Below are 57671 nucleotides of genomic sequence, written 5' to 3' on the forward strand. Positions count from 1 at the left end.
TCGATCGGCGACGAGGATCCGCCCACGCTCCTGGTCGACGAGGCCGACACCCTCTTCGGCACCACCAAGGCGGCGGAGAAAAACGAGGAAGTGCGCGGCCTGATCAACGCGGGCCATCAGCGCAACCGGCCCACGCTGCGGGTGGTCGGACCAGAACACAAGCCGACCAAGTTCCCCACCTTCGCCATGGCGGCGCTCGCCGGGATCGGCGACCTGCCCGACACGGTCATGGACCGGTCGGCGGTCATCCGCATGCGTCGCCGAGCGGGGAAGGAGAAGGTGGCGCACTTCCGCACCGCCCGCGACACCCCCGCCCTGCACGCGATACGTGACGGCCTCGCCGCGTGGCTGAAGCCGCTGTTCCGGCAGGCGATGGACATGGAGCCGGCCATGCCGGTAGAGGACCGCGCGGCGGACACCTGGGAACCCCTGGTGACCATCGCCGACCTCGCCGGCGGCGAGTGGCCCGCGCAGGCCCGCACCGCCTGCCGCGCCATGACCGACTACGAGGCCGGGCAGGACGAGCAAGGCGGTCTGCGCACTCGCCTTCTGGTGGGCATCCGCCGTGCCTTCGCCGCCGAGAACGATCCGCCGGTGCTGCGCACGATGCGCCTGCTGGAGCACCTCAACGCGGACAAGGAAGCGCCGTGGGCGGATTACAGCGCAGACGGTCTGACCCCGCGCGGCCTCCAGATACAGCTGAAGCCCTACGGGATCAACGCGTCCAACCGTCGCTTCCCCGACGGCACTCAGGCCAGGGGCTTCACTCGCAACCAGTTCCTCGACGCCTGGGAGCGCTACTGCCCAGAGCCGAAGCCCTCGGCTGGGCTCGTCCAACAGGCCGCCGAGCCGTCGCCCGGCACCGAAGCCTGACCCGCCTCGACTCGTACCACCCGTCCCCGTGCAGGTCAGCGCGGGGACGGGTGCCCGACCCGCAACGGGTCGAGTCGACATCACCACGCCACTCGTACCTGCTCTGACCAGGCATGCAACGAGTGGTACGAGTCACCGCACCGCACGGCGGCCACCCCTCCTCGCGCTGGTGGCCGCCGTCCGCCCCGACCTGGAGTACCTCCGCTTGACCTCCCCCAGCACCACCGCGCCCGCCATACGGGGCACCGTTGCGATCCGTGCCGGCGTTGCCCTGCTCGCCGCGTTCGCCTTCGCGCTCTCCTACGATGCCCTGCGGCAGATGGCCGTCGCCATCCATATCCGCGGGCTGCTCACCTACGCCTTCCCACTCGTGATCGACGGGTTCATCGCCATCGGCGTCGGCGCCCTGCTCATGCTGCGCACCGCCCCACTACGCTCCCGGGTGTACGTGTGGGCCCTCGTCGGCCTGGCCACCGTGACGAGCATCTGGGCCAACGCCCTGCACGCCGTACGCCTCAACGAGCAAAGCCCCCAAGGCGACGGCCTCCGGCTCGGCGACCTCACCGTCGGCGCCCTGTCCGCCATCGCGCCACTCGCCCTCGCCGGCGCCGTCCACCTCTACATCGTCATCCGTCGCCACCCCACGCCCCACCCCAAGGAGGACGACGTCACCGAACGCCACAGGCCCATCAGCCGCAGCCACAACCACCTCGACAGCGCCGCGGCCGCTGCCCTCGTTGGCGAGGCCCACGGTGCACAGGAGCCAACTGTTCCCGATGTGGCTGGAGGTCCCGCCGACGCGGCCTCGGACACCACCGATGTGGCTACGGCCCTGCAGCCCTCCGCCAAGCCACAAGGCCACGAGCCCAGCGAGATCCCCGTCGAACGGCTCGCCATCGCCCGCACCGCGCCGCTGGGACGCAACGGCCGCGCCTCGCGCCGCCACATCGAAGACACCTTCCGTAGCAGGGGCCTCACCATCGGCAGGAAGGAGGCGGACAAGATCAAGGACATCCTCCAAGCCGAACTCGACGAAGCCGCCTCCCAGCGGCAGGACGACATCAGCGCAGCTTCCGCCCGCACCGCCTGATCCCCGCCGTCGCGCCGACCGCCCCCAGCCTCCCGGCTCGCCCCGTGTCCCCGCGCAGACCAGCGCGAGGACACGGGGACCGCGCGGCATCGAAACCAGCAACCCATGGAGAACCGACCCATGCACGACCCGCACCACGAACTCCCCAGCCCCCAGCAGGAGATGGCCACCGCCCTCAACAGCGCAGCAAGTTGTCGGGTAAGGAGTCCTTACCCGGCCTCCGCCCCTGGGGAGGCGGAGGCATCCGGCGCCGAGGGGGCGCCGGAGTCGGCCGGCCCTGGGGAGCCGACCGAGGGAGGGGCCATCGCACCGTCGTCGAACGTGCCGCAGAAGTCCGCTCCGCGTCGTCGACTTCGTGACCAGCAGCTGCGCGAGCATCGCTTCCACCCCCGCTACAACGACGACGAGTTCGACCTCGTCCGAAAAGCCGCTGACCTGAGCCACATGGCACCAGGCGGCTATGTCGCCGAGAGCTCGCTCGCGGCTGCACGCGCCGACGATCCCACCGCAGCCGTCGCCGACTACCGCGCCATGGTGAAAGCGTTGATGGCCGCCAACGGACAGCTCGGCAAAGTCGGCAGCAACCTTAACCAGCTCACCTGGCACCTCAACAAGGACGGCGACTGGCCACAACCGGACCTCGTGCAGCGGCTGCTGGAGCGCGTCGAGGCATCGATCGCCGAAGTGGACGCCGCCGTCGCCCGGGTGACTACGGGGCGGTGAGCTGGTGATACCGAAGATCATCCTCGGCAAGGGCCCGAAGGCCACGCGCCGCACGATCGGCTACCTCTTCGGCAAGGGCCGGGCCAACGAGCACATCGATCCGCACCTCGTGGCGTCCTGGAACGACTTCGCCCCCGACCCCGGCCGCAGCCCGCACCGCGACCCGAAAGACGTGATGGACCAGCTCGCCGCACAGCTCGACCAGCCCGTGCAGATGCTGGGCGAGCAGGCACCTGAGTTCACGGTGTGGCACTGTCCCGTCCGTGCCGCGCCCGAGGACCCGATCCTCACCGACGAGCAGTGGGCCGTGATCGCCCGCCGGATCGTGGCCGCCGCCGGCATCGCCCCCGAGGGGGACGAGGAAGCGTGCCGCTGGGTGGCAGTCCGCCACGCCGACGACCACATCCACATCGCCGCCACCCTCGTCCGCCAGGACGGCCGCCGCCCCCAACGCGATTACGACAAGCGCGCCGTCCAGAGCGAGGCCCGCAAGATCGAAGTGGACTACGGGCTCAGGCGGCTCAAGCCCGGCGACGGCACAGCCGCCAAACGCCCCACCAGCAAGGAGCACTTCAAGGCCAAGCGCCAAGGCCAGGACGCCACGGCCCGCGAGGTCCTGCGCATGCGCGTACGCCGCGCGGTGGCCGCCGCATCCAGCGAAGCCGAGTTCTTCGCACTGCTGGAGGCGACTGGCGTAACCGTGCGGCCCAAGACCGAGCCGTCCGGCGACGTGACCGGCTACAGCGTCGCCCTGCCAGGCGACGTCAACAAGCAGGGCGAACCCATCTGGTACGCCGGCTCCACCCTCGCCGGCGACCTCTCCCTGCCCAAGATCCGCCAGCGCCTCACCGACACCCACCCCCAGCCGGTCGCCGCCCAGCCCGGCGATCCCTGGCACCAAGCCACCGCCGCCACCGAACGCATCCCCCACCACCTCATCCACAGCGGCGATCACGTGGCTCAAGGACAGCTCGAAGCGCTCGGTGGCGCACTGGACCTGCTGCCTCTCACCGCACCAGCTGCGGTGAAGACCGAACTCGAACGGGCCGCCGCCGTCTTCGAGCGCGCCACCCGCTCCCGCATCACCTCCGACCGCGACAGCACCCGCGTCCTGCGCCGCAGCGTCCAGATAATCTGGCGCAACCCCACCCCGGCAGGCGACGGGTCCGGGCTGGCCATGCTGCTGGACACCGCGCTCACCGCATTGGCCTTCGCGATCCACTGGCACCGCAAACACCAGCACGCCCAGCAAGAGGCAGCAGCCCAGCAGGCTCTCGTCCACCTGCACACCGCTTACGCCCAGATCGCAGAGCCGGCGCTCGACAGCCTCGCCCGCCGTGCTCCCGGCCTGGAGACCAAACGCCGCCTCGCCCAGCACCTCCAGCAGGCGGTACCCGAGCACGCCGAGCGGATCCTGCAGGACAGTGCCTGGGACGCGCTCGCTACCGTGCTCGCCGAGGCAGAGGCGAGGGGACACGACGCAGCCACCGTCCTCGACCAGGCGCTGGGCCAGCGCACCCTGGACGACGCCCGCAACCCCGCACGCGCACTGACCTGGCGCATCCAGCGCCTCGGCCAACGCCACGCCCCCAGCCCCTGGGCGCAGGCGGCCAAGATGCAGAGCACCACACACCGCCCCACCGCTGCTCCGGCCCACCCGGCAGCAGCCGTTCCGTCATCGCAGTCGGCACGAGGGCGGCGGCGCTGATCACGTCCGGGTGGGCAGCTGGGGCGTGAGCAGTTCCAGCGCCTCCTCCCAGCGGAAGCGGTCGGCTCCGCCGCCCGCCTTGGGCCGGTGAGGCTCGTACGCCCCGATCAGGACGCCCATCTCGCGCAGCCGGTCCAAGCTCTGCCGGTACGCGGGGTGGGCGGCCTGGGCCGCGTTCAGGTACGGCAAAACGGCGGTCGGAATACCGAAGCCGTACGCCTCGCACAGGATGCCCAGGGCCAGGGTGTCGGAGATCCCGGCGGCCCACTTGTTGATCGTGTTGAACGTGGCCGGGGCGACCGCGATGACGTCGGCGGGCGGCAGGGGGCGGGGGTCGCCGGGTGAGCGCCAGGCCGAGCGGATGGGGTAGCCGGTCTGCGCCTCGATCGCCGTCGTGTCTATGAAGCCGAGGCCCTGTGGGGTGGCGATGACACCCACGTCCCAGTTCGCCTCCTGCGCAGCCGTGATCAGCTTGCCGACGTCGCCGGCGATTCCGGACGCGCACACGACGACGTACAGGAACGGCTTCTCGGTCTGCTGGTCAGGCTGATCGCTCACGCGGGGACTCCCAGTCGACGGCTGAAGTGATGCAGTTCCGGCAGGGTACGACGGCAGTCGCGGGCGGCCATATCGGCAACCAGTTCTCGGACGGCGGGGCGGCGGATGTCCTGAGCCGCGCAGCTCTCGGCGATGCGCAATGCCTGGTAGCCGTCGGCGAGGCGGCCCTGCTGGCTGTAGGCGCGGGCGGCCTCAACCCACAGCGCAGCCCGGCGCTCGGGCACGGGGATGTGGCGACGCATGAGGGGGCGGGCGGCCTGCAAGGCGATTCCCGCGTCCCTGAAGGCGACGGCCGCGCTGACCCCGTGCAGGGCCACGTTGGTCGGGCTGAAGTTGGCCCAGGCGTCGGGGCGGTCGAGGGCGACGTAGCGGGCGACTTCCTTCGCCTCGGTGAGGAAGTCCTGGGTGGCGGAGCGGTCGTCGCCGGTGCTGGCGGCGGTGACGCCGCGCAGGAGCAGCAGGCCGAGCGCGGCGAGGTACTTCGGGGAGCGCTGGTCGTACGCGCCCGTGAGCTGGTCGGCGGTGTGCCGGACGAGAGTGATGGCCTGGGCGGTGTGGCCGTCACGGGCTAGGACATGGGCGTGCACTCGGACACTGGACGCAAGCACCACCGGATCGCCGGAGCGCTCGGCCTCGGCCATGGCCCTGCCGACCGCGAGCCATGCGTTGCCGTGATCGCTCTGCTTGAGCAGCAGGCTCGCCGAGGTCTGGTAGGCCGTGGCCAGCAGCCCGGACAGGTCGGTCGAGCCAGGGGCGTCGCCGATGGCTTGCCGTAGCTGCCCGATCAGTCCGGGCAGCGTGCGCTCCAGTTGTGTGTAGTGGCAGGTGCAGAAGAGGCGGCGTGCGGCTGCGACGTGATCTCGCATCTCCGGCAGGTCCGGTATGGGGCCTGTTGCCGCAAGGCTCGGGCCGGGGAGAAGGGAGTGGATCAGATCCTGATGTGCGCCAGCAGACGTGGTCGGGGCCGCGAGGGCGGCGATGCCCGCGGCGAGGAAGGTACGGCGGTGCATGTCTTCTGTCTCTGGGTCGGAGGGAGTGGCATCCGGAGCAGCAGCGAGACCGAGGTGGTGCGGAGGGATGTCCAACACCCGCGCGATCTCGCGCAACATAGGGACGTCCTGGACACCTCTGCCAGCTTCCAGGCGGCTCACCTTGGACTGGTGATACCCCAGTGCAGCGGCGACGTCCTTCTGCGAGCGCCGCTGTAACACGCGTGCCTGACGGATCACTTCGCCGATCCGTCTCGCTTCGCTCTGCGCTTCGGCCATCTGTGCCACGGCTCCCTCCTGCCGTCGCCGATCCTGCCTGCTCAACCGAGCGTAATGGAGAGGCAATTGGCCGTAATGCAGCTCCTGCATAAGTGATGCAGCCCCAGCACACAGCCTGGTTCCCCTTGCCCCTGGAGCGGTTGCGTTGAACAGCCGCACCCATCCAGGAGGCCGCTCATGGAAGTGCACGACATCCGGTTGCCTGTCTCCGGCACACCCGCTGCCGCGGCGTCGGCGCGACGTCAGCTGGTCGCCGCGATGCGCGGCTGGGGCCTGCCGGCCGACAGCGATGCACTGCATGCCGCCGAGCTGATGGCCGGCGAACTGCTCTCGAATGCCGTGCAGCACGCGGGCCCGCGCGCGATCACCGTGGCCGCCCGCTGCGACGGCAACGCCATACGGGTCGAGGTCAGTGACAGCAGCCGCGATCTGCCCCTCCCCCGCTCGCCCACCGAGGACGACGAACACGGCCGGGGCCTGTTCATCGTCGCTGCCCTGGCCGACCGGTACGCCGTCGAGCCGACCGCGTCTGGCAAGCGGTGCTGGGCCGAAGTTCGCCTGCAAACAGCCTCAAGTGCCCACGTTGCACTACAGGTTCCTATTCCGAGGAGATGACCGTGACAACCACCCGGACGCCAGCCATTACCTCCGAGGTGATCGCTATCCGCCCCGGCTCGCCGCTTTCCGGGGCCGTGACCGTCGACGGCTCGAAGAACGCCGCTCTGCCGCTTCTCGCTGCGGCAGCCGCCCTGCGCCAGCCCGTCCAGCTGTCCAACGTCCCGGCCAACGACGACGTCCAAGCCATGCTCATGCTGCTCCAGCACGCCGGCCACGGCATCACCCGTCCGGTCGGCCAGCCGAACACAGTCCTGGTCCTGTCGAGCGACGGCATGCACGTAACGCCGGGATTCCACGAAACCGCTGCCCGAATCCGTGCCTCGTACTACCTCGTTCCCGCCCTCCTCGCCGTTCACGGGCGGGCAGTGCTGCCCTGGCCGGGCGGCTGCCGAATCGGTGCACGCGGGATGGAGCAGCACTTCAGGGTGTACGAGGCGTTCGGCGACCGCACGATCGTGAACGACCACGGCTACAGCGTCGAGGCCGGGGAGACGCGCACCGGCTCGGTATTGGTGATGCTGCCGTTCCGATCCCGCGGCGCGAGCATCGCGGCAATGCTGCGCGCCGTCGTCGCCGGACGCCCGCTCCGGCTGGGGCAGCCGAACCTCTCGCCCGAAGTCCTGAGCGTCCTGCAGGCGCTCCAGGTGGCGGGTTGGGAGACCTGGGCCGACGATCGCGTTCTCGCCCTGGCTCCGCCCGCCTCCGCATCACACGAGCCGGTGGCCTGGGCAGTCCCCGGGGACAAGGTCGAAGCAGGCACCCTGGCCTGCGCCATCGCCACCACCCGCGGAAACGGCCGCATCGAAGGCGTACGCAGCAAGGACGTGGCACCCATGGTGGCCGCATTGCGCTGGCTCGGCATTCCCGTCGATGCCCAGCAGGACGCCCTCACCATCCGCGCCGAGCACACCAGGCCCACCCATCAGCCCCTGCGAGCCATCGCCTCACTCTCTCCCGGCGGGCTCGACGCCGACTTCGAACCAGCCTTGATGGCCCTGACATTGGGAATGCCCGGCACCCACCTCTTCGCCGACGCGATCAACCCCGGACGTCACGGCAACCTGATCCCCCAACTCGCCCGCCTCGGTGCCGACATCCACGAGACCTCACCCACCCAGTGCCGCCTGACCGGGCCGCAGCAACTGACCGGTGCCGGAGTAGAAGCCACCGACATCCGTACCGGCTCCGCCCTGCTCATCGCCGGCCTCACCGCCCGCGGCGTCACGACCCTCGGCGGCCTCGAACAGCTCCGCCGAGGCCACGCCGACCTTCCCACCAAGCTGCTCGCACTCGGTGCCGACATCTGCGAGGTCACCCCATGACCGGTCCACGCGCCCTGCGACGGATCGTGGCCACCACCGATGTCCACTCCTCGTTCGACAACGCCCTGCCGATGCTGGCCCATTTGCACGCCATCCAGCCGGAGACACTGATCGTCGATTGCGGCGACTTCTTCGAAGGCAGCGGCTACTGCCGCCTCGGCCACGGCCGCATCGAAACTGCGATCCTCCTCGGCCTCTACGACGTGATCGCGCCGGGGAATCACGGCTGGAGCCACCACTTCGAACCCCCGCTCCGGGACATCACCGTGTGCGCGAACGCCGTCGACGCCGCCACCGGCGAACCACTCTTCCGCCGCCTGCACACCGCCCGCATCGGCGAACGGCGCGCCGCCATCACCGCGGTCATCGGCCAGCAGGCGTTCCACTCCATCCCCGTCAACCAACGAGCAGGCCACCGAGTCACAGATCCGGCCCAGGCTCTGCGCGAAGTAATGCTGGCCAATCACCACGAGGTCGACTCCTGGATCGCGCTGAGCCACTCCGGCTTCGACGAGGATCTCAAGCTGGCCGTCGCCTGCCCCTTCCTCGACGTGATCTTCGCCGGGCACTGCCACAGCGACCAGTACGGCCCCATCCAGGTGGGCGAGACCCTCGTTCTCAAGGGCTGCGAACTCGACGTCGGCTACGCCGTCGCCGAACCGTCTTCCACGCGATGGACCGCGCACACCGCCCGCTTCCCCGACACCGCCGGCACGGCAGCACTACCACCCCAGCTCGCCTCCGCCCATGACCGGATCGAAGACCTCAGAGATCGCCTGGCCCTGCCGATCGGTGCCATCGCCGAGCCCTACCGAGACCAGGTTCTCGAACGCCGCCGCCTCCTCGGCGAACTCGCCAGCCGACTCCACACCGCTTTCGGCGCCGAAGCCGTCATCCTCAACGAGACCGCCCTTCGCCCCACCCAGCTCGACGACGTCCTCACCTTCGGCGACCTCCTCGCCATCGAGCCCTTCAACAACCAGCTCGTCCACGCCCGCATCCCCGAAGCCCTACGCGACGGCCCCGGCTTACTGCGGTCCCACCTCACCGACAGCGCGGGCCCCTTGGTCACCGAACCGACACCGCTGCCGCCGCATCTGCCGACCGTGCTGACCACCGACTACCTCGCCGAGAGCTACCTGGACGGCCGCACCCACCAAGCCGGCCTCCGCCTCCGCCAGGCCCTCCAGCGGATCCTGACCGAAGGACCTCACCGATGATCCTCACCGGCCCCGAGATCACCGCAGCCGCAGTCGACGGCCGCCTGTGCATCACCCCCTTCGACGATGCGCAGGTCAACCCCAACAGCTACAACGTCAGCCTCGGCGCGACCCTGCTCACCTACACCACCCCCGTCCTCGACGCCCACCGGCCCAACCCGACCCACCGGATCGAGGTCGGCGCCGACGGCTACGTCCTCAAACCCGGCCAGCTCTACCTCGGCCACACCGTCGAACAGGTCGGCTCCGATGCCTTCGTCCCCCTCCTCTTCGGCCGCTCCTCCGTCGGCCGACTCGGCCTGTTCGTAGAAATCACCGCCCCCATCGGCGACATCGGCTTCCACGGCCAGTGGACGCTGATGCTCTCCCCGATCCGGCCCTTACGCGTCTACGCAGGCATGAAGATCGGGCAGATCATGTTCTTCGTGGCCGTCGGCCCCATTGCCGCGTACACGGGCAAGTACCAGGCAGCCACCGGGCCCAAGCCCTCCGCCTACTGGCAAGACCTCGCACCGATGGAAGCGGTGGCACCGTGATCCTCACCGGCCCCGCCATCGCCGCCGCCCACACCGCGGGCGAGATCACCATCGACCCCTACGACCCCAACAGGCTCTCTCCCAACGCCTACGACTGGCGTCTCGGCGACGAACTGCGCATCTGCGACGGAGACCTCGACGCCGCCACCCCCACCTCCTCCACCCAAATCACCATCCCCCGCACGGGATTCGTCCTGGAACCCGACTTGCTCTACCTCGGCGTCACCCACGAGAAGACCGGCTCGGAGACCTACGCACAGCTTCTCAACGGAGACCGCACCACCGGTGCCCTCGGCATCTGGGTCCACGTCTCCGCCCCGCTCGGGCACCAAGGCCACGCCATCCGCTGGACCCTGGAAATCCGCGCCAGCCAGCCGGTCCGCATCTATCCCCACATGACTTTCGGCAAGCTCGTCTTCCTGCAACCCCTCGGCGCCACCGTCAGCTACCAGCAGCACGGCCTCAAGTACACAGCCAGCCAAGGAATCGAGACCTCCCGCCTGTATGAGGAAACCTCAGGAGGCCGACCATGAACACCAAGGTCGCCACAGCCCTCGACCTCCCATTCCCCTGTCCCGGCGGCAGCGTCGAGCTCTTCCTCGACCTCTACACCGGAGACAAGCCCCTCATCCCCGCTCGGGCCTTCATGCTCGCCCCCGCCGACCCCAGCCCCCGACTGCCCGCCGGGCTCCACCTGTTGCCAGTCGTCGGCAAGTGCCTAGAAGGGCCGGCCTTCCACCGCTACGTAGCAGCCCTCCAACGGGCGCTGACCGAGGCAATCGCTCCAGACCAAATCGGCGCCCTTCACCTCCAGCACCTCACCTTCGGCGCCACCCCCGCGCTGATCAGGGCCCTGCCCGAACACCCACGGATCGCGCTCGTGCACGGCACCGACCTGCTGTTCGCCGAAGCCCACCGCGACCAGCACAAGGCCCTCACCGAGTCCGTGCGGCTCGCGGACGCCATGGTCGTGCCGACACCGGCCATGGCCGACCGGCTCCTGCGTATCGCGCCTGCCACCGACCGCACGAAGATCACCCACATCCCCTGGGGCATCCCAGACCAGCTCCTGGTCCACCCGCCGCTCAGGTCACCTCGCCCGCCCGGCAGCCCGTTTCGACTGCTGTACGCCGGTCGGCTCACGCCGGAGAAAGGCGCCGAAAACCTGCTGCTAGCCCTGGCGGCCGTCCAAGGCGTCGAGTTGAGCATCGCCGCCCCGCAAGACCAGTTCCACACCCTCACCCGCGCCGTACGGCAGTCCGGCGTCAAGATCCGGTACCTCGGCTGGCTCCGTCGTCCACAGCTGTGGAGAACATTCACCGAGCACGACCTGCTCGTCATGCCCTCCACCACCCTCGAAGCCCTGGGCCTGGTCGCCCTCGAAGCCCAAGCCTGCGGCCTGCCCGTGCTCTATCAGCCCGTCCCCGGCCTGACCGACACGCTCGCCGCCTCCGGCACCGCGACCGACTTCACCCGCCCCGCAGCGGTTGCCCGAGACGTCGACCGCCTCCGTACGACCCCGGGGCTGCTGGCCGCCTTGCGGCAGGCCGGGCGAAGCAACGCCGTCCGCTACCCGCTCAGCGCCACCGCCAAGAACCTGACCGAACTCGGCCACCGGATCAGTTGACCACCCCCGCCACGTTCCCCGGCCTGGCCCGCCCGCGTCACTACGCTGACGGGCGGGCCTGCACCGCGACATCGGAGACGTTTATGGAAGACAGCACCGACCGGATCAAGCAGCTCGTTGCGGACGGCGTCCGCGACAAGGTCTACCCCGGTGCGGTGTGGGCCGTCGGCAACGCAGCAGGCACGAAGGCCGCGGGCACCGCCGGCGTCCTCGACCCCGCCGAGCCGGACATCCTCGTGCGACCGGACACAGTCTTCGACGTCGCCAGCCTGACCAAAATCCTGGCCGTCTGGTCCACGATCGGCGCCCTCTGGGAAGACGGCGCCCTCCCCCTCGACGAACCCCTCGGCAGCTTCTGGCCCGAGGTCACGGCCTATCCCCTCGGCCAGGTCACCACCCGCCAACTGCTCACGCACACCGCTGGCGTACCCCTGCGGGCCCAGCTCAAGAACCTCTACGGCACCGACCCGGCCGCCATCCGCGCTGGAGTCCTCCACGAAGCCCTGCACCGGCCACCCGGCGAGGCCGTCGAGTACACCGACCGAGCCGCGCTCATCCTCGGCTACCTCGCCGAACACCTCACCGGCCAGAGCCTCGACCAACTCGCCCACACCCGCATCTGGCAGCCCCTGGGCATGACCCACACCCGCTTCGGCCCGCTGCCACCCGAGCCGACCGCCCGCTGTGCCCCGACCGAGCTCGACGAAGACACCGGCCGCCACCTCAAGGGCACCGCCCACGACTTCTCCGCCCGCCTCCTCGACGGCGTCTGCGGCATCGCCGGCACCTTCTCCACCCTCGACGACCTCGCCCGCTTCCTGCAGTACATGCTCGACCCCACGACCGCCCCCACAGCACCGGGATTCGGACCGAACTGGGTCGAGGAATCGCTCAACGTCCAGACCGGCCCCCTGGAGCCCGTACGCGGCCTCTTCTGGCACCCCGCCCCCGGCACCGACCCCGCCAACCGCACGTACGTGCACTACGGCTTCACCGGCACCGGCATGTGGATCTCCCCCAAACGCGGAACCTGGGCCGTCCTGCTGACGAACAAGCTCTACTACACCCGCGACCGCGAACCGCTGACCCGAATCCGCAATGCCTTCCGAACCCTGATCTTCAGCTGAAGAAGCTGCGCGATCCGAGCCCGGCGTCCTGCTGGTCCTCTGCAGCCGAGTCGGCGGCAGGAAGGTTCTCCAGCGTGGCGGCCACAGCCTGCGCAACCGCCTCGAACCCAGGGGCGACGTGCTGGGCCTGCTGCTGCGTCTGCGTCACGTTCTCGTTGTTCCAGGCCAGCTGAGCGCCATCGGCGCTGCCGTGGATGAAGGGGCCGTTGTAGATCGACCGGCAGCGCTCGGTGAGCAGAGCGCCAATGACACCAGCCCGGTCGCAGCTACTTCCTCAACGGCAGCTGACGCTCCACGGCGTCAGCCTCGACCGAATCCAGGCCGACCGGGCCCTGAGCTACCCCCTCGCCCCAGGCGTGGGGGTAGCTGGGCGGATGGTCAGCGGGAGTGGAAGCCGATGGTGCCTGTCGCGAGGTCGTATCGGACGTCGACGGAGGCGTAGGCGGGCAGTCCGGCGAAGGCCGAGCCGGCGCCTGCGGATGCGGCGGAGCCGGCGAGGTGGGCCTGGAGGCTGGGTCCGGTGGTGTAGGTGTGCGACCACCTGCCGCGAGCGGTGCTGAGCCCGACCGTGGTGTTTGCAGGCACTTGGCCGGCCGGGGTATCCGACGTTTCGATCTTGAGAGTGGGGGTGCCGGTGTCGAACATGGTCGGCTCGCATGTTTTGCCGCCGGGCAGCGTGGCCAGGGTGAAGCAGGCCGGAATCCGTGGGTTCCACGGCGGCGGGACGTCCGATCCCTTCGACGGTGGCGTGCCGGTCGAGGACGGCTTGTTGGCCCGTGACCGCTCGGTTTGGAGCTTGACCTCGGTGTACCCGGCGGCCGGGACGCCCAGCAGCAGGCTGGACTTGCCGGCGGGGTCGTAGTGGATGGCGAAGGTGCGGCCGATCCCACCTTGCAGTCGCCACAGCGGGTTGACCAGGCCCTGGCCAGCGGATTGCACACCGATGCCCAGGATCCCGTCGTATTGGCCGCCGAACATCTCGGGCTTCTTTCCGTTTGCGGCCGGGCAGTTCGGGTGGTTCTGCGCGCACGTGCTGCCGGTGACCAGCTCGATCGGGATGGGCCCGCTGGTCTGGTAGGAGCCGAGGTGCACGACGGCCTTTGCGAGGTCACCGGTCGTCTGGGTGCCGCTGCCGAAGGAGCCGCCCCCCGCCGGTTTCGGGCCGATCTTCTGAACGGCGGAGGACGGCACCTTGTCGGCGACCACCCGCAGCCCCGTCGAGCCGGTGTCCACCAGCACCTTCAGCGTCTTGCCGCCGATCGAGACGTCCGCGATCAGTCGGCCGTCGGGGCCGGGTGTGGTGGCGGTGAGCGGAACCGTCCCAGCTGCCCGGGGCGTGCTCGCCGGGCTGGCGGACGACGCTGCGGCCCCGCCATGCGTCGTCGACGGCTTGGGGTGCCCGCACCCGGTCACCAGCGCCGCCATCCCGATGGCCAGCGCAACCACCGCCGCCCTCGCGCTCCTGCTACCTGCTTTGATCATGGATGCCCCTTCCTGGCGGCGACGGCCCGGCGCGTGCGCGGCGTCCTGGGTATGCCGGTGCGGTCCGTCACCTGTTGCGTACCGTCCGCGCACAGCCGTGCCTTCCCTGCTCGTGCTGCGGCGACCGGTGCCTGCTTCGGTGTCCTGGCCCAGGAAACCCAGCCGGGCTGACGGATCCAGGCCGAGAACCTGACCATTGCCTGACAGTGCCCGGCCCGCCGGGCAGAGCCGGGAGCACCCAGGTCACCGTCGTGGTGGAACCGGTGGACGTGGAGGCGCGTTGCGGTGGTGGACACGAGAGAATGCCAGTGGTGCCCGACATGTATGCCGTCCAGCCGACCGATGGCCTGCCGTTGCCCCGAGGAAGCGGGCAGCGGCTGCTCATCGTGGACGACGACCCCAGGATCACGGAACTACTTCAGACCACCCTGAGCCTGGCCGGCTACCGGGTCTCAGCCGTCGGCACCGGCTCGCAGGCCCTGCGCGCCTGCCAAGACGAACCGGCGGATCTGCTGGTCCTGGACGTCATGCTGCCCGACATGGACGGCTTCACCGTCTGCCGCCGCCTGACCGAGCAGGGGACGCGCCTGCCCGTGTTGTTCCTGACCGCCAGGGACGCGGTCGAGGACCGGCTTACCGGCTTTGCCATGGGCGCCGACGACTACCTGACCAAGCCCTTCAGCGTCCCCGAGCTGCTCTTCCGGGTCAACGCGCTGCTGCGCCGAGCCGGCACTACCGCCGCCGAGCCCACCGAGCAGCTGCGCTTCGCCGACCTGACCATCGACGAGCCCACCCGGCGGGTCCGCCGAGGGGAGCACCTGATCGCGCTGACGCCCAGCGAGTACAAGCTGTTGCGCTACCTGCTGCTCAACGCCGACCAGGTGGTCTCCAAGGAGCAGATCATGGACCACGTGTGGCAGCACCGTTTCGGCGAGGGCATCGTGGAGAAGCTCATCTCCCGCCTCCGCACGAAGATCGACCGGCAGCCGCCCGCCCTGATCCACACCGTGCGCGGCTTCGGCTACAGCCTGCGGCTCCCCGGCAGCCCGTAACATGCCCGGCCTGCCCCGCTCTCACCGCGGCTCCCTCCGCGCCCGACTGACCATCGGGGTCGTCCTGCTGACCGCCGTGGGCATGCTGGCGGTCAGCCTGGCCTCCCTGTTCGGGCTGCGCCTCTACCTCCTCAACGCCGCGGACAACGGGCTGGCCAAGGCCCGCACCGCCATCCAGCACATCCAGCACCGACCAACCGCCCACGTCGTCCAGCAGGCGAACCTCGCCTACCTGAGCCCCAACAGTGACTACGTCGCCCTGCTCGACCAGCACGGCCGCATCATCGCCCAGACCCCAGCCCACGACCTGGCCGGCCAGCCCGTACCGCACCCCGCCCTGCCCAACCCCGCCCCCGACACCTACGCCACCCACCCCGCAACCGTCGGGCCCACCGGCGGAAGCGGGCCCCAGTTCCGCATCCTGCGCTTCCCCGCCGGCCCCCACGCCGCCATCCGACCCGCACCCGGAGCACCACCACACCAGTACGCCACCGTGCTCCTCGCCAGAAGCCTGGGCCCCGGCGAAGACGCCCTGCTCTGGCTGACCGGCACCAACACCATCGCCGCCCTCACCGCACTCGCCGCCATCGCCCTCCTCAGCCGCAGCATGCTGCGCATCGGCCTACGCCCCCTGCGCGAGGTGGCCCACACCGCGACCGCCATCGCCGACGGCGACCTCGACCAACGCATCGCAACTCCCCAACCCCACTCCGAAATCGGAGAAGTCGCCACCGCCCTCAACCGCGCCTTCGACGAACGCCAACGCTCCGAAGAACACCTCCGCCAGTTCCTCGCCGACGCCTCCCACGAACTGCGCACCCCCCTGACCACCATCCGAGGCTGGGCAGGGCTCCACCTCCACGGCCTGGCCCACGACCCCGAACTCCACCAACGCGCCATGCAACGCATCGAGGACGAAGCCGCCCGGATGCACACCATGGTCGAAGACCTGCTCCTCCTCGCCCGACTCGACCAGGGCCGCCCACTGGCCACCGAACCCGTCGACCTCGGCCACCTCGCCGAAGACGCCGCCACCGCCGCCCGCCTCCTCGACCCCCACCGGCCGATCACCCTGCAGGTGCAGGGCGAGGTGTTCGCACTCGGCGACGAAGACCGCCTCCGCCAAGTCCTCAGCAACCTGCTGAACAACGCACTCCACCACACCCCACCCGGAACACCGGTCTCCGTGACCGTACGCCCACTACCCGGCGACACACTCGAACTGGCCGTCACCGACCAAGGCCCCGGCATGGACCCCGACACCGCCAGCCGCATCTTCGAACGCTTCTACCGCGCCGACGAAGCCCGCACCCCCACCAGCGGCGGCACCGGCCTCGGCCTCAGCATCGTCAAAGCCATCACACAAGCCCACGGCGGCACCATCACCCTCCACACCACACCAGGCCACGGCACCACCTTCACCATCACCCTGCCCGCCGCACACTGAGCCGGACCACACCCCCCACGGCGGCGACAGCCAGCCTCAGCTCCCTGGGAGAAATCTGGGAGAAGACCTTCTCCCAGAGCCCCTGCGACACCACGCCAGACCAACCCAGGCCAATCCTCTGACCTGGGCACGGCGACGAACTCGTCGTCGGGACCGCTGGCGCGCCCTGGTGAACCGAGGGATCCTCCCGTCCCGCCCGTTGTGGCTGGTCGACGCGGTCGGGGGCGACCCGGTACGTGGCCTGGGAGGCGGCCCCGCCCTATTGCCCGGAGCGCTCGCGGAGGTCGAACGGTACGGCAGGTCAGACGGCGACTCCCTCATCTTCCGGCACCGGGAGGCCGGTCCACGGCAGGTCCGTGCCCGGTGGATCCGTGGGCGTGCCTGGAGCGTCCCGCCCGGGGAAGCCACCCCGTGTCAGGGCCAACAGCGGAGCCGCCTTCACGGCCGTCTCCTCGTACTCCGCCATCGGCTCGGAGAGCGCGACGATGGCACCGCCGACGCCGTAGCGCACCCTTCCGGGTGTCACCACGGCGGTGCGGATGACGATGCTCAGATCGGCCGCCCCGGACAGGGAGAAGTAGCCGATGGCGCCGGAGTAGACGCCGCGGGGCCCCGCTTCGAGACGGTCGACGATCTCCATCGTGCGGATCTTGGGGGCCCCGGTCATCGAGCCCCCGGGGAACGCGGCGCGGACGCACTCCACGGCGCTCCGGCCGGCTGCGAGGCGCGCCCGGACCGTACTCACGAGCTGGTGAACGGACGCGTAGCTTTCGACGTCGAAGAGCTTGGTCACCTCCACCGAGCCAACCTCGGCGCACTGCCCCAGGTCATTGCGCACGAGGTCGACGATCATCAGGTTCTCGGCGAGGTCTTTCTCGCTCGTACGCAGCTCCGCCACCAGCGCGGCGTCCTCCCGTGGCCCCGCGCCGCGCGGCCGGGTCCCCTTGATCGGTCTGGACTCGGCCGTACCGTCCCGGGAGACGCGGAGAAACCGCTCAGGGGAGGTGCTCAGTACCGACAGCCGGCCGAAGCACAGCAGCGCCCCGAACGGCGCGGGGCTGGTGCGGCGCAGGAACCGGTAGCCCTGCCAGGGGTCGAGGTCTCCGTCAGCCTCGGCCATGTTCGTCAGACAGACCTCATATGTCTCGCCCGCCGCGATCTCCTGCTGGCACCGCCCGATCAGGTCCAGATAGGTCTCGCGGTCGTGGCGCAGCCGGACGGGAGAGAGCGGGGCGGGCGGGTCCGGCTGGTGCGGCATGACGCCGGCGATCGCGTCCAGGGTCTCGGCGGCGGCGTCGAACCAGGCTCGCGCGGTGTCGTCCGTATCCCCGGCGCCCTCGCCATAGTCCTCCGCCAGCGCGAGTAGGTATGTAGTCTCCGTCAGATGGTCGAGGACCAGGGCCCGGTCGGTGAAGATCATCGTCGCGTCGGGCTCCTCGGAGCGATGCGCACGAGCCCCGCCGCATTCGGCCTTGAGCTCATAGCCGAGGTAGCCGACCCACCCCAGCGCGAATTCGAAGGGCAGCTCGGGGACTTCGGTACAGACCCCGCGCAGATCCGCGTCCAGCCACTCCAGGAATTCACCGGTCACGACATGCGTACCGGCGGTGGACCGTACGGTCACCGTGCGGCGGTGCACATCGGCCGTGGCCACCCGGGCGAGCGGCCCCGCCGCGTCCCCCATGACCGAGAAGCGCCCCAGCGAGGGGTCACGGCGGCTGCTGTCCAGCCAGAACACGTGCTCGCTGCCGCGGAACAGCGCGTCGAAGGCAGTCTGCTCGTCCCAGCGAGTAGGTAGTTCCTCGACCAGCACCCGCAGCCGCCGGTCCAGTGTGGGCGGCGTGGGCGCGGAAAGCTCGGCGGGCGTGGCGGCGCTGGGCCCGAGCACCGGTATCGCCCGGACCCGCTGCGCTATTCGCAGCAGGCTCAGGTCCCGGAAGTTCGCCAGCAGTTCCTGCCCGTACTGGGTGGCCACCGACTCGGGATGGAACTGCACGCCCCACAGGGGACGGTCGCGGTGGCACAGGCCCATGAGGATCCCGTCGGGCGTCCAGGCCGTCGCCGCCAACTCCTCCGGCAGTGCGCTGACTGCGAGCGAGTGATATCGCACCGCCTCGAACGGCAGGGGCAATCCTTCGAACAGGCCGGTCCCGTGGTGCAGCACCGGTGAGGTACGGCCGTGCCGGGGTTCCGGGGCGCGTTCCACGGTGGCGCCGTGCTGGAGCGCGATGCCCTGGTAGCCGAGGCAGACCCCGAGCAAGGGCAGGTCGCAGCGGTCCACCAGCTCCCGGCAGATGCCGAAGTCGGCCGCGCGGGCGGGGGTTCCCGGACCGGGTGAGAGCACCACGTTGTCGAACTCGGCGAGTCGGCCGAGCCGCCACGAGGGGTCGTCGTTGCGGACCACCACCGGCTCCTCCCCGTTCACCCGGGCGAGGAAGTGGAAGAGGTTGTACGTGAAGGAGTCGTAGTTGTCGACGATCAGAGTGCGCACGGCTGCTCCGCGGCGAGCCGTGCCGCACTGCTGGTTGCCCGGCCGCCGGTCACCTCCCACAGCATGTGCCGGACCACGTCCCCGGCGTCGGGCACGGTCACGCTGCGCAGCAGCCTCAGCTCCCGCCCGGTCTCTCGTGCGAGGCGTCGCAGTGCGGTCAGGTCGCCGCGGCTGGAGAAGTGCAGCAGGGCCCGACCGCCCTGGGTGAGACGGTCCGGTGCCTCTGCCAGGTAACGGCGGTGGGCCGCGTACCCGGGATCGACGTAGGCCCGTTCGTGGACTGAGCGGTAGCGGTAGTCCGGCGGGGCGAGCACGAAGTTGGAGTGCCAGTAGACGGTGTCCAAGCGCTCGTCCGCCGGGAGGCCGGCGAAGAGGTCACTGTTGACGGCACTGACGCGGTCGGTCACGCCGTGCCGTGCCGCATTGAGTGCCGCGTTCCGTACCGCGTTGGGGTTGATGTCCGAGGCGATGACTCGTTCGCAGCCGGCCAGCGCGGCGCTGACCGCGATGGTGCCGGTGCCGCACCCGATCTCCAGCAGCGAGCCTGTCCATGGCCACGACGGGGCCCCGGACAGGCCCAGCAGAACCATGGCGACGGCGGTCGACGCAGTGTGCGTTGGGTCGAAGACCTCGTCCAGCAGGTCCCATTCGCGGCCGTTCATGATGAAGACGCTCGGGCGGTCCTCCCGGGTGAGGGAATCCCAACTGCGCTGGAGTGAGTTTCGGTAACTCCGGACTTCTGACATCAGGTCCCCTGTTTTCCGGTGGCATCAGGACCTGTGTCCCCGTGCATCACATCGTTGGCCGGGCGCCACCTCAGCACCCTCGTTGATCATGACGCGAGGTAATAGATTAGCAAAGGTGATCTCCCCACACTTCCATCACTTGATCCGGTGCTCCGGTCACCATCCCTGCGCCACCTACTCCCGCAGCACCGGAGCGGTCCGCCGCCGCGCGGTGGCGCCGAAATCGCCAATTTGCCTATTTCTAGTAGCCTGAGCCAACGATTCGAAGTTGATCTGGGGGGCTAAGCCTTTGTCATGGGGGAGTCATCGTGACGGCGACCACGCAACGAAACCGTCCTGATGCCCTGGCGGTGCTCGAACTTCTGGCCCGTCGAGAGCCTCCACGACGCTTCGAGGAACTGCTCCAGCGCGCCCGCCGGAACGGCACCTCCGTAAAGGACATGGAAAAGCTCGACCGGGCAGTCCGCCTGGGACTGGACATCCATGACCTCTTCGGCCGAGCACAGCAGCGGGAGGCCGGGCTTACCGCGCTGGTGGACAACGCCCGCCAGCTGACCCACTCACGCGACCAGGACGACCTGCTCAAGGAGGTGGTCCGGCGAGCCCAGCGGCTGTTGCACGTCGACATGGCGTACATCGGCCTCCACGACGCAGACGACGGCACGATGACCATCCGTGCCTCGGAAGGCGACACCACTGCCCTCAACGTCGGGCTCAGGGTGCGTCGCAGTACCGGTCTCGGCACCGCGGTCCTGGCCGAGCGCGCCCCGTTCTGGACCCCCGACTACCTGGTCGACGAGCGCATTGAGCATTCCGAAGAGATTGACGATGTGGTCGAGGCGGAGGGTATCCGCGCCATCATGGCGGTCCCGCTGCAGTGCTGCGGCAGCGTCATCGGCACGCTCTACGGGGCCGACCGCGAGGTGCGGCACTTCCGTCCGGACGAGATCAGCCTGATGTGCTCACTGGCTGACCTCGCGGCCGTCGCCATCGAACAGACCGCGGAGCTGGCGGAGGCACGGGCCGAGGTCCGGGAGCTGGAGCGGGACACTTCCCGGACCAGGACTGTGCTCACCACCGAGCAGCAGCTCGAAGCCGTCCATAGCCGGCTCATCGGCCTCGTCCTGGATGGCCGCGACCTGCACACCATCGCGGAGGAGGCGGCAGTGGCGATGCGGAGCACGGTAGCGGTGCGTGACCCCGGCGGCCGACTGCTGGCCGCCATCGGCGAACCGCCCCGCTGCGACGAGGCGGAACTCGCCAAGTGCCGGCTGGACGCGCACGCCGGTGGTGAGCCGGTCCCGCTGGGCGACGGCGCCTGGGTCGCCCCGGTCACCGCTGGCGGAGAGAACCTCGGCACCATGTTGCTGGTCCCCGAGGAGCCACCGGTTGGCCCGTCCGGTGTCCGGCTGATCTCCCTTGTGGCCCAAGCCGTCGCGCTCACCCTCCTATTGGAGCGCAGTACGGCGGTCGCCGCCGGCCAGGTGCGAGACGAGCTGCTCGACGAGCTGCTGGCCGGGCCGCGTCGACCCTGGCGGCAGGTCGAGGAGAGGGCCCGCCGGCTGAGCATCAACGTCGACGACTCACATGTCGTCGTGGTGGCCCGCCCGGAAGGGGGCTCCCAGGGCCGGGCGGTCGTCTGGGCCTCCTCGTACGCGCACCGCAAGCAGGGCCTCAAGAGCGTCCATGACGGCTGCATTACCTTGCTGCTACCGGGGGACGATGCGAACACCGCCGCCAGGGCCATCCACGACGAACTCTCACCTCTCCTCGGCCACCCCATCACGATCGGCGCGGCCGGCCCGACCTCCGGCTTCGACAACGTCCGCCAGATACACCGCGAAGCCCAGTACTGCCTCCAGGCCCTCACGGACCTCGGCAGCACCGGCTGCATCGCCACCCCCCAAGAGATGGGCTTTCTCGGCGTCCTCCTGTCCGACACCTTCGACATCGAGGACTACATCCGCTCCGTCATCGGCGCCGTACTCGACTACGACACCGAGCGCTTCACCGACCTCACACACACCCTGGATGCCTATTTCGCGGCGGGCGGCAGCCCCCGGCACGCGGCCCGGTCCCTGCACGTCCACCCCAACACAGTCTCTCGCCGGTTGGAGCGGATCACCGAACTCCTGGGCCCCGAGTGGCAAAAGCCTGACCGCGCCCTGGAGATCCAACTGGCTCTGCGGCTGAACCACACCCGCCGCATGCTCCGGGATCGCCGTTCGACCGTCCGTCAGGCGGACAACCCTGGCATCACGACCGGGTCTCCCAACTCCCTCTCATAGGCAGCCCTGCGGCTGGACCTGTCGGAGCTCCACAGCTCTCCCGACGCCGAGTGCAGCGCCACCTCCGCATGGGCCGCGGAAGCGAGCGTCATATGCCGATGCCATCCGGGGAAGGACCGCCCCTCGAAGTCCCGTAGTCCCACCCGGTCGCCCACCCGCTCCACATCGTGGCTCACCCTCTCGGCAAGCTTGGCCAGCCTCAACAGGGAGCCGGCCAGCCGTTCCGGGGAGCTGGGCCAAGCGTCCGGCAGATCGGCCAGCCAGATCCGCGCCGGCCCGCGCCGCAGGTCGTCGTGCCATTCACCCAGCAGCAGACTCCTCCGGGCGAGCCAGGTCGGCTGGGAGCCTGCCTCGGACCGGGCGAGTCGTACGGGGACCGCTGCGGCGAGCGTGGTCCGGCATACGTCGGGCGCGGCCGGATGCGTCCACACCACTGGGCGGGCCAGCCCCTTGGCCGACTCAAGGATCCGCCGGGCCGTGAGCACTCCCCGGCCGGGTCCGGGCAGCGCCGGATCGGCCGGCACCAGCCGCGTCCGGTCACCGATCCGCATGAGCAGCGGAACCCCGGGCTTCGCGAACGATCGAACAACTACACCGGGATCACTCACCTCGACGTCCAGAACCACCGGCTGAGCCGACAGCCCCCACGCTTGCACAGCCTCCAGGCCCGTGGCGATGGCGCACTCCCACGGCGTCGCCTCACCTACGCCGAGGGGAATCTCCGCCCGCGACCTCTGCGCCTGATCGTCGAGCCAACTCGGCGGCAGGAACAGGCGCCAGCCGACCGGCACGCTGAGTTCCTCGGAGGCGAACCATGCGCCGTACGCCAACTGGCCATTCATCATCTGTCCGAGGTCTATAACGAACTGCCGCTCCACACCCACGGATTGTGTCCCCGCCTTGGCAATGGGCAACGACTGCACCACCCATGCCCGCTGAGTCGCCACATGCCCCATGAAGCTTGCGAGCGCGGCCCGCATCGGCTGCCAGTCCCACGTGGAACGGGAAATGAAGTGGTGCAGGCTCTGCTCCGCCGCGGTCCCGCCCTGCAGCGTGGCGATATTCCGTATCGACTTACGCCCCTGGGCCGTCAGCAGTCCGCTCAGGTACTGATCCGCCTTCGTGCGCTGATCACTACGGCGCAGGACGGAGAACAGCGCTGCCCGCAGATCCGCACACCCGCTCCCCGCCACGCCGTTCCCTCCGGCACGGCCGGGCTCCACATGCTGCTCAAGAGAATCCCTCAGACTCAGCGCAACTGCTTGGTTCACAACACTCCGTCCGCGGTTCGGCCGTCTGACGACTGAGCCTTCAACGGTGGCCGTTGCCCACCGCGAAGACGAGGTGCACCGATCACACAACCGCGCCCCGAAAGGAGCGCGGCAGCACCGCGCAGCACGGAGTCGGAGGTGGCTCACCCCGCTCAGCGAGCCGTACCGCGAGGCCACCTCACCACTGACGTCGCCGAGATCACCAAGGCACCTCGGCTCGGAGAGGCGACCGCGGCGGAACACCGGCTAATGCCCGCAGCGCGCTCAGATCCGGCGTGAGTTCAAGAGCACCAAGTCCCGCGCCGACCGCTGGACCTTCGGGTTGCCGGACCACCGCCCCCACGATGAGTTCCGGAGCGGGCGTTGCATTGCTGAAGCTGGATGCTTCCGACCGCATCCGTCGCGGTATCCCAGACCATCAGGCGACCTGCCTTGCCCGCCGTGGCCATCGTGCCTTCTTCACGCAGTCCCAGCGGAGACATGACGAAGTCGGTGGGATTCCTTGCGTGCGGACATTGACCTTGAAAGGCTCCTCCGCAACGAGCCACCTCGGGGTCCTCACCCCGTGACTGGCGTCCTGTCGCTACACGAAATGAACCAACGTGAACGTCGTCGCTTCGTACCGTCCCATGACCGGAGAGCCCCCGGCCGCAGTCGGCATGGCATCCGTTCGTCCCGAGCCGCATCTGGGTTCGGGTGGCCGGTCCGGGGTGCAGTTCCGGAATGACGTCTTTGCCGAGATGGTGTAGGGGCGCGGCTTGTACGCGTAGGAGAGTCAGCCAAATCCTGTACACCCGCCGTGAGTTCTCAAACCGTTGAATTGCTGGTTGTTGGCGGAGAGCACGGAGAACGGGAGCGGGCCAGGCGAGTTCGCCTTCCCTGGCTTCTTCGGTGGTGCGACAGGTAGGGCGGCAAACAGCTTGATCGCTCGCGTCGTCGAGGGCAGCGCCCTGCTCGTGCTGACTGCTCACACTCGCTTCGTGGCCGAGGTGGCATAGCCGGTTTTACCGGCGCTGGCCGCACTTTTGGACGACCTCTCCGTCAGGCTCATTTCTGACGCGCTGCAGGAAGTTCGTGCCACGAATTGTGCACGAAAAGGCTTCCGTGTGACGTGCGTCTCCTCGTTCGAGGAGGCCGTCGTGCATCAGCGCCTTCCCGCTGGACATGTGGTGAATCCAGCGACGCCCGCCTCCGTATCCGTCTCATGAGAGGCATCCGTGGCTCAGGCCGCTGTCTGCCGCACCCGCAAAAGGAAATGAAATCCCTTGATCACTGCAAAAGACCTGACCAAGGTCTACCGCTTGCGCGGCCGCGAGGTAACCGCCCTCGACGGCGTGGATCTGCACGTCCGCGAGGGCGAGATATACGGCATCCTTGGGCAGAGCGGCGCGGGCAAGAGCACCCTGATCCGCTGTGTCAACATGCTGGAGCGGCCGACTTCGGGGACCATCACGGTGGCGGGCGAGGAGCTGACCGCGCTGGCCGGCCCCTCGGGCCGGGCCAACTCGGCGCTTCGCAGGGCCCGTAGCCGCATCGGTATGGTCTTTCAGCATTTCAATCTGCTGTCGTCGCGGACCGTCCAGGAAAATGTCGAGTTGCCGTTGGAGATGCTCGGCCTTCCTTCAAGAGAGCGTGCCAGGAAGGCAGTTGAGCTGCTGAATCTGGTCGGTCTGGCGGACAAGGCGAAGAGCTATCCGACACAGTTGTCGGGTGGGCAGAAGCAGCGGGTCGGGATTGCCCGCGCACTGGCCGGCGACCCGAAAGTGCTGCTTTCGGACGAGGCGACCTCAGCTCTCGACCCGGAGACCACCCGATCGATTCTCCAGCTGCTACGTGACCTCAACCAACAGCTCGGGCTCACCATTTTGCTGATCACGCACGAGATGGACGTCGTCAAGACGATCTGTGATTCGGCCGCGGTAATGAAAGGGGGCCGGGTCATCGAATCCGGCACCATTCCTGAACTTCTTGCGGCGCCGGGATCAGAGTTGGCGAAGGAGTTGTACCCGGTGGCAGGAGAGGTTGCCTCCACGGACCGGACCGTTCTCGATGTGACGTTCCACCAGGGATTGGACAACCAGTCCGTGGTCTCTCAGCTCTCCCGCATGCACGACGTCGAAGTGGAGATCCTCGGGGCGTCGTTGGAGAGCGCTGGCGGACGTCAGCGGGGGCGGATGCGAATCGCGTTGCCCAAGCAACCGGCGGACAACGCAGCGTCGATCGGCTTCCTACGCGAGCGGGGGCTGCGGGTGGAGGGGATGCGGGTGATGGCCGCCGATGCCGTGGTCACGCGCGACAACAAGGACGTACCGGCCATGGAGGGCGCGAAGTGAACTGGAGCCATATGCAGCCTCTGCTGTTCCGCGGGCTTGTGGAAACCCTCTATATGGTCTTCTGGTCGTCGCTGATCGCCGTCCTGGCCGGCCTGCCGCTCGGCGTCCTGCTGGTGCTGACCGAGCGAGGCGGACTGCTGCAGAACGCGGCCGTGAACAAGGCGCTCGGTGCGGTCGTGAACGCCGCTCGTGCCCTGCCATTCATTGTTCTGATGGTGGCGCTGATCCCGTTCACGAAGTGGGTGACCGGCGCCACGATCGGCGCGGACGCGGCGATCGTGCCCCTCGCGATCGGCGCCATTCCATTCTTCGCCCGGCTGGTGGAGACATCGGTACGTGAGATCGACAACGGTCTGGTGGAAGCGGTGCAAGCCATGGGCGGCAGCACCTGGACCGTGATCCGCAAGGTACTGCCGGAGTCGTTCCCCTCCCTGGTGGCCGGGATCACCACCACAGTCGTCACGCTCATCGGCTACTCGGCGATGGCTGGTGTGCTCGGGGCAGGCGGCATCGGCGACCTGGCGGTCCGGTACGGCTTCTACCGCTACGAGACCGACGTCATGGTGATCACCATCGTCATGCTGATCGTGCTGGTCACGGTCGTCCAGCTGGTCGGCGATCTCATTGCCCGCAGCCTCCAGCGACGGGGCCGCGCCGCCACGTCGACCGTGCGGCTGCGGCTGCTGAAGACACGTCGCAGTGCTGCGGCCGGCACCAAGGGGACGAATCATGCGCTGTGAGTCTGCCCGTACGAGCCGCTCCAAGGGCCTTCCCGCGGGACTCGCCAAAGGTCGCGCCAAGAGCCTTTCCCTGGTCGCCGCCGCTGTGCTGGTACCCGGTCTGGCCTCCTGCGGGCTGTCGATCGGGGACAAGGATGCGCTGGTGGTCGCCGCCAGCCCGGTGCCACACGCGGAGATCATCAATTACGTCAAAGAACACCTGGCGGCCCGCGTAGGGCTGAAGCTGGAAGTGCGGGAGTTCACCGACTTCACGACGCCCAATCTGGCGACCGATGAAGGTTCGGTCGATGTCAATTACTTCCAGAACAAGCCCTACCTGGACGACTTCAACAAGGAGAGGGGCACCCATGTGGTGCCGGTCGTCAACGTCCAGCTTGAGCCCTTCGGCCTCTATTCGAAGAAGATCAAATCGGTGGACGAGCTGGCCAAGGGAAACACCATCGGCCTCCCCAACGACACGGTCAACGAGGCCCGGGCCCTGCAACTTCTCGAATCCAAGGGAATTATCAAGCTTAGGGACGGCGCCGGCACTTCCGCCACCCCGAACGATATCGTCAAGAACCCGAAGAATCTCCGCTTCAAGGAGTTGGAGGCAGCAGGAGTATCGCGGGCGATGGACGACGTCGAGGGCGTCATGCTCAACGGGAACTACGCCTTCCAGGCCGGACTCAAGCCATCCAAGGACGCACTTGTGCTGGAGTCCCCCAAGAACAACCCGTACACCAACTTCATCGCCGTCAAAGCTGGCCACGAAAACGATCCACGCGTACGAAAGCTGGCCAAGCTTCTGAACTCCGATGAAGTCAAGAGGTTCATCGAGCGCAAGTACCAAGGCTCCGTCCTCCCGGCTTTTGGGAAGCCGTAGAAAGCCCTTACGCGCCCCCATTTCTCCCTTCCGTCTTCCCCTGTTCCAGCGACGCCACTTCGTCGCGCCCGAAAATTTCAAGAAAGGAAACTCCGTGACCGTCACGGCAGATATCCAGGAAAAGAACATCGCCTCCTACGGCACCCCCGTCTACTCCCTCTTCCAGGCGATCGAGGTCGGCACCCTGGAGCGCAAGAACCTCGAACTTCTCGCGGCGGGGACGCTGGGCGCCATGCGGGTCCGGGACTTCTTCACGCCGGAGCAGTGCGCTGAGATCATGCGGTCGCTCGAAGACTGCGAAATGGGCAGCTACGACGAGCAGCTCGTGCAGCCGCGGGTCCCCAAGCTGGGCCCGGCCACGTACGACTACTACACCCGCTACGCGGACAAGCAGCTCCCGGACGCGTACTGGGAGCACACCGAGCAGTCGAACAAGTCCCGCGCCACCCTGCTGTTCGGCGGCGATCCGCTGGACGCCGCCACCGAGAAGATCGGCAAGGCGTGGGGCGGTCCGATCGCCAACGCCACCTCCGAGGGGCGCGCGATGTTCGCCGGCATGATCCGCGAGTCCATCAAGGGCGTGCGGATGCACTTCGACGAGATCGTCCGTGAGATCCCGGGCGCGGTCGACGAGCCCCCGGTCTGCCAGCTGGCCTTCAACGTCCACCTCGCCATGCCCGAGTCGGGCGGCGACACGACGATCTACCGCCGGCGCTGGAAGCCCACCGACGAACTGCCGGAGAACCGGGACAGCTACGGCTACGCCGAACACATCGCCGCCGACGAACCGTCCCTCACGGTGCGGGCTGCCGTGGGTGACGCGATGTTCTTCGACCCGCGGAACTACCACATCGTGCGGCCGAACACGGCTGAGGGACGCCGGGTCACCCTGTCGTTCTTCGTCGGCATCACCGGCAGCGGCAAGTTGATTGTCTGGTCCTGACCCACGCTGGCGCGCCGGAGCTGTCGCCGCACCCTTCTCCCGGTGCCGCGGCAGCTCCCGGCCCGTGAACCGCCCGCCGACGCAATCGGCATATCCGACGCAATCGACGCATTCGAGAAGGCACACGCGTGCAGAATTCGCTGCTCAGTTTCCTGGGAGTCGCCGCGCTCCTGGTCATGGCTCCCGGTGTTGACTTCGCCCTAGTACTGAAGAACTCCCTGGTTGCGCGCCGGCAGGGGGTAGCGACTGCCCTCGGGGTCGTCAATGGGATGCTGCTGCACACCCTGCTCGCCGTCGTCGGCCTCACCGCGATCCTGACGTACGACCTGGCCGTGCTGCTGTTGTACGCGGTGAGCGGTGGCTTCCTGGTCTACCTCGGGATACGCGGCCTCGTGAGTGTCATCCGTACCTTCCGCCAATCCCGAGAGTCCGTGGCCCAAGAGGGAGTTACGTCCGAGGAGCCCAACACCCTCGGCACGGGACGACGGACAGCAGCCGCCTTTCGGAGCGGATTCCTCGTCAACGCGCTGAATCCCAAGGCGCCTGTGCTGTTCCTCAGCATCATGCCGCAATTCATTCCGTCCGGAGCGTCCCACGTTTCCTACACGTTGCTGCTCGGCATTGTTGTCATCGCCTGTGGTCTGCTCTGGTTCCCGATGGTCGCGGTGACCGCGCACCGGCTGGGCCCGCTGCTCACCCGCCCGAAGGTCCGGGTGGCGGTAGAAGGCGCCACCGCCCTGGTCATTCTCTCCTTGGGGATTCTCCAGTGGGCCGCGCTCTTCTCCTGAACCCGCTTCCCACAGCGAACTCGCTTTTCTACGCGGCCCATACCTCTGCCCGTCGACACCTCGGGGAGTCGCAGCATCATGACCACGCACGGTGAGACCTTCCATCGTCCCGGGACGCCGCCACTGTCCCGGTCCCGGCAGCACGCCGCTGGTCCCGCGGTAGCCAATTGCCACGACCGGGCCGCGAGGATGGCGGAGACCCGTAACCAGGTCCTCGTCCTTGCCGGTGCCCGCATCCGCCCCGGCGACACGGTGGCCACTCTCGGGGCCGACGACCGGCAGCTCGCCTCGGAGGCGGCCCGCCGAGCCGGACCGACGGGGCGGGTGGTCACCATGGACTTGCCTGCCCACCTCCTCGCGACACTGCCGGTGGCGGCCCTGCGCGCGGTCAGCGAGACCGTTGCGGTGCCGTTGGAGGACGGCGCCGCGGACGTGGTGGTCTCACGGTCCCCAGCCACCTACCTGACTGATCTCCAGGGCGTGTTGAGGGAAGCGGCGCGGGTACTGCGGCCCGGCGGCAGGCTGTCCGCCTGCCAGCCGGTCCACGCCCGCCGCCGCTACCACGTCCGACTGCACGGGCTGGCCCCTGGTGAGATGGCCGCACTGGGGGCACGGGCCAGGGCGGGCGCGGCGGAAGTCTTCGCAGCCGAACGGCTGTCGGCCGCGGCCGCGTCGGCCGGTCTGCTGACCGAGAGTTCAGCGGTCGAGGACACCGTCCGGCAACTGCACGGCGTGGCCGAGGTCGAGGCGCACCTACGGCTTCGGGATGGCGGGGCGCTGACGCTTCTGGAACATGCAGCCGCAGCCCTTGGCACCCGAGGGGCGCGGCGTTACCGCGACGCCTGGCTCGATGCGGCCCGTGAGCACGGCACGATCTCGTACACCACACCCGTGATGTACGAGACTTTCCGCAAGCCCGGCCCCGGACAGGACGGATGACAAGCAGGCGCTGATGTGCTGCCGCACGAGCCGTCGGCCCATCGGCCTACCGGTGCACGAGATCGCCGGGATCGGTATTCGCGCCGCACAGCACCACACACACCGTTTCTCCGGGCGCGGGGACGTAGGCACCGGACAGCAGCGCTGCGAAAGCAGTGGCACCGGCCGGTTCCACGGCGATCCGGTACTCGTCCCAGAGTCGCTGCCGTGCCGCGAGGATCGCGTCGTCGGGGACGAGGACTGAAAGGGTCGCGGGGCGCTGGGCCCAGTACAGGGCGGCCCGCGAAACGGTACGAGCGCCCAGAGCGTCAGCGGCGATGGAGCGTACGGGCACCGGGACCGGGGCTCCGGCCAGGAGCGCCGCGTTCAGCGCCCGGGAGTGCTCCGGTTCGACGGCTACGGTCCGTATGCCGTAGTGGTCGGCGACCGCGGCGGTGCCGGCGAACAGCCCGCCACCGCCGGCCGCCACGATGACGGTGTCGAGGCCAGGCAGGGTGGTGCGGACTTCATCGAGGAGGGTGCCCGCCCCCGCCGCGATCAGGGGGTGATCGTAGGCATGCGACTCCAGCGCACCAGTCGTCGCCGCGTAGCTGCGGGACGCCTCGAAAGCCGCGGTGTACTCCGTCCCGACCTGGTGCACCTGGGCGCCGAGTGCCCGAAGTCCGGCCACCTTCACCGCGGGTGAGGTCTCGGGCAGGAAAACGGCGGCCGGGATGCGGTGGCGGGCCGCGGCCCAGGCACAGGCCATCCCCGCGTTGCCGCCTGAGGCGATGACGACGCCGGCCTCCGGCATCGTGCCCGACTCCATGTGCGCGGTTGTGAAGTTCGCCGCGCCCCGGGCTTTGAAGGTGCCCGTGTGCTGCATGAACTCACAGGCGAACCACACCCGCCCACCGGAAGCGTCCGGATCGGCGGGGGCGAGCGACACCGGACGGACCTGCCCGGCGATACGCGTAGCCGCGGACTTCACGTCGCCGTAGGTGAGCTGGGGCATAGCAGCGAGCCTCCAAGATCTGGGGAGCCCGGTGTGCGGTGCGCACCGGTGCCGCCGCGGGCTCCTCGACGGCACCGGTGAAGCCCGGCGCTGAAGGGCAGGGTCAGCCGGCTAGTTGGGCAAGGACCTCGGCCTGCGGGAGCTGAGCCAGGAAACGGCCAGGAAGGATGATCTTGCCTCGGCGCCGGCCGCTGCCGATGAGCACGTACGGACTGGCCGAGACTGCCTCGTCGACCAGGACGGGCCAGTGCGCCGGCAGACCGAGCGGGGAGATACCGCCGTACTCCATCCCGGTTTCCGTGACAGCGGTGTCCATAGGCGCGAAGCTGGCCTTACGGGCACCGAGGTGCTTGCGGACCGTCTTGTTGACGTCGACCCGGGTGGTCGCCAGCGCGACACATGCGGCAAAGCTCACCTCCTGGCCACGCTTGGCAGTGACGATCACACAGTTCGCGGAGGCATCCAGCGGTACGTCATAGGTCTCACAGAAGACGGACGTATCGGCATTCTCCGGATCGGTGTCGACGACCAATGCCGACTCCACTGGCTCGGCTCCCTGCCACTCCCGCAGGGTCGCGGCTGTGGAAGCTGCCAGTAGCTCCGGACGCTCAACCGCCCGCCAGGCTGCTTCGAAACGGCCGAACGGCGTGGTCAGAGAGTTGATCATTTTCTCATGGTATCTGCTCCCCGCGAGGGACTTCCGTCTCAATCTCGATTGGCTCGCCGATGCCGCTTCCCGTCCCCAGCTGATTCCGTCTGGGAACCGCCACACTCCCTGCTTCAGATGGCACGTCGTCGGGTGGCCTGCAAACCGCTGCAGATGCCCTGTTGGAAACGCTCAGCGCCAACGCTCGCCGCCGGCACGAACACCGTGAACGCACAGCCGGTCGCTTACAGCCGTGCTTTCACCGGAGCTGTTTCCCCGATGATCTGGTCGAACTGACCGCGTACTACCTGGCGAAGGCCCACAAGGTACGTCGGCATCCCGATGAGGTGCCCTTCCTCCAGCACAGCCATCGCCCGACGTATCACGAGACCGAATGATGCTGAAGCCAAAGGCATTGCGGACGCGCGCTCACCAGGCGCCTTCTAAGCGCTGCTCCGTTCCTCAACTCAGCCGACGTGCGCCGATCCGACCTATGACCGGGCACTGAGGCTATGCGCGCGATCAACCGTCAGTGCGGGTACCCCGGTCCAAGTCAGCCAGCTGGTCTCGCAGCCGTGTGGCTTCGGCTTCCGCCTGCCGGATCCTGCGCTCCAGGACAGCGCGGGGCGGTGGTATCTGTGACTGCCGCTTCGGCTCTGCCGTCCGCGGGATCAGCCAGCCGACGCGCTGGTACGCCACAATCCACCGTACGTAGGGGCAGGTGTAGCAGAGGCACTCGGGCTCTGGACTCGGCCAGCCCTGTGAGAGCATCCGCCGCATGTGCTCACGATGGTCCTGACCGGTCGGATTCGACGCCCAGTACTCCTCGAACTCCTTGGTCATCTCCTCAACGCGCTCGGCGCGGCACAGGCGAGGTCCGTCCTCAGGCTTCCAAGACAACTCGGGGGCGATGACGTCGGTGACGTGGCCACAGGCCAGAGTCACCTTCCAGAACGCACGGGTATGCGGCTCGCCATGTCGGATCAGAGCCCACGTACGAGGATCCACCCCTCCGCGAGGCTCCACGGGGTCCGCGGGGAAAGTACGTTCCCTGCGCTCGCCCCACTCCACGATGTTCTGGTACCGGGCGGGCGGAGCGTCACCGTGGACGCAGAGCACCTGCCCCCTCTGCAGCCACTCGCACTCAGGGCCGCGCCACTGCCGTTCACTCGGCAGACACTCCTTGCCGCGGGTTATCACCTCGTTGATGCAGCCGCAATCCAGCTGGACACGCCATCGGTAACACTGTTCCGCCTCCGGCACGATGAGCATCGCCACGACCGGGGGGAGTCGCTCACGTAACTCGACATTCGCCTTCTCGAACTCGCGCAAGGCTTCCATGCGCGGCCTTGCCCTTCCGGGCAATGACCGCAGTACCGGGGTAGGAGCCGAGCGAGAGATCGCGTCGGGGCTGCCGTCGGCCCCAGTTGGATGGCTGGTCATGTCACAAGTTCCCCCAGCCTCAGTGAGACTCCGGCCCATGCGGACTCCACCCCGTCAGGTACGGCTTCAGATCTTCGGGCTTTGGCTCATGCGGAGTTGGCATCGCTGGAAGCCGGACCAGCGGATCAATCGATTCAACGTGGCTCCGGGCCCAGGTCAGCCACTCCCGTGCCGAGACGGCTTCCGGCTTCTCCGACCCCTCCGCCTCGACGATGCGTCGTTCCAACGCCTCGCAGTACTCGCGCAAGGCAGCCACTTCCCTCCACTGCGCGGCCTGTTCGCTGAGCGCACGAGCCAGTTGGTCCTGAACTGCCCGCTGTTTCGCCGCCGCCATGGCCTCTTGCCAGCGGGCCTTGCGCTCTTCTTTCGCACGCTCCTCGTCCACCTTCCGCTGTGCGTCCTCGACCGCGCGGGACTCGACTTCCTGGAGTACCGCGCCCAGAACGTCCTCGAGCGTCCAGCGCTTGCGGTCAGCCCATTGCCTGCGGCGAGCGGAGCGGCTGTAGCCAAGTTCGAGCATCAGCTTCTCGCTGCGCTCCGGATCTGCAGCCTGTGGACTCTCCTGCTTGATCGTGACGGTGTACGTGAAGCCGTCGACGACCAGGTCCAGTTCACCCTCACGGCGAGAATAACTCGGAGGCATGTAACGGCCGTTGTAGGAGTATCCGCGGCTGCGGTAGCGATCAGGGACAGGGCGCTCCTCCACCCTGTGCCCCTGCCGTACGGCTTCAGCAGCAAGTCCCTGGAACACCCGGAGGGCACGGCGGCGTAGTTCTGCCGGCATCACGAGCCGACCCCCGTCATCACGCAGTGCGGCCACGACCGGGTGCGGTGAGCGCAAATGAACGGGCACCGGAACCTGGGGCGCGCCTTCGGGCGTCTGCCGGCCGGAGTTGGGATGTGGGCCGTCAAGAAGAGAGATCTGCAGGTCCCGGGTGCGGTTGAACATGCGGAACTTCTCGATGCGCTTACCGGAGGGGACGAGTCCGTGTCGCTTCGCGAAGTCGATGATGCGCCGCCACTCCACCACCTGGGCCTCGTCGGGAGCGTGGATGATGACCTGCCGCTCTGCGACAAGCTGCTCGATGAGCTGAGTCGCCTTCGCCCGCCGCGCTACAGGGATGGGCCTCTCGCCGTACGCCGCCACGCCCTTCGCAGTCTTCTTGGCGCCCTTACCCGTGCCGCGTGTGGGCGCTGCAGCCCCCTGCTCGTTCTGACGCTCCACCCCCGTGGGACGACTCTGTGACTCAGACGCCGGCATCGTGGTCTGCCTGCCCTCAGCCGTGTGCCCTGGGTGGTCCGGGTGGTGACCGTGCTTGAGGTAGAACTTCCCGGACTCGGTCACCTCAGCCGACAGAACTCCACAGCTACGGCGTACCACCAGCAATCCACGGTCGCGCAGCGCGTAGGCAGACCGCCTGTCGCTCGGATCCTGCCCGCTTAGCTCCTCGCCCGCGTCCAGGCGGCCGAGAAGCGCTTGTTGCCGATCATTCAAGGGGGACCAGCGATGCATGGCATCAGCTCACACGCCCCTGCCCAGACAGGCAATCACTCGTTCGGGTTGGCCACCCCCAACGGCAAGCCATCACGCTGCGGTTTGCCCATCCGCGTCCAGGGGCCGTTTTCAGCACGGCCCGGGTGACCTCCGTCAGCTGGCGGGCGAACTCGTCCACCAGCTTGTCCTCAACCGGCTCGACAGCAGCAACTTCTTGTCATCCATGCCCGTTCCGTCCCGACTGACAAAGCCCAGGTCCAGGCCCCAGCCAACTTGTCACATCACGGACTTGCGCGATTGTTCAGACAGGTATGCCGAGGTCGAAGCGTCCTTCACAGCTCCAAGCCCGAGTCACCCGGGGATGCACACTTGCGTGCGCCCCGTAGTCCGCGCATAGCTTCCGATGCCGATGTGTACAGATCACACAGACAGTGAGGCAAGTAGATTGAAACCGAAAACCAAGACAACGAAGGGCGTGTTACGGGATCTCGCGCAGCTGTCGAGCGTGGCCGTTCAGTCGAATGCGGCGTTGGCTGGCAGTGTCGAGACAGCAGTGGCGAGAGATGACAAGAGGCGCGCGGAGAAGGGGACCTCGGTCCGTCGGAAGAACGGCCTGGATGCCTTGCCGCGAGCAGAACTCGGGCACTCGATAGAGCTGGCTCCATGGCACGTACTGCATGATCTCGCCCAGGCTCTCTCCCTCTCGCGGCAAGGTGCTGGTCGCGGCCTTGCTGAACATTGGGGAGGCCTCAAGTACAGCCAGGCACTCGATCCCGTGTCCGACAGCTACATGCAGTTGTCCACCGAAGCGAAAGGCATAGCTCGGGACTACAAGCGCCTGCAGTCGCGAGAACTGGGCCAGGGTTTCTCAGTTGCCCTGGCAAGGGAGATCCTTGGGCGGCGCTATCCGGACCGTTTCGTTTCGCTCGTTAGCGCGGACATTGTCATGCGCGCTGGGTGGTCCAAGGCATCGGCCAGGTACCCGTACCGACCTGACTTCTTCGCAGAGGTCTGGAAACCTGGTGAACCGTCGCGTGTCTTCCCGATCGCGAGCGCAGGGCACCATGGCAGTCCCAAGTTCTCCCACACCCAACTCGCGGCGCGTTCAGCTCACGTCGAGGCCATGCACATCGGCGCATGGAACGAAACGCCGTGCCTTGTGTTCAGCACCGAGTTACCGTCTAAAGGGCCGCTCACAGTGCACGCTCTGCATGCGCGTGGAGAGGGCGGGTGGCTATACGACTCGCCTGAACATCCACTGCGGAGTCTGAACAGCACCGCCGAGAACAGGAACATCGTGCCAGGGATCCAGATCCCCGCCCCTAGTGACGGCGCTCCCTCGTCCGAACCCGGCTTTCATGTCCAGGGCAACGACTTTGCATGGTTCCAGCATGTCGTAGCCCGGACGGTGACCGCCGGAGTAGCTGCCTTCGCGGGCGATGGCGCCACCGTCGCTCGCTACCTCACCTCCGATCAGGGAAGCCGGCGCTATGACACCGGTATTGCCCATGCAGCAGCAGGGAGTGTCCAAGACTCGGAGTACAAGTTGTTCGGCATCCCTTTTGTCGGCACAGACCACGTATTCCGACTGAACAACAAGCGTGTAGAGGCATTTTCCGGAGTCGCAGCCGATCTCTTCTCGCTCCTCTCCGCAGGGGAAGTCGAGGAATACCGAGACGAGATTTATGGCAGACGCGGAACCTGGCCAGAACAAACGTGGGATCCGAAGTGGGGAGGGCCCGTTTCGGTGCGAGAGGACGGAACCGTCCTGGCAATGCGTCTACTGCGGCTGAGGAAGAGCCCGCCAACCGAGGAAACCTCGGCGTAGCCTGCTCACAAACTGGGAAGAGATGGGGGGAGCCCTGGCGAAGTCCCAGTGCTCCTCCATCTCGTTCTGGCTCAGCGGTCTGCCAGTGGATTCAGGCGCCCGACACGGTTCCCTGTCCCGGGCGGTGACGTGCGACAGGAGCAGGCGTCGGTCGTTGCGCAGGGCTGTTGGAGTTTCGGCTTCGCCCACCATTCGCACGTGCCTGCGGATGGGGCGTAGCAGGGGGTGCTGCCGCCGTTGCCGCGAGATCGTTCAGCGTGGCGTTCACCACCGGCCAGCACATGTCGAGCGTGTCGCGGTTCGGGCTGTGTCCGGTCCGTTTCTCCGCCAGGGGATGGACGAGATTCCTGTAGTGCCGGACAAGCTCCGAGGCCAGTTTGGCATCGTGCTCGATCCATTTGTTCTCGTACGCGAAGTCCACGAAGTCATTCAGCCCCATGTTCCGCAACGGCTTCGGCATGCGTACGCCTGCGGCACGGATCTGCGCGGCATGCGCGAGCACCCCCTCCAGGAGGCTGCCCAGCATGATGACAGCGGACGTGTAGGCGCCGTGCTCGTAGCAGGCGCGTGCCTCGTCCAGCCGCAGTTGCACGGTGGCGGCGAGTTCCGGGTCGCTCACCACTTCCGTCACGGAGACCTTCAGCTCGACACGCGGCAGCTGCCGCGCTTCGTCCTCGAAGCCGGCTTCGCAGCGGACGAGGGCCGGCTGGCCTCCGTCCTCGCCGATCCGGCGTCCGTCGAGCACGAGTATCTCGTTGAGCCGCTTCAGCGCGGCGTGGTACTCCTTCTTCTGGTTGTAGTACTCAAGACGGTTCGCCAGGCGCAAGATTGCGCGCTCGGCGTCGTCCGTGCCGTCCTCCTGCCGTTCCTTGAGGAGTTCCCGGGCCCACTTGTGCCTCGGCGTACCGTCGTACTCCGGAACGTCGTCCCAGCCCGCCCGCTGGAAGAACGCGGCTATCTCGTACCCCTTGCGGTAGAGCAGCGGCGGCTCGTCCCCGCAGATCAGGTGGGCAATCTCCGTCAACGTGCTGTCGTCGAAGACTTCGCTCATGTCAGGCTCCTTCGGGAGAGACGGACGCATCCTCATCGAGCATGGCGTCGAGTTCGTCGGTGGTGTCATCGGCGTCGTCGATGTCGACCGGGGTCCAGGTGCTCCCCGCGTCACCCGGTGGTTCCTCGGTGACTCCGGGGCGGATTCCCAGAGCGTCGAGGCGCTTCCACAACGGGGCCAGCGAATCCTCCGGGGACAGGGCGAACTCGCTGCTGCGCACACGCCAGAACTGCCAGCGTGCCCTGCGCAGTTCGCGCTCCCGCTCGTAGTCTTCACGAATCTGGTCAGGGTTGGAGTGATACGGGCTGCCGTCGCACTCCACGGCGAGGCGGCCCGCCTCCCCGATGACGACGAGGTCGATGCGTTTGCCGCTGATCTTCCACTGCGGGACGACGTGGTAGCCGCGTTCCTTGATCCTTCGGAAAACCCGCTGCTCGAAGAGGGACTCGAACGGCTTGCACGGCTCGTCGGGCGAGACGGCGGAGAGGCTGGGAGAGGTGCCCTGGAGTTCCGGCGGCGCCTGCATATAGGTGAGCAAAGAGTGGCGCAGGTCCCTACTGCGCAGCTGGTCCGGTGTGACGGAGGTGAACAGCCACATCTGGTCACGCGCCCGGCTGGCGGCCACGTTGAACCGCCTTCCGTCCCCCTGGCCGGTCAGGGCCCGGGTGTGGCCGGCGTCGATGACCAGCGAGAGCAGGATGACGTCCCGTTCGTCTCCCTGGAACTGTTCGGCCGTGCCGACACGTATGTTGTGCCGCTCACGGATCGCGGGGTCGATCCGCGTGTCGATGAGATTTTCCAAAAGCCTCGCCTGGTGTCCAGAACGGAGCACGATGACGCCGAAACTCCGTTTCGCGTACGCGTCGTCCTCCGCGAGTTCCTGCAACGTGGCGACGATGCGTTCTGCCTCGGGCCTGTTGACCAGGGTGTCTCCCCGTCCCTCGCAGTGGCCCTCATGGACATGGACGACTTCGAGGGGCCGCAGCCGATCCGCTCCGTACTGCCGCAACGGCACGAGTTCGTTGTCGGGGTAGAACTGAGTGGAGGACCAATTGATGATCTCCGGCATGCACCGGAAGTGCTCGGTAAGCCGGATCGTCTCGGTAAAACGGGCGGACAACAGGGCATAGAGGTTGGACTTGGGGCTGAGCCCGTCCCGCTGCCAGTCGATGAGATGAGGCAGGAGTGAGTCGAGGAGTTCGTCGAACCGCTCATGCTTGCCACCCGTGTAGAACGGGACGCACTGCTTGTCGTCACCCACGACGATGATCCTCGGAGCGAGCCATAGCAGCATCAGCCCGTCCAGACCGACCTGGCTCGCCTCGTCCACGATGACGACGTCGAAGGCGTCCGGCTCGGGATCAATCATTTCGGCGACCTGCTTGATCGGCATGACCCAGGCCGGTACCGCGGCACGCGCCTCACGCATCGCGGAACGGGCGTTCTTCAGATGCCGCTTGCCGAGTTTCGTCATTCCCTTGCCTGCGTTCGCCATGGCCGACGCATAGGCGCTCAGTGCCTGTTTCTGCCCGACCGTCATCCGATCCAGGCAGTGGTACAGCGCTCTGTTGGCCGCCAGTTGGGTCACCGTGTTACTCAACTGCGTGTCGATCGCTTCCAGTTCAGCTTCCAGCCGAGCTTCCTTACCAGGTGTCAGCATCGTGTCCTGGAAAGCGCGTGCTCGCCGCCATGCCCAGGCTCCGTCCAGGTTCACAAGGCGGGCCTCCCAGGCTGCCTCGGTCGGGGACTCGGCGAAACTCCGGGCCAGTTCGGGGTGGTCCTCGGACATTCGGTCCAGGAGTTTGCGGGCCTCCCGGCGATCGGCCTCACGGTGGTACGCCTCGGTCAGTGAGTCGATCGCGAACGTGTACGCCCGCGGATCACGGGCGGTAACAGCCCGGTGCACCTGTGCCAGTTCGGCCACTCCGCGAGCATCGGGCCGTGGCAACTGCTCGGCGATGTACCGCAGCCGTTCCTCCGCCTCACGGGCACGGAGCAGTCGTTCCGCACCGTTCGCCGACGTACGGACATCATCCCACTGCTGTTCCGTCCGCACCGTGGCCTTGATCCGGGCCTTGAGCAGGACGTCGTGCAGCGTACGTACGGAGTGGGTAAATCCGTCCACCGCGCGCAGCGTCGGCACTCGGTCCAGCAGCTCCGACAGAGCCACCTGCGTGGGGCCCCCTGCCGCGGGTGCGCCAACGCTCTGCCAGCGCTCGTTCAGCTGCCGGACGCACTGGCGTGCCGCCAGATGGGCCACCACCGCGGAGATCTCGTCCGGCGTGCTGGGCAGTCGCCCGTCCACCCTGCAGTTCCGTAGAAGGACTTGGGCTTCCTTCTGGACCGGCCTCTGAGCCAGCTTGCGCAGCTTGCCGCCGCCGCGGAGGTACTGTTCGAGGTCCTTCCCGGCGGCGATGAGACGCGATTCCTCGGCAAACGCCACGTCAGGTACGTCGAGCACGGCGAAGGGCATGTGCTGAAACGCGCTCTGCACGTCCTCGGCGCGGGCGGACGACTGACGTACTCCCTCCCACAACTGCTGCCGCCGGCCTGCCATTCCGTCTCGCAGGGCCTGCGTGGTCCACTCCTCGGGCGGCCAGGCGGAGGGGTCGCCCGGCAGTCCCTCGCTCTGCAGCGCGTGTTCCGCCGCGTCCAGCAGCCCGACCAGCTCCATGATCAGCTCACTGCCCTGGTCGGCGAGTTCAAGGGCGAGCGAGTTGGACGCGGCTCCGGCGCAGGCGCGTACAGCGGCGTCCAGGGCATTGACCGCCTCCTCGAACAGCACGGGTGCGACGAAGTCCGCGGGGTCCGGGCAGCGGGCGGCATGCTCGCCCAGCACGCCGGCCCCGTGCCGGGACACCAGCCCCAGCAGGCGCTGGGCCTCGTCCTGGCTCAGCGACGGTTCTCGCGGTGCCGAGGCTGGCAGAGGGGGCATCCAGTCGTGCTCTGGTGCACCAGCGGCGATGGTCTCCACGATCTCCGCGAGCCGCCCCTTGTATCCGGGTGCCACGTCGAGGTGTTCGTACCACTCCGCCTCACGTATGGCGCGCAGTTCGTCACGGAGCCGCGCGCGGGTGTCCGACAGCTCCGAGCGCAGCGCCTCATGAGCCTTGATCCTTACGCCGAGACGCTCCGTCGACTGAGTGGCACTGAGCTGGGAGAGCGCGCGCACAGACTGTTCCAGGTCGTCGCTGCCGTCCTGGCGCCGGTCGCCCTGGAGGACGCACAGGCTGCGTAGCTCTGGGGGTAGCTGCTGCCGCAGGACCTTCAGCGCCTGGCCCTTCTCACTCGTCACGAGCACCCGCTTCCCGTCTGCCAGCAAGGCGCACACGAGGTTGGCGATGGTGTGCGTCTTTCCGGTGCCGGGTGGTCCCTGAACGACGACGCCGGTATCGGTCTGCAGGCGCCTCAGCACCTCCCGCTGGGCTTCGTTCGACAGCAGCGGGAACAGTGGGTCGGGGCCGAGGGCGGGCGGCACCTCACGGCCCCCTGCCGTACCCCACGCCCTGCGGTCCTCCGCTTCCAGCCGGTACAGCAGCTGGGCCAGGCCCAGGGGAGCGATGGCATCGGGCTGGGCGAGGCGGTTCGCGATGCCGTCGTAGAAGTTCACGAGGGCGCCCTGGCCCCGCTGACGGAGAATGATCGCCGGCGCGAACCCGAGCGTGGGCACCGGCAGTGTCGGGTCGGCGGACGGGCGGCCCCAGCCACGGTGGAATGCCACCGCGCGATCGGTGCCGAACGCTCTCTCCGACCAGTCACCGAGCAGGTCCTGGGAGTCACGGGACAGCGGATGGAATCCTTCTGCGTCGACCCGGTCCCGCAGCGGGCTCAGCAAGCGGGTGCTGTAGCCCTGGTCCGCGTCGAGGAACCCGCTGTCCTCCATCCGTGCGGGGTCGCCGGGTGCGAGGGCGACGGTGATGGACATATTCGTGGAATTCACGCTGAGTAGCAGTGGCGCCGTCAAAATATGCCGGGAGATACGCGCCGACGGGCGTACGGCTCCGATGGTCAGCAATCCGGCGCCCAGTACCGCCTCGTATTCCTCTCCGTCCTGCTGAAGCCTGGTCGCCATTCGGTACAGCTGCTGATAGAGATCGCGGTATGGCCGGTCAGCGCGCTCTTTTGCCGACCACTTGCGCCACGCGTCGAGCCATCGCGCGTAGGTACGCAGCACGTCGTGCGCTTCTTCCCGGGGGATCTCGGAGACCTCGAACAGATCGCCTTTCTCGTCCTCCTCCCAGCCCTGACCGGGTCCCGACTCTGCCAGCGGTGGTGCTTCGGGCGTCGCGGTGACGGCGGCTTCGGGATCGACCCACCCCGTCAGCACCTCGGGCAGGACAGGAGCTGAGCGGGGCGGACGGTGCGCCACCTTGAGCAGCGTCCGGTCGTCGTCCGGGTGCCGCCGGAGCCTGTCGTCCGGCAGACCAGAGAGCCAGAGGACCTCCGGATACTTCTGCCAGTCCCGCACCGGCTTGTACGAACCTCGGACGATTTCGCGCATGTATTCGATAAGTTGGCGCGTGTGGTGCACCGCCTCAGGATTATTCGCACGTAGTGCAGAGCGAACTGACACCTATCCCCCAGATCATGGCTCGACGGAAAGCCTTCCAGGATGTGGGAGAGGAACGGTGTCTTCAACGGAGACTGGTGAGTAATGACGCAAACAAGCCACATTTCGCGAAGGTTGGCTTTAACCCAGCCAACCGTCAGGAGCGAACCCAGGTGTGGCGATCACGAGCCGCCGTGTACACCAACTCGACCTTGTCCGGTCGCCAGTCAGCCTTGAGGTGTTTGAACACCGTGATGTCGCGCTCTTGGAGGACGCGCACGTCCCTGAGCGACGGCACGACCTTCAGCTCTGCCACCGCTACGAAGGCGAGCGCAGGCTGAACCTCGATGGGAAAGCCACACGCACGCGTCAGCGCAGCTGAGGCTCGCTGCGCCTCGGCTCGGCTCTTCCGCACGTAGGGGTACGACTGGCCGCCTATGCGAACAGAGTCGTCGCCCACCCAAACGCGCGCGCCTCGGTGGCACTTCGTGTTGATGCAAAAGGCTCCGCCCGGACCGATCAAGACGTGGTCGATGTCAACATCACCCGCCAGGGGTATGGAATGCAGTACTCGCCAGCCTCGCCTTACCAGCCTCTCCAGCTCTGCTCCCACCCGGCGCTCGCCGGCCAGTCCTGCGCGCCAACTGTCCGCTTCCAGACGTCGACCGGACAGTCTGGCCAGCGCCCACCGCCAGAAGCCGGGTGTCAGCTCGTCCACCTTCTTTTGCAGCGCGTCTCCCGGGCGGTTCCCGGCAAGGTCGTTCTCAGGGCGCAGTGCCTTGTGGGCTACGGGTGAAGAAGAAGCAGTGAGATAGGGCGCAAGGAGATCAAGTACCGCGTCCCGCTGTTCCTCAACCAGAAGCGTCAGGTGCCCCGTGCTGCGGTCGAGCCATGCGACCTTCTTGCCGTCCGACTCATTCACGTAGAGACGGTCATGTCCGTAACGCTTCCATACGGAGACCTGTAAGCCGCTCACGCGCCCCCCCGTTTCGCATCCCATCCAAGGTCAATGACCATGTGACCAGGATCAGAAACAGCGAGCAAGACGGCCTCATCTCTGCGCCAAGCCGGCTGGTGGCCGAGACTAGGCGCTTCCCAGCTTTGACCGGTGAGAGCTACTGAGAGGAGTTTTCCCAGGCAAACGCCATATTTCGCCAAGAGGCCCCAGGCCATCCCCCGTCCCTCCCGCATTCGCTGCATGAGTGGCAGTGCCACAACTTCAACCAGGCCGCACGTGCGCATCTCCTTCATGCGTGCACGATGCGTGAGCGGACGGTCTGGCACGAGGCGTCGTGAGCGGGACCGACTACGCAGTCGCGTGGCGCTGAACAGGGGAAACGGCACTACGCGGCAGCGTCGAGCACCCCCCGGCAAGGATTCGACCCCACTTGTAAAGCGAAGGTCGTCGGTTCGAATCCGACAGGGGGCTCTGGGTTTGACCAGGGAAGAAGCCCCGGGCCGGTCGTGGCCTGGGGCTTCTGGCATCCGTGGCTGACATCAATGGGAGCGGTCAGTCCGGGGAGCGTGGGACCCGCCGCTTCAGCAACCTGTCCATGTGGCTGATCGCCTCCCGCTGGGTGTCCTGGGCCACGTGCGTGTACACGTCCATGGTGATGCTGATCTGGCTGTGGCCGAGGATCTCCATCAGGACGCGAGGAGGCACGCCGGCCGCGGCGAGCAGGGTGGCGCAGCCGTGCCGAGCGTCATGCAGACGGATCGGGCGCAGGTTGGCAGCAGTCGTGGGCCGGGAGAAGGAGCGGTTCAGGTTCCGCGGCTCGACCGGGCGGCCGGATCGGCGAGGCCCCCGTGCTACGCGCCTCCTGCGAGGCCGACAGCGCCGTCCAAGCCGTCCGATGGATCCGGGTCGCACTCCGCACGATCACCTCAGCCCTCGAATCCGAGGCAGCCGAATGCGCCCGGAGCTGGCTTGCCGGCGGCTACGTGAGCGCCATTGAGACCCTTGCGTACACCACGCCCTGCGCCATCACCATCAGCCACCGAGACACCCGCATCGAGTGGACCGCCCGACCCGTGCTCTTCCTGGGCCTGGCCCACCGCGAGGCAGCCGAACTCCCTGCCTGCGCCGAGAAGTTCACGCCACGGCCGAAAGCCTCCACGCCTTATGGAGTAACAACTTTCTCTACGGATTCAAGTCGCTCGCTGCGCTCGCGGTGACCAGCCTTCCGAGAACTGCAAGCAGTCTGAACCCAGGGTTCAGGGTGCCGCGCACAGCGCGGCGGCGCCGGCCGTCGTCCGGCGCGCGCCTTGCCTCCTGTCTTCGCCCCGGCCGGCCCGCGCCGGACGCCGCCCGCGCCCACAAGGGGGCGAAGACCAGGCCGGGCCGACGACGCCGACGACAGATGGAGACGAAGCCTCCGGCGGCGGCGCTCCGACTCAGGGATGGCGATCTTGTCAGCGAGTGCCGGCCGTGAGTGGCTGAGGCGAAGGGCTGCCATGGGTGCCTGTCGACAGCCGGGGTCGGACAGGGTGGGGCTGACATCAACAAGGACGCACGGCAATGACGGCGAGAATGCGCAGGTCGGGCAGCGCGAGGCCATCGGTTTGGCGACCAGGACAGCCCATCAAGTCCGGGTAAAATAAGGGCAAATCGGGTGTTTTATGACACGGTCGGCGCGCTAGCCTGATGAAGGTAGACGATCTCAACCCTCGGGGAGGGCATCATGGCCGTCTTCGCCATATTGAGATTCGGCAGGCACAGCAGGGTCTGCCACAGGTACTACAGCAACCACCGCTGGTATACCCGTTGCTACGGGTAACTGACCGAACACCTTGCCAGGGGCCGGCGCCAGACGCTGGTCCCTGCGGCTGCGGCAACGACCGCGAGCAGGAACCTCCGTGCCACAAGCGAGCCGGATCGGGCAGGGAATCACGGGGAACGGCGTCCGGGTGCGGTACGGCCATCAACGAGGCGCGGCCCCCACTTGCGGCCAAGCGAGGCGAGACCGACCACGATTGTCCGTGCGACCTGGCCAAATGCCCTACGGGACCGCGCTCTCCGGAGCCGTTTGCACTACAGCAGCGAAGTACCTGGCTGGGGCCATCGACCCTTTGAGCCGATAAAGGTCGTCGGTTCGAATCCGACAGGGGGCTCTGCGCATCAAGTCGCTGACCTGGGGTTCCTCCCCCGGGGAGGCGTCTTGCTCGGCTTCGGACTCCTCGTCCGGGGCCGTTTGCGTGCGCGGTGCGTGAGCGGATGGGGCACCAGGGGCGGGCTCGCCTGCGGATTCCCCGGCACCGTCCGGTACGGCTTCGGCCCCGGATTCCTCGCCTTCAGCTCCGGATTCCTCGTCCGCTTCGAGGCCCGCGTCGTTTTCGGGTGCCTGTTCCGTCCGGCGGGCGCGGGGGACGGGGCGGGCGGCGGCTTCGGCGATCGCCCGGTCGGTTTCCGGCAGCAGGCTGGTGTACGTGTCCGCCCGTGATGGCGATCGAGGAGTGGCCGAGCATCTCCTGGATGTCCTTCAGGTCGGCGCCGGCCGCGTGGGTAAGGGTTGCGGCACCGTGACGGAGATTATGGAGCCGACGTCGTTGCTCGGGAGGGGTGTCGGTGTCGATGCGGCTGATGGCGGCAGGAAAGGCTCCGGCGGAGACGGTGCGGGTAGCGCGGGCGGACTTTCCTTGAGGGCAGCATCCGTGAAGTGCACAGGAAGACCACAGACCCCTCGTATCGCCTGGATCCGCCGCGCTCTGGCCGGTCTCGAATACTGACATGTCCCACCGGTTTCCAGCGGCGATGGTGCTGTAAACCGGCCACGGGCGTCGGATCTCGAAAGGCATGTGAAGGAGTTTCCGCGATCCCGTGAACGGTTCCACGGGGCGGCATGTAGGGATATTGGGAACCTCGGCAGAAATTACCGATGGGCCGGGGTCGCCGGGCGGCCGGTCGGCATGGTTTGCTCTCGCGCCAAGCTACGAATGGAAAGGGCAGTCATGCGCAACGACTTCACTCCCGTCGAGACCCGTGAGATTTCCGAGGCCGACCTGGACGGCGTTTCCGGCGGCGTTCTCGGCGACATGGTTCAGGACGGCACGTCCGCGATCCCGGGTCTGCCCGGGCTGCCGGGTCTGCCGGGTCTGCCGGGTCTGCCCGGCGGCTCGATCAGCGGTGGCGGCGGCATCCAGGTCACCGGCCCCATCTCGGGCCAGGCCGGCTTTTCCGGCATAGCCGGGCTCTGACGCGCCAGCGGGCCCCGAGAATCCTCTTTGCACTGCTGGCTAATTCGGGGCCTGGCTACTGCGCCCCGTCGATCGCTTGCTGATGCTGTAGGCGAATTCAGGGGCTCGCGTGACGTCGGCCTTCAGGATTCGGTGGTGGTCCTGAAGGCCGACGTTGTCGTTTGGGTAAGTGCGGGTGTTGTTGCAGCTTTTGGGCTCGGCGACATCGTGTTCGTGCAGCTTCCGGAAGTCGGTGACACGGTGACCGCGGGCGAGACCTGCGGCGAGCTGGAGTCGACCAAGGCGGTGAGCGACCCGTACTCCCCGGTGACCGGTGAGGTCGTCGCTGCCAACCAGGACGTCGTCGACGACCCGGGCGGGTCAACTCCGCCCCATTCGAGGGCTGTTGGCTGTTCACAGTGCGCGTCTCGGAAGAGCCGGGGACCTGCTCTCCGCCGACGAGTACACCGAGTTCGCCAGCTGACCCCTACCTTCAGCGATGGGAGGAACGGACCGGGAGTATCCCGGCGCCGTATTCCGGACCCACTCAGCGAATCCCATGGAGCCCGCGTCCTGGCGCGCCCATGTGAAGTCCCCTGCGGCACAGGACACGACCTGACCTGGCCAATTCTCGTCGGCCGCCTCGCCCGCGGCGGATGCGTCCACCCGGTCACACGGCAGGACGACACCGCAACCGTGACCGCGCTCCACCGGCTTCTTGGTGAGTTCTTCGCTGCGCGAGAACAACCCGGCGGCCTCGGGCGCGTCTTCAGGAACTACGTATTCGCCTCCCAACAGGTGGGGCGACAGGAGCCAGGCGATGCAGACCGTGTGAGGATCCGGGCTCCGGGCCCCTTTCAGTGCTTGCGCTTGCCGGGCCTGTGGGCCTTCTTGGGGCCTGGTGTGACGTCGGGGGCCCTCTCCGGCTTCTGCTCGGCAAGCTGTGCCGGAGGTGGGGAAGCGGTCTCGTATGACGCCGAGGGGGACGGCGTGGCGGGGCTCGTGCTCGTGGGCGGGTTGGTCTGCCGCCCCTGAGCTGAGTCGGTGCCGGGCGAGAACCACACCATGCCCACCACCAACGCCAGGGTGAAGAGGCCGGCGCCGCCCAGCACGGCCACCAGCGGGGAACGGCGGAGGAACGGCAGGTGTGCGCGGCGGGTCGCGGCCCGGTGCACGCTCGTCTGCCACCCGGTGTCCGTCACCGGCGCGAAGGCACGGTCGGAGAGGGCGGTGGGAGCGGAGGGGGAGCTTGCAGGGGCGGCGGTCCTTGAGCCGGTGGTGTGCGGCTGGTTCGGGCGGCCGTGATGCTGGTGTTCGCTCGGCAGCGGCTCCCGCGCGCCGCGCCAGGCTCCGCGCCCGAACCAGTCCGCCACCTCCTCAGCCGTGGGTCGGCTCTCGGGCTCCTTGGCCAGCAGGCCGAGCAGATAGCTCTCGAAGGCGGGCGGTAGATCGGCGCCGAGTTGCCGGGGTGGGACCGGGGCGGCATCGAGGTGCTGATGAAGCACCGCGACCGCACTGTCCGCCCGGAACGGCGGTCGGCCGGTGAGGAGTTGGTAGAGCACGCAGCCCAGGGAGTACACGTCGGATGCCGGGCCGGCGGTGCGGCCCAGGGCCCGCTCGGGCGCGAGGTAAAGGCTGGTGCCGACGATCTGACCGGTGGCGGTGAGCGCGGCACCGGGGTCGTCGAGGAAGCGGGCGATGCCGAAGTCGCCGATTTTCAGGGTGCCTTCGGCGCCCAGCAGGAGGTTGGCCGGCTTGATGTCCCGGTGCACGACGCCCTGACGGTGTGCGGCGGCCAGCCCAAGGGCGGCCTGTGCGGCGATATGGGCCACGTGTTCGGCGGGCAGCGGTCCGGAGACGGTGAGTTGGTCGGCGAGGCTGTCCCCGTCGACGAGCTCCATCACCAGGAACAGACGGTCTTCGTGCTCGCCGAAGTCGAGTACGCCGACCACATGCGGGTGGCTGAGGCGTCCGGCGGTCTGCGCCTCCAGTCGGAAGCGGGAGAGCGCGGTGGGGTCGGAGTCGTGGGGGAGCAGGAGTTTCACGGCAACCGGTCTGCCGAGCGTCTCGTCGAAGGCCCGCCAGACCTCCCCCATCGCGCCCCGCCCGATGGTGTCTCGCAGCCGGTATCGGCCCGCTATCAGCACGTGTTCTTCATCCTCATGCCCAAAGACGTCTTGATCGCCGCAAGCCATGACTCACCGTGGGGCGCGGATCAAGGTGTGGGGTGCCGCAGCGGCCCCAAGCGTACCGGCCCTGCAACCGTGTCTTTCCGGGCAGCGCAGAGCCCGGCTGCTACGGGCAGCCCCGCCGGAGGACGAGGATGCGTGCATGGTCAGCGGCTGAGTCGTGACGGCTTCAAGTCGCTCTCTTCACAAGAGCGCTGGATTGGTGACCATCTCTCGCCTCCAGTGACATTCCAGGGGCGCAGCGCGCAGGAAGGAGTGACCCGATCACGAGGGTCGAGGCGCGCGCTCTCCTGGAGGGGGGCAAGCGGGCGCCGACCGCAGGAGCGGGCCGGTTCCCCCCGTGCTGGCCCGCTCCTGCGCGCATACGGCAGCCCGGGCGCCCCTCGTGGCAGTGGCCCGCGGGCTGTCGTCATCAGTGAATCCCTCAAAGGCCGTCGGGTAACACCGCTGGCATTCTTCGGTACAGCGGGCCCGCAGAAAGTGGAGGAGGCCGTCAGAAGAAGCGGATGCTGTCATGCGGAGCGCCGACGACGTTCGTCGCGGGACACGGGTGTCGGTGCTGGCTCCGCGTTCGGCGTCACTTGGCACCCCGGAGTTCCGAAAACCGGGTTCTCATGGCCCAATAACCAACACCTTGAACTCAAGGGCCCCAAAGCGAGCGCACTCGGATCATTACCTCACGCCGGTCTTTTCAGCCAATCGATGAGCCGAGCCCACCAGCCGCCCCTCGACCGGCCCGGTGGACTCCCGGGGTACCCAGGAGCGTGTGTGCTTCGCGACGCCCCGCCCTGTCGGGCTGGCACCGATTCCGATCGAGTCGTGGCCTCCACTGTGCGTTCACGCTTGCGTTCCGCGGGCTCACACCTGCACTGCTGAGCCGTTGGCACACCCATGAGCACTTGGTCCACATGCTTTCCGCAGCCCTCATAGGTCAACTTCCGGCACGACCGACAGACAGCACGTTGACACATGATTGCCCTCCCTCAACTCTTCGTTTGATATCCACGATATTCACGCCATCACCACAAGAAACTCCAGAATTCACACCCCTTCCATAAACAGTTGACTTGCGCCGGCGCGGGCCGCGATCATGCAGTCGAATCACGGTTCAGGCAGCCTTGCCGGCGATCGCAGATATCCGGACATGAGAGGCAGGCGCCGCAAATCCGTCGCGGAGAGTATCTCACCAAGTAGTGCCAAGTGGCCTGTTTGGAAAAACTCCCTGATTTGCTCGGAACACCGAAACAATGGTTGCATCGCGGCCGATCAAGGGATGGAGGCGCAGCGCCTTATTGTCACTGCCCGTCACCGCATTGCTTTTCAGACCGTCGACCGGGCATAGCGAGGGCAGGAATCGAGAACGGCAACCGCTCTCCCCGAACGGGTGGTGCGCCGGTCAGGAAGGAGCAACGTGGGTTGCTCTCACGCCGCAGGATGCCCCCTTTTCCCCCTGTTGAGGGCGAGCTTGCAAGGGTGGCGCGAATACTACTGCGACAGCGCGGATCGATGGCTCGGCTGTGCGCGCTACCAGATGTCACTCACCGGCGAGCGCGTGCCGATCAGCCTGCTGCCCAACGGAGCCCGCGCGCGGCACCTCGAAGCCCCGGCCGAGGTGGACCGATCCGGCGCCACCGGCCCGGCGGCGGTCCGCCGACAGCCCCCGCGGCCACGGCCCGCTCCGGGGCCACCGGAGACCGCGTCCCGGCCCCAGCCGGCACCGCCCCGGCCACCTGAGCAGTCAGGACCTGGAACCGCGATACCGGAGGCCATGGCCCAGTTCGGGGCAACCCCTCCGCCAGCGGCTGTCCGGCATGACCAACCGTCACCGTCCCCACAGGTTGCCCGGCCTTCAGACAGCCTCGCTCGACACACACAGCAAGCGCCCGGCTCAAAGCGCGGCTGGTGGGCTCGACTTGCCGATTGGATGAGAGGACCCGCATGAGTACCTACTGGCCCTGGTGGGCGGGCGCTGTCGGGCTCGCTCTGGTCACCATCAACCACACCCTCATCACCGATCGGTCTCTCGGGGTGTCGGCCGCGTGGGATCGCGTGTTGCACTGGCGTCGCGAACGCCGACTGGAGCGGATGGACGAGGAGTTCACCGACGATCAAGCTCTCGCTGAGGCGCTTGCCGCGGCTACAGCAGAGCACTTCGGCACCGGCACCGACGCGTCCAACGTGCCGCAGGTTCCGTACGGGGAGTCGCAGCCGCTCGAAGCCGACGCCGAATCGGCAGCGAGTGAACGCCCGGCAGCCACGAGCCTGCGCCCGGCCCCGCTGGTCACTCAGGCTGCCCTGCTGATGTCGATCTTCCTCGGTGGGTTCATCGCCGCGGTCACCTCCGGGCGGTTCCACCTCCGCTACGACATGGGCCCGGGTTTTCGGAACCTGGTCACCGCCGATCCGACCACCATGATCGCCGTGCTGTTCGTGGGAGGCGTGCTGGTCGGCTTCGGCACGCGGCTGGCCGGTGGGTGCAGCTCCGGCCACGGACTCAGCGGCTGCGGCCGCCTACGCCCGGTCAGCATCGTCGCGACCGCCGTGTTCTTCGGCACCGCCGTCGCGGTGTCGTTCCTCCTGTGGAAGGTGATCTGATGCGCACCCGGGGCGCGATTCTGCTGGCCACCATCATCACCGGGCTGGCCCTCGGCTATACCGTCACCAACATCGGCTTCGGCGACTACGCCGAGCTGAACCGCATGTTCACCTTCCAGGACCTGCGCATGTTCCTCTCCTTCGCGGGTGCGGTGGGGATCATCGTGTGCGCGTTCGCTCTGCTGCGGGTCCGCCGCACCCCAGGGCGCATCCACGCCGGCGTGATCCCCGGCGCGGTGTTGTTCGGTACGGGCTGGGCGATCTCGGGTGGGTGCCCGGCAATCCCGATCATCCAGGTCGCCAGTGGATACCTGCCTGCCCTGGTCACCATCGTCGGCGTCATCGTCGGTATCCGGCTGTGCCGCTGGGCCAACGCCCGATACTTCCACCTCGACCGCGGCTCCTGCGGGCTGTAACCCAGCACGCCCACCGACACGAGCCATGAAGGTTGAGGCTCTCGCTTCGACGGTCTCCCCGACGGCCTGCGGCAGCCCATGCGCACCTGGGACTCGGCGACGCAGAGCCCGGCCGTCATGGGAACCCCACCAGAGGACGGAGAAGCGTGCATGGTCAGCGGCTGAGTCGTGACGGCTTATCAGGACCGGCTGGGCATCTGGGTCTGGGGCGTGAGCAGTTCCAGCACCTCCTCCCGGCGGAAGTGGTCGGCACCGCCGCCGGCCTTGGGCCGGTGAGGTTCGTACGCCCCGATCAGGCCGCCCATCTCGCGCAGCCGGTCCAAGCTCTGCCGGTACGCGGGGGGGCGGCTTGGGCCGCGTTCAGGTACGGCTAGACAGCGGTCGGAATACCGGAGCCGTACGCCTCGCACAGGTTGCCCAGGGCCAGGGCTGGCTCGCTCGCCAGAGTTGCCGAGTCGACGGGGCTGAGTCAGGGATGGACGGCATCCGAGGGGCTTTCGAGGTCGGCGTGAACGGCGTCGAGCGCACGGCGAGCCGGTGATTGCCGGCCGCTTGTTGCCCGGGCCCGGGCCTGCATGGCATGGAGCCGGGCGGTGAGCGAGGCGATCCGAGGTCCCTTCTCCGCGAGGGACAAGCCCAGCTGTGCCCAATGTGCTGCGGCAGCCGTCGCGTTCAGCGGCACAGGGCGCGCTCCGCGGCGTCGGTGAGGATCGCGCTGGCCTGTTCGGGCTGGCGTTCCCGGCCGGTGCAGAGGAGGTCAAAGCTGTCGAAGCTGGTCAGCAGCCACAGCGTGTCGGACGCCTGCTCGGTGGTGAGGCCGTCGCGGAGCAGGCCCTGCTCGGACAGGCGAGTGGCGAGGCCGTTCATGCCCTCGGCGCGTCCGCGTTCCAGACGCTGGACCGCGCCGCCGACCGCTTCGGCGTCCAGCTGGGCCATCGAGTACAGCGCGCGGAGCACGTCCCGGTGCGCCGCGTACATCAGCACGTTGCCGCGGATGCCGCCGCGCAGGCCCTCCCGGGCGTCCGGATGGTGCACCGCGCGCACCATGGCGGTGAAGCCGCCGCGTTGGAGCAGGTCCATGCCGAGCGCGTCGAACAGGCCCGCGCGTGAGCCGAAGGCGGTGTAGATGGTGGAGCGCGACACCTCCGCGAGCCGGGCGACCTTGTCCACGCTGACCGGTTCGGCCGGCGCATCGGCCAACCGCCGGTACACGGCGTCGAGGATGCGGCGCCGTGTCTCCTCCGCAGCCCGAGCGCGCAGTCGCTGCTCGTACTTCCGAGTCGGGGGCATGCTCCGCATCCTAGCATTCGCTTGACAGGCTGACTTCTGAAATACAAGCTGTCCGATGAAATGAGATCGGCCTCGGCCGACGCATGGAATCAGGGGGCGGTATGCAGGTGATGGTCCGGTACACGGTCAGGCAGGAGCGGGTGGACGAGAGTGTGGCTCTGCTGCACGCCGTCTATGCGGACCTTGCGCGGGCCCGTCCGCGCGGCCTGCGGTATGAGACCTACCGGCTCGACGGCAGCGGAAGATTTCTGGCCCTGATCACCTCCGACGGCGACCCGGTGGCAGCCCCGCACCACCAGTTGGCTTCGTTCCAGCGCTACCGCGCCGCCCTGAGCGAGGTGTGTTCCGAGCCGCCAGTGGTGACCTACGTGGACGAGGTCGGCTCCTACCGGTCACTGGAGACCTCGGCGTGACGAAGATTCTTGTGACCGGCGCGACCGGGAATGTCGGCCGGCAGGTTGTCGCCCAACTCCTGACTGAGGGCGTGGGAGCGCGGGCGCTCCTGCGTGGCTTCGGGAAGGTCGGGCTCCCGGCGGGAGTGGAGGCCGCGAGCGGAGACCTGTCCGAACCGGGCACGCTTGACGCGGCTCTTGTGGGGATCGACCGGGTGTTCCTGATCTGGCCCTTCCTCACGACCGACGGTGCCCCCGCCGTGCTGGAGGCGATCGGAAGACATGTCCGCCACGTCGTCTACCTCTCCTCGTCGGGTGTCCGCGAGGACACCGAGCTGCAGAGCGACCCGATCAACCAACTCCACGCCGATATGGAGCGTCTGATCGAGCGCTCCGCACTGGGGCGAACCATCCTGCGATCGAGCACGATCGCCTCCAATGCCTTGGGCTGGGCCGGGCAGATCCGCAGTGGGGAGGTGGTGCGCGGTCCTGACATCGCACCCGCCGCGGTGATCCACGAGGGCGATGTCGCGGCCGTCGCGGTGCGCGCACTGGCCGATGACGGCGGCCACGCGGGCGCGCGGCACGTCCTGACTGGCCCTCAGATACTGAGTCGGGCCGAGCAGGTGCGGACGATCGGGGAGGCGATCGGCCGCCCGTTGCGCTTCGACGGGATTCCCGCCCATGTCGCACGACGGCAGATGCTTGCGGACGGGCGGCCGCCGGCGCTGGTGGAGGCCCTGCTGGCCAGTGCCGAAACGCGGCCTGCAGCGAACCTGATCTCATCTGCCGTGGAAGAGGTCACGGGGGCGCCCGCGCGCACGTTCCGTCAATGGGCCTCCGACCACGCCGTCGACTTCCGTTGAGGCGTTCTGGCCACCGCATGACGACGGTCAGCTTGCCTCGGACGTGGCTGTCGCTCAGATCCGGGTCACATGCCGGCGACCGCTCCTTTCACCGCCGTCGGGGACGAGTGACTGCTCCGGATGAACGCAAACGCGATGGCGAATTCCCGCCAGCGCGGCCCTGACGGCCAAGGCACGATGGGCGCATGAGCGAAACAGGACTGTCCCTGGGGGAGTTGACCGTCGAGCCGATACCGGCCGGGTACCTGGAGAGGGTTCGGGCGGAGGGCTGCGACGAGGCCGGCAACCGGGTGCGCGCGCAGGTGGAGGACGAGGGCGGCAACCCGCTGCGCTGCTGCCTCGGCGAGTCCGGGCTGGGCGAGCGGATCATGCTGATCGCCTACACGCCACCGGGTACGGCCGGACCGTATGCGGAACGCGGACCGGTGTTCGTCCATGCCGAACCCTGCGCAGGGTACCCGGCCCGGCACAAGTACCCCGTCGGACTCGCGCACCGGGAGCAAGTGGTCAGGGGTTACGACCACGACGGCAACATGGCGGCGGCGACCGTCGTCTCCGGCGGCGAACAGGCCGTCCGCGAGATGAGCGAGCTGCTTTCCCGCCCCCGCATCAGGACCGTTCATCTGCGGAACGTCGCAGCCGGTTGCTTCAACTTCGCCGTTCGCCGGGTCGAAGCCGGATAAGCTGCCGCGCGGCTGATGCCTGTACCGGATTGCGAAGTCGAAGGCGAACACCTCTCGCGGCACGAACACCGCCCGCTCCAGCAGCAACAGGGCCGCCATCGAGTCGGCCAACTTCGCCGACCAAGTCGGGTCCTGGTACGGGTCGGCCAGCAGCGGCTCGCGGGCAGGCTACGAACTCACCACCGTGGACAGGCAGGCGCCTCACCGACACTGCCCGCAGGCCCGCTCAAGGAAGAGGGATTCGTGGCCGCATACGTATTGCACCCGATCGGGCATGTCGAGTCGGCACTGACAGGCCGGTCGGAGGCGCCCCGACAGCCCGACGAGGGAGCCCCCGACGCCTGGCTCGTCTTCGGCGTCCAGTACGTCCCCGCCCTGGACGGCCTCACCCCGGGCACCGACGCACTGCTGCTCACCTGGCTCGACCGCGCCGACCGCGACACGCTCTCGGTCCACCCACGCGGCAACGCTGCCCGTCCGATCACCGGCGTCTTCGCCACCCGCTCGCCCGACCGCCCCAACCCGATCGGCCTGCACACCATCCGCATCCTGTCCGTCGCCGGCCCGCGCATCCACGTCCGCAACCTCGAAGCCCTCGACGGGACCCCGATCCTGGACGTCAAGCCCATCCTCACGCCCGACCGCTGACCGGACACTCCTGACCCTGTGGTGATGAGTTCTCCGTCACTGCCGTCACATCGGCGGCCTCTGAAGGCTCATCCGGGTGAGTCTTGACGATGGGATGTGTGACTGGTGAACGAGAGCGAGTGGCTGGCCGAGCACTTCGAGCAGGAGCGCCCGCGGCTGCGTGCGGTGGCATATCGGATGCTGGGTTCGGTGGCGGAGGCCGACGACGCGGTGCAGGACGCCTGGCTTCGGCTGAGCCGGGCCGACGAGGAACGAATCGACAACCTCAGCGGATGGCTGACCACCGTCGTCGCGCGGGAGTGCCTGCACCAGCTGCGGTCCCGACGGCGCCGCCGGGAAGACCCGCTGGTCGGGCACCTGCCCGACCCGGTCGTCTGGGCTGGAGACCCCGACCCCGAGCAGGAGGCGCTGCTGGCCGACGCGGTGGGCCTGGCGCTGCTTGTCGTACTCGAACGGCTCACCCCGGCCGAGCGGTTGGCGTTCGTGCTGCACGACATGTTCGACCTGCCCTTCGGCGAGATCGCCCATATCGTCGACCGAACCCCCACGGCCGCACGGAAGCTCGCCAGCCGAGCGCGGCGCCGGGTCAACGGCGCGGAGCTCCCCCGGCCCGATCGGGATCTCGCACGCCAGCGGAAGGTGGTCGACGCGTTCTACGCAGCGGCGCGGACCGCCGACCTCGACGCCCTCGTCCAGGTCCTCGACCCCGATGTCGTGCAGCGCACCGAATTCGGTGCCACCCGACCGCCACGCGTCGTCCGCGGTGCGGCGGCGGTGGCCAAGCGGGCCCGTGCACCCCGCGGTGGCGAACTGCGCCCCGTCCTGGTCAACGGCACGGTCGGTGCGCTGGTCACCCGGAACGGGCAACCGTACTCCGTCATGGCCTTCACCGTCGCCGACGACAAGATCGTCAGGATCGACGTCATCCACAACGCCGACCGCGTCCGCAGCCTTGCCTCCAGCGTCCTCGGCCGGGCCGAGTGAGCGGCCTGGCCCGGTGCGCCGCGCGCACCGGGCCAGGAACTCACCAGTACCTGGCGGACGGTCGTACTTCGACCGCGCCACCCAGTCGCGCCTGCGGTACGCGCGATGCGATCGCGATCGCGGCATCCAGATCCTCGGCCTCAACCACCAGAAACCCGCCCACCGAGGTGTTGTCGAACGGACCCTCGGTGGTGACGGCCGAACCGTCCTCCACGCGGACGGTCGTCGCGTCCTTGGGCAGACCCATCGGCGGCGCACCGGTCACGTTCTCCATCGTGCCGATCGCCGCCCAGTCGGCGTAGGCCGCCTTCCTGTCCTCCTCCGACACCAACTCCGCCTGCGGAGTGCCCGGCAACGGATACGTGCCCTGGTGGATCACCAACACGAACTGCATCATGTCCTCCCCATCGAGTGCGTCCTTCGCACACACCCATGAGCCCGGGCACCACACCGATGTGACCACTCAGGTGGAACTCGTGGAGTCCGTCAGGCCGTTACGGTTCTTGATCGCTGCGGTACGACGTCGTCACGCCTGAACCGTGACCTTCCCTCAGCGCGAGCTACACCCATCGCAAGCGCGCTCGCTGGTCACAGCACCAGGGCGACACCGCAGCAGACCGAGGCCATGCTGCGGCGGATGGAGATCACCGCGGAATTCATGCAACGCCACTATCCGCAGGCTCGCCAGAGCCCACCTGACGCGGGGCAAATCCCTGACCTGCCACGTTCCGGCACGCCATGACTGCCGCTGCAACCGACCTGCCGCCGCCGTCCCAGACAAGTGCGCCGTGGGCACGGCCAGGATGGCATGTGTGAGCCAGGTCACTTGCCGGGGGTGCATAGCGGGGCAGGGGCCAGTGCCTTTATTGAGGGTGTAGGGGCGTGTTGAGGGGAGGGGCGACGCTGATGGGGCTGGTGCGGGCCGATGAGTTCGACCGGTTCGTGGCGGCTCGGTGGTCGGCGTTGCTTCATCTGGCGCGGCTGTTCACCGGTGGAGACCGACACCGGGCCGAGGATCTGCTGCAGGAAGCGCTCGTCAAACTGTGGTTTGCCTGGCCGAAGGTGGCCGAGCAGGCGCCCGAGGCGTATGTGCGCAGGGTCCTGGCCCGTGCCGCGGCTCGCTCGGCACGGCGTCGCTGGTGGGGCGAGCACCCTGTGGACCAGCTGCCCGACCCGCCCGAGGTGGCAGACGAGACCGCTGCCGTGGACGAACAGACCCGGTTGGAGGCCGTGTTGGCGTTGTTGCCGGCGCGGCAGCGGGCTGCGGTGGTACTGCGCTACTACCAGGACCTGCCCGAGCGGGATGTCGCGGAGGTACTGGGATGTCCGGTGGGTACCGCCCGTTCACTGACGGCACGCGGCGTTGCACGACTG

At 68.1% G+C, this 57671-nt stretch carries 48 protein-coding genes and 5 pseudogenes (1 of these 53 running past the window's edge); 32 read left to right on the top strand and 21 right to left on the bottom strand.

Going from position 1 to position 57671, the window contains the following annotated elements:
• The 4 genes from ACO1BR_RS22010 to ACO1BR_RS22025 all read left to right on the top strand — a co-directional run.
• The coding region (locus tag ACO1BR_RS22010; protein ID WP_426796795.1) for a DUF3631 domain-containing protein at window positions 1–873 on the top strand (873 nt) is incomplete at its 5' end.
• Between the two features lie 205 nt (window positions 874–1078).
• Window positions 1079–1963, top strand: a complete 885-nt coding sequence (locus ACO1BR_RS22015; RefSeq protein WP_426796796.1) for a DUF2637 domain-containing protein — start codon at window positions 1079–1081, stop codon at window positions 1961–1963.
• Window positions 1964–2068: 105 nt separating this feature from the next.
• The gene (locus tag ACO1BR_RS22020; protein ID WP_426796797.1) at window positions 2069–2686 is read left to right on the top strand and encodes a plasmid mobilization protein; all 618 of its coding nucleotides are present in this window, start codon (window positions 2069–2071) and stop codon (window positions 2684–2686) included.
• Window positions 2687–2690: 4 nt separating this feature from the next.
• Window positions 2691–4394, top strand: a complete 1704-nt coding sequence (locus tag ACO1BR_RS22025) for a mobilization protein (RefSeq protein ID WP_426796798.1) — start codon at window positions 2691–2693, stop codon at window positions 4392–4394.
• Here the strand turns inward: ACO1BR_RS22025 and ACO1BR_RS22030 are convergent, their stop codons facing one another.
• Both ACO1BR_RS22030 and ACO1BR_RS22035 read right to left on the bottom strand, forming a co-directional pair.
• Entirely contained in the window at window positions 4395–4952 is a 558-nt protein-coding gene (locus ACO1BR_RS22030) for a flavoprotein (RefSeq protein WP_426796799.1), read from the bottom strand. It abuts the gene before it with no gap.
• A complete protein-coding gene (locus ACO1BR_RS22035) occupies window positions 4949–6220 on the bottom strand; it encodes a helix-turn-helix domain-containing protein (RefSeq protein WP_426796800.1) in 1272 nt (423 codons plus the stop codon). The genes ACO1BR_RS22030 and ACO1BR_RS22035 overlap by 4 nt, the downstream gene beginning before the upstream one ends.
• Before the next feature lie 177 nt (window positions 6221–6397).
• Between ACO1BR_RS22035 and ACO1BR_RS22040 the strand changes: the two genes are divergently transcribed.
• The 7 genes from ACO1BR_RS22040 (at window position 6398) to ACO1BR_RS22070 (ending at window position 12670) form a co-directional block, all read left to right on the top strand.
• Window positions 6398–6835 carry an ATP-binding protein gene (locus tag ACO1BR_RS22040; protein WP_426796801.1) on the top strand — a complete coding sequence of 146 codons (438 nt, stop codon included), beginning with the start codon at window positions 6398–6400 and terminating at the stop codon, window positions 6833–6835.
• A complete protein-coding gene (locus tag ACO1BR_RS22045) occupies window positions 6832–8160 on the top strand; it encodes a UDP-N-acetylglucosamine 1-carboxyvinyltransferase (RefSeq protein WP_426796802.1) in 1329 nt (442 codons plus the stop codon). Before ACO1BR_RS22040 ends, ACO1BR_RS22045 begins: the two co-directional genes overlap by 4 nt.
• Window positions 8157–9380, top strand: coding sequence for a metallophosphoesterase (locus tag ACO1BR_RS22050; protein WP_426796803.1), 1224 nt, complete (start codon window positions 8157–8159; stop codon window positions 9378–9380). The genes ACO1BR_RS22045 and ACO1BR_RS22050 overlap by 4 nt, the downstream gene beginning before the upstream one ends.
• On the top strand, window positions 9377–9916 hold the full coding sequence (dcd, locus tag ACO1BR_RS22055) for a dCTP deaminase (RefSeq protein ID WP_426796804.1): 540 nt from the start codon (window positions 9377–9379) through the stop codon (window positions 9914–9916). Before ACO1BR_RS22050 ends, dcd begins: the two co-directional genes overlap by 4 nt.
• Window positions 9913–10449, top strand: coding sequence for a dCTP deaminase (locus tag ACO1BR_RS22060; protein WP_426796805.1), 537 nt, complete (start codon window positions 9913–9915; stop codon window positions 10447–10449). The genes dcd and ACO1BR_RS22060 overlap by 4 nt, the downstream gene beginning before the upstream one ends.
• A complete protein-coding gene (locus tag ACO1BR_RS22065; RefSeq protein ID WP_426796806.1) occupies window positions 10446–11543 on the top strand; it encodes a glycosyltransferase family 4 protein in 1098 nt (365 codons plus the stop codon). The genes ACO1BR_RS22060 and ACO1BR_RS22065 overlap by 4 nt, the downstream gene beginning before the upstream one ends.
• Before the next feature lie 83 nt (window positions 11544–11626).
• The gene (locus tag ACO1BR_RS22070) at window positions 11627–12670 is read left to right on the top strand and encodes a serine hydrolase domain-containing protein (RefSeq protein ID WP_426796807.1); all 1044 of its coding nucleotides are present in this window, start codon (window positions 11627–11629) and stop codon (window positions 12668–12670) included.
• Here the strand turns inward: ACO1BR_RS22070 and ACO1BR_RS22075 are convergent.
• On the bottom strand, window positions 12663–12818 hold the full coding sequence (locus ACO1BR_RS22075; protein WP_426796808.1) for a hypothetical protein: 156 nt from the start codon (window positions 12816–12818) through the stop codon (window positions 12663–12665). The genes ACO1BR_RS22070 and ACO1BR_RS22075 overlap by 8 nt on opposite strands.
• A 230-nt stretch (window positions 12819–13048) precedes the next feature.
• A complete protein-coding gene (locus ACO1BR_RS22080; RefSeq protein ID WP_426796809.1) occupies window positions 13049–14152 on the bottom strand; it encodes a DUF3443 family protein in 1104 nt (367 codons plus the stop codon).
• A 320-nt stretch (window positions 14153–14472) separates the two neighbouring features.
• Between ACO1BR_RS22080 and ACO1BR_RS22085 the strand changes: the two genes are divergently transcribed.
• Window positions 14473–15204, top strand: coding sequence for a response regulator transcription factor (locus tag ACO1BR_RS22085; RefSeq protein WP_426796901.1), 732 nt, complete (start codon window positions 14473–14475; stop codon window positions 15202–15204).
• A 1-nt stretch (window position 15205) separates the two neighbouring features.
• On the top strand, window positions 15206–16651 hold the full coding sequence (locus ACO1BR_RS22090; protein ID WP_426796810.1) for a HAMP domain-containing sensor histidine kinase: 1446 nt from the start codon (window positions 15206–15208) through the stop codon (window positions 16649–16651).
• A 301-nt stretch (window positions 16652–16952) separates the two neighbouring features.
• Here ACO1BR_RS22090 and pabB read toward each other — a convergent pair whose 3' ends face one another.
• Both pabB and ACO1BR_RS22100 read right to left on the bottom strand, forming a co-directional pair.
• Window positions 16953–19142 (bottom strand): aminodeoxychorismate synthase component I, encoded by a 2190-nt coding sequence (gene pabB, locus ACO1BR_RS22095; protein ID WP_426796811.1) that lies wholly within the window; start codon window positions 19140–19142, stop codon window positions 16953–16955.
• On the bottom strand, window positions 19130–19804 hold the full coding sequence (locus ACO1BR_RS22100) for a methyltransferase domain-containing protein (protein ID WP_426796812.1): 675 nt from the start codon (window positions 19802–19804) through the stop codon (window positions 19130–19132). Before ACO1BR_RS22100 ends, pabB begins: the two co-directional genes overlap by 13 nt.
• Window positions 19805–20196: 392 nt before the next feature.
• On the opposite strand from ACO1BR_RS22100, the gene ACO1BR_RS22105 reads away from it, so the two are divergent.
• Complete coding sequence (locus ACO1BR_RS22105) at window positions 20197–22176, top strand: helix-turn-helix domain-containing protein (protein ID WP_426796813.1); 1980 nt, start codon at window positions 20197–20199, stop codon at window positions 22174–22176.
• Here ACO1BR_RS22105 and ACO1BR_RS22110 read toward each other — a convergent pair.
• On the bottom strand, window positions 22125–23369 hold the full coding sequence (locus ACO1BR_RS22110) for an IS701 family transposase (RefSeq protein ID WP_426796814.1): 1245 nt from the start codon (window positions 23367–23369) through the stop codon (window positions 22125–22127). The genes ACO1BR_RS22105 and ACO1BR_RS22110 overlap by 52 nt on opposite strands.
• Window positions 23370–24712: 1343 nt before the next feature.
• Between ACO1BR_RS22110 and ACO1BR_RS22115 the strand changes: the two genes are divergently transcribed.
• The 6 genes from ACO1BR_RS22115 (at window position 24713) to ACO1BR_RS22140 (ending at window position 30055) form a co-directional block, all read left to right on the top strand.
• Complete coding sequence (locus tag ACO1BR_RS22115; RefSeq protein WP_426796815.1) at window positions 24713–25780, top strand: methionine ABC transporter ATP-binding protein; 1068 nt, start codon at window positions 24713–24715, stop codon at window positions 25778–25780.
• A complete protein-coding gene (locus ACO1BR_RS22120) occupies window positions 25777–26520 on the top strand; it encodes a methionine ABC transporter permease (RefSeq protein WP_426796816.1) in 744 nt (247 codons plus the stop codon). Before ACO1BR_RS22115 ends, ACO1BR_RS22120 begins: the two co-directional genes overlap by 4 nt.
• Entirely contained in the window at window positions 26510–27385 is an 876-nt protein-coding gene (locus ACO1BR_RS22125; protein ID WP_426796817.1) for a MetQ/NlpA family ABC transporter substrate-binding protein, read from the top strand. The genes ACO1BR_RS22120 and ACO1BR_RS22125 overlap by 11 nt, the downstream gene beginning before the upstream one ends.
• Window positions 27386–27479: 94 nt before the next feature.
• Window positions 27480–28328, top strand: a complete 849-nt coding sequence (locus ACO1BR_RS22130) for a hypothetical protein (RefSeq protein ID WP_426796818.1) — start codon at window positions 27480–27482, stop codon at window positions 28326–28328.
• Window positions 28329–28456: 128 nt separating this feature from the next.
• Window positions 28457–29116: a LysE family translocator gene (locus ACO1BR_RS22135; RefSeq protein WP_426796819.1), complete on the top strand. Its 660-nt coding sequence runs from the start codon at window positions 28457–28459 to the stop codon at window positions 29114–29116.
• Between the two features lie 78 nt (window positions 29117–29194).
• Window positions 29195–30055, top strand: coding sequence for a methyltransferase domain-containing protein (locus ACO1BR_RS22140; protein WP_426796820.1), 861 nt, complete (start codon window positions 29195–29197; stop codon window positions 30053–30055).
• A 46-nt stretch (window positions 30056–30101) separates the two neighbouring features.
• Here the strand turns inward: ACO1BR_RS22140 and ACO1BR_RS22145 are convergent, their stop codons facing one another.
• The 4 genes from ACO1BR_RS22145 to ACO1BR_RS22160 all read right to left on the bottom strand — a co-directional run bounded on the left by ACO1BR_RS22145 (window position 30102) and on the right by ACO1BR_RS22160 (window position 34651).
• Window positions 30102–31049 (bottom strand): serine/threonine dehydratase, encoded by a 948-nt coding sequence (locus tag ACO1BR_RS22145; RefSeq protein ID WP_426796821.1) that lies wholly within the window; start codon window positions 31047–31049, stop codon window positions 30102–30104.
• 103 nt (window positions 31050–31152) lie between these two features.
• Window positions 31153–31716: a YbaK/EbsC family protein gene (locus ACO1BR_RS22150; RefSeq protein ID WP_426796822.1), complete on the bottom strand. Its 564-nt coding sequence runs from the start codon at window positions 31714–31716 to the stop codon at window positions 31153–31155.
• A 501-nt stretch (window positions 31717–32217) separates the two neighbouring features.
• Window positions 32218–33027, bottom strand: a complete 810-nt coding sequence (locus tag ACO1BR_RS22155) for a hypothetical protein (RefSeq protein ID WP_426796823.1) — start codon at window positions 33025–33027, stop codon at window positions 32218–32220.
• A 130-nt stretch (window positions 33028–33157) separates the two neighbouring features.
• Entirely contained in the window at window positions 33158–34651 is a 1494-nt protein-coding gene (locus ACO1BR_RS22160; protein WP_426796824.1) for a hypothetical protein, read from the bottom strand.
• Window positions 34652–35078: 427 nt separating this feature from the next.
• Between ACO1BR_RS22160 and ACO1BR_RS22165 the strand changes: the two genes are divergently transcribed.
• On the top strand, window positions 35079–36461 hold the full coding sequence (locus ACO1BR_RS22165; protein WP_426796825.1) for a hypothetical protein: 1383 nt from the start codon (window positions 35079–35081) through the stop codon (window positions 36459–36461).
• A 91-nt stretch (window positions 36462–36552) separates the two neighbouring features.
• On the opposite strand, the gene ACO1BR_RS22170 is transcribed toward ACO1BR_RS22165, so the two are convergent.
• The 4 genes and pseudogenes from ACO1BR_RS22170 to ACO1BR_RS22185 all read right to left on the bottom strand — a co-directional run.
• Complete coding sequence (locus ACO1BR_RS22170) at window positions 36553–37512, bottom strand: hypothetical protein (RefSeq protein WP_426796826.1); 960 nt, start codon at window positions 37510–37512, stop codon at window positions 36553–36555.
• Window position 37513: 1 nt separating this feature from the next.
• Entirely contained in the window at window positions 37514–42013 is a 4500-nt protein-coding gene (locus ACO1BR_RS22175) for an AAA domain-containing protein (RefSeq protein WP_426796827.1), read from the bottom strand.
• A 205-nt stretch (window positions 42014–42218) separates the two neighbouring features.
• A complete protein-coding gene (locus tag ACO1BR_RS22180; RefSeq protein ID WP_426796828.1) occupies window positions 42219–42983 on the bottom strand; it encodes a nuclease-related domain-containing protein in 765 nt (254 codons plus the stop codon).
• Window positions 42984–43571: 588 nt separating this feature from the next.
• Window positions 43572–43856 (bottom strand): annotated as a pseudogene (locus ACO1BR_RS22185) (tyrosine-type recombinase/integrase); the annotation flags it as partial.
• A gap of 1411 nt (window positions 43857–45267) precedes the next feature.
• Between ACO1BR_RS22185 and ACO1BR_RS22190 the strand changes: the two are divergent.
• Window positions 45268–45501 (top strand): hypothetical protein, encoded by a 234-nt coding sequence (locus ACO1BR_RS22190; protein WP_426796910.1) that lies wholly within the window; start codon window positions 45268–45270, stop codon window positions 45499–45501.
• A gap of 40 nt (window positions 45502–45541) precedes the next feature.
• On the opposite strand, the pseudogene ACO1BR_RS22195 reads toward ACO1BR_RS22190, so the two are convergent.
• Window positions 45542–45856: pseudogene (locus tag ACO1BR_RS22195) on the bottom strand (hypothetical protein); the annotation flags it as partial.
• Between the two features lie 153 nt (window positions 45857–46009).
• Here ACO1BR_RS22195 and ACO1BR_RS22200 point away from each other — a divergent pair.
• Entirely contained in the window at window positions 46010–46255 is a 246-nt protein-coding gene (locus ACO1BR_RS22200) for a type A2 lantipeptide (protein ID WP_189301297.1), read from the top strand.
• Between the two features lie 183 nt (window positions 46256–46438).
• A pseudogene (locus tag ACO1BR_RS22205) lies at window positions 46439–46718 on the top strand (glycine cleavage system protein H); the annotation flags it as partial.
• A gap of 373 nt (window positions 46719–47091) precedes the next feature.
• On the opposite strand, the gene ACO1BR_RS22210 reads toward ACO1BR_RS22205, so the two are convergent.
• Entirely contained in the window at window positions 47092–48381 is a 1290-nt protein-coding gene (locus ACO1BR_RS22210) for a serine/threonine-protein kinase (RefSeq protein ID WP_426796829.1), read from the bottom strand.
• Window positions 48382–50361: 1980 nt separating this feature from the next.
• On the opposite strand from ACO1BR_RS22210, the gene ACO1BR_RS22215 reads away from it, so the two are divergent.
• Window positions 50362–51018, top strand: a complete 657-nt coding sequence (locus ACO1BR_RS22215) for a YeeE/YedE thiosulfate transporter family protein (RefSeq protein ID WP_426796830.1) — start codon at window positions 50362–50364, stop codon at window positions 51016–51018.
• Window positions 51018–51434, top strand: a complete 417-nt coding sequence (locus ACO1BR_RS22220) for a YeeE/YedE thiosulfate transporter family protein (protein WP_426796831.1) — start codon at window positions 51018–51020, stop codon at window positions 51432–51434. Before ACO1BR_RS22215 ends, ACO1BR_RS22220 begins: the two co-directional genes overlap by 1 nt.
• Window positions 51435–51613: 179 nt before the next feature.
• Here ACO1BR_RS22220 and ACO1BR_RS22225 read toward each other — a convergent pair.
• Together ACO1BR_RS22225 and ACO1BR_RS22230 are read right to left on the bottom strand one after the other, a co-directional pair.
• Window positions 51614–51861 (bottom strand): annotated as a pseudogene (locus ACO1BR_RS22225) (flavoprotein); the annotation flags it as partial.
• A 245-nt stretch (window positions 51862–52106) separates the two neighbouring features.
• Window positions 52107–52724 (bottom strand): TetR/AcrR family transcriptional regulator, encoded by a 618-nt coding sequence (locus ACO1BR_RS22230; RefSeq protein WP_426796832.1) that lies wholly within the window; start codon window positions 52722–52724, stop codon window positions 52107–52109.
• 101 nt (window positions 52725–52825) lie between these two features.
• Between ACO1BR_RS22230 and ACO1BR_RS22235 the strand changes: the two genes are divergently transcribed.
• The 3 genes from ACO1BR_RS22235 (at window position 52826) to ACO1BR_RS22245 (ending at window position 54665) form a co-directional block, all read left to right on the top strand.
• A complete protein-coding gene (locus ACO1BR_RS22235) occupies window positions 52826–53137 on the top strand; it encodes a putative quinol monooxygenase (protein WP_426796833.1) in 312 nt (103 codons plus the stop codon).
• Between the two features lie 11 nt (window positions 53138–53148).
• Window positions 53149–53982 (top strand): NAD(P)H-binding protein, encoded by an 834-nt coding sequence (locus tag ACO1BR_RS22240; RefSeq protein ID WP_426796834.1) that lies wholly within the window; start codon window positions 53149–53151, stop codon window positions 53980–53982.
• 185 nt (window positions 53983–54167) lie between these two features.
• On the top strand, window positions 54168–54665 hold the full coding sequence (locus ACO1BR_RS22245) for a DUF1203 domain-containing protein (protein WP_426796835.1): 498 nt from the start codon (window positions 54168–54170) through the stop codon (window positions 54663–54665).
• Between the two features lie 33 nt (window positions 54666–54698).
• On the opposite strand, the pseudogene ACO1BR_RS22250 reads toward ACO1BR_RS22245, so the two are convergent.
• Window positions 54699–54824: pseudogene (locus ACO1BR_RS22250) on the bottom strand (RNA polymerase subunit sigma-24); the annotation flags it as partial.
• Between the two features lie 84 nt (window positions 54825–54908).
• On the opposite strand from ACO1BR_RS22250, the gene tsaA reads away from it, so the two are divergent.
• The gene (gene tsaA / locus ACO1BR_RS22255) at window positions 54909–55313 is read left to right on the top strand and encodes a tRNA (N6-threonylcarbamoyladenosine(37)-N6)-methyltransferase TrmO (RefSeq protein ID WP_426796836.1); all 405 of its coding nucleotides are present in this window, start codon (window positions 54909–54911) and stop codon (window positions 55311–55313) included.
• Window positions 55314–55418: 105 nt separating this feature from the next.
• Window positions 55419–56297 (top strand): sigma-70 family RNA polymerase sigma factor, encoded by an 879-nt coding sequence (locus tag ACO1BR_RS22260; RefSeq protein WP_426796837.1) that lies wholly within the window; start codon window positions 55419–55421, stop codon window positions 56295–56297.
• Between the two features lie 40 nt (window positions 56298–56337).
• Here the strand turns inward: ACO1BR_RS22260 and ACO1BR_RS22265 are convergent, their stop codons facing one another.
• Window positions 56338–56694 carry a YciI family protein gene (locus ACO1BR_RS22265; protein WP_426796838.1) on the bottom strand — a complete coding sequence of 119 codons (357 nt, stop codon included), beginning with the start codon at window positions 56692–56694 and terminating at the stop codon, window positions 56338–56340.
• A gap of 509 nt (window positions 56695–57203) precedes the next feature.
• Here ACO1BR_RS22265 and ACO1BR_RS22270 point away from each other — a divergent pair.
• A protein-coding gene (locus ACO1BR_RS22270) for a SigE family RNA polymerase sigma factor (RefSeq protein ID WP_426796839.1) crosses the window boundary here: on the top strand, window positions 57204–57671 show its 5' portion. The gene runs 36 nt beyond the window's last position; the window shows 468 of its 504 coding nt (coding positions 1–468); it begins with the start codon at window positions 57204–57206; its stop codon lies off the right edge, out of view.

The organism is Streptomyces sp. YGL11-2, assembly GCF_050054615.1.
Classification (GTDB): domain Bacteria; phylum Actinomycetota; class Actinomycetes; order Streptomycetales; family Streptomycetaceae; genus Streptomyces.

What these genes read in the sequence shown, in the direction of transcription:
- ACO1BR_RS22160 (WP_426796824.1), bottom strand. Translation starts at nt 34,651, where the DNA reads ATGCATCGCTGGTCCCCCTTGAATGATCGGCAACAAGCGCTTCTCGGC.
- ACO1BR_RS22020 (WP_426796797.1), top strand. Translation starts at nt 2,069, where the DNA reads ATGGAGAACCGACCCATGCACGACCCGCACCACGAACTCCCCAGCCCC.
- ACO1BR_RS22040 (WP_426796801.1), top strand. Translation starts at nt 6,398, where the DNA reads ATGGAAGTGCACGACATCCGGTTGCCTGTCTCCGGCACACCCGCTGCC.
- ACO1BR_RS22140 (WP_426796820.1), top strand. Translation starts at nt 29,195, where the DNA reads ATGACCACGCACGGTGAGACCTTCCATCGTCCCGGGACGCCGCCACTG.
- ACO1BR_RS22125 (WP_426796817.1), top strand. Translation starts at nt 26,510, where the DNA reads ATGCGCTGTGAGTCTGCCCGTACGAGCCGCTCCAAGGGCCTTCCCGCG.
- ACO1BR_RS22035 (WP_426796800.1), bottom strand. Translation starts at nt 6,220, where the DNA reads ATGGCCGAAGCGCAGAGCGAAGCGAGACGGATCGGCGAAGTGATCCGT.
- ACO1BR_RS22065 (WP_426796806.1), top strand. Translation starts at nt 10,446, where the DNA reads ATGAACACCAAGGTCGCCACAGCCCTCGACCTCCCATTCCCCTGTCCC.
- ACO1BR_RS22090 (WP_426796810.1), top strand. Translation starts at nt 15,206, where the DNA reads ATGCCCGGCCTGCCCCGCTCTCACCGCGGCTCCCTCCGCGCCCGACTG.
- ACO1BR_RS22245 (WP_426796835.1), top strand. Translation starts at nt 54,168, where the DNA reads ATGAGCGAAACAGGACTGTCCCTGGGGGAGTTGACCGTCGAGCCGATA.
- ACO1BR_RS22265 (WP_426796838.1), bottom strand. Translation starts at nt 56,694, where the DNA reads ATGATGCAGTTCGTGTTGGTGATCCACCAGGGCACGTATCCGTTGCCG.
- ACO1BR_RS22215 (WP_426796830.1), top strand. Translation starts at nt 50,362, where the DNA reads ATGAGTACCTACTGGCCCTGGTGGGCGGGCGCTGTCGGGCTCGCTCTG.
- ACO1BR_RS22080 (WP_426796809.1), bottom strand. Translation starts at nt 14,152, where the DNA reads ATGATCAAAGCAGGTAGCAGGAGCGCGAGGGCGGCGGTGGTTGCGCTG.
- ACO1BR_RS22220 (WP_426796831.1), top strand. Translation starts at nt 51,018, where the DNA reads ATGCGCACCCGGGGCGCGATTCTGCTGGCCACCATCATCACCGGGCTG.
- ACO1BR_RS22235 (WP_426796833.1), top strand. Translation starts at nt 52,826, where the DNA reads ATGCAGGTGATGGTCCGGTACACGGTCAGGCAGGAGCGGGTGGACGAG.
- ACO1BR_RS22230 (WP_426796832.1), bottom strand. Translation starts at nt 52,724, where the DNA reads ATGCCCCCGACTCGGAAGTACGAGCAGCGACTGCGCGCTCGGGCTGCG.
- ACO1BR_RS22145 (WP_426796821.1), bottom strand. Translation starts at nt 31,049, where the DNA reads ATGCCCCAGCTCACCTACGGCGACGTGAAGTCCGCGGCTACGCGTATC.
- ACO1BR_RS22175 (WP_426796827.1), bottom strand. Translation starts at nt 42,013, where the DNA reads ATGCGCGAAATCGTCCGAGGTTCGTACAAGCCGGTGCGGGACTGGCAG.
- ACO1BR_RS22050 (WP_426796803.1), top strand. Translation starts at nt 8,157, where the DNA reads ATGACCGGTCCACGCGCCCTGCGACGGATCGTGGCCACCACCGATGTC.
- ACO1BR_RS22150 (WP_426796822.1), bottom strand. Translation starts at nt 31,716, where the DNA reads ATGATCAACTCTCTGACCACGCCGTTCGGCCGTTTCGAAGCAGCCTGG.
- dcd (WP_426796804.1), top strand. Translation starts at nt 9,377, where the DNA reads ATGATCCTCACCGGCCCCGAGATCACCGCAGCCGCAGTCGACGGCCGC.
- ACO1BR_RS22070 (WP_426796807.1), top strand. Translation starts at nt 11,627, where the DNA reads ATGGAAGACAGCACCGACCGGATCAAGCAGCTCGTTGCGGACGGCGTC.
- ACO1BR_RS22170 (WP_426796826.1), bottom strand. Translation starts at nt 37,512, where the DNA reads ATGAGCGAAGTCTTCGACGACAGCACGTTGACGGAGATTGCCCACCTG.
- ACO1BR_RS22100 (WP_426796812.1), bottom strand. Translation starts at nt 19,804, where the DNA reads ATGAACGGCCGCGAATGGGACCTGCTGGACGAGGTCTTCGACCCAACG.
- ACO1BR_RS22200 (WP_189301297.1), top strand. Translation starts at nt 46,010, where the DNA reads ATGCGCAACGACTTCACTCCCGTCGAGACCCGTGAGATTTCCGAGGCC.
- ACO1BR_RS22085 (WP_426796901.1), top strand. Translation starts at nt 14,473, where the DNA reads ATGTATGCCGTCCAGCCGACCGATGGCCTGCCGTTGCCCCGAGGAAGC.
- ACO1BR_RS22045 (WP_426796802.1), top strand. Translation starts at nt 6,832, where the DNA reads ATGACCGTGACAACCACCCGGACGCCAGCCATTACCTCCGAGGTGATC.